The sequence below is a fragment of the Acidimicrobiales bacterium genome (genome assembly GCA_036378675.1).
Taxonomy (GTDB): Bacteria; Actinomycetota; Acidimicrobiia; order Acidimicrobiales; family Palsa-688; genus DASUWA01.
Genome location: DASUWA010000010.1, coordinates 57672 through 115342, shown reverse-complemented (window position 1 = coordinate 115342; position 57671 = coordinate 57672). Strand labels below are relative to the sequence as shown.

Genomic DNA, 57671 nt, shown 5'->3' with positions numbered 1-57671 from the left:
TGCTCGTGCACTGGGCACGCGACCGAAGCCGCGGGGAGCGATTCGAGCTGCCGTGGGTCGTCAACCGCCAGTGCAGGGCGACCGCCGAAGCCGTTGGGCTCTTGGATCGCGGTCTCATCGCTCCCGGCTACAAGGCCGATCTCAACGTCATCGACTTCGCCAATCTCGGCATGGGACACCCGAGAATCGTCAACGACCTGCCCGCGGGAGGAAAGCGGCTCGTGCAGTCCGCCACCGGTTATCTGCACACCCTCGTATCCGGGGTGGAAACTTACCGGGACGGAGAAGAGACGGGCGCCCTTCCCGGGTGCTTGGTTCGAGGCGCCCGACCCGACCCGAACTGACTTGTAATCACTGGGGGAAACGATGAACTTTCCGATCATCTCCGCGGACTCGCACATCACCGAGCCTGCCGAGACCTACGTGGATCACATCGATCCCGCCTTTGCGGATCGCGCCCCTCGGCTCGAGGATTGCGGACCGGACATCGGCGACGCATTCGTGATCGACGGGTTTCCCAAGCCGCTTTCCCTTGGAACCGTCGCAGCCGCTGGCAAAAAGGCGGAGGAGATCAAGCTCAAGGGGTCGAGGTTTTCCGATTTGCATAGGGGAGGATGGGACCCCGAGGCGCGCATGGCGGACCAGGTGAGCGATGGGGTCGCTGCCGAGGTGATCTACCCCAGCATCGGGATGGTCATCTGCAACCACCCGGACGTCGATTACAAGAGGGCCTGCTTCGACGCGTACAACCGGTGGCTCTCGGGCTACTGCGCCGCACATCCCGATCGACTCATCGGCCTAGGGCAAACGGCGATGCGCTCCCCAGACGAGGGAATAGCCGATCTCGAGGAGATGAAACGCCTCGGGCTACGGGGCGTGATGATGCCCGGGGAGCCCGGTGTGGACGACTACGACTCGCCCATCTACGACGAGTTCTGGGCGGCGACCGTCGAACTCGAGATGGTGCCATCGTTCCACATCCTGACCATGAAGCCGGGGTTCACGCGCGGACCCAAGATGAACTCGTTCCTATCGATCGTTCGCGGATGTCAGGACGTGATGGGGATGCTCGTGCTCGGTGGGGTGTTCGAGCGCAACCCTCAAGTGCGGGTCGTTTGCGCGGAGGCCGACGCCGGGTGGGTCCCGCACTTCGCATACCGCATGGACCACGCCTACAACCGGCATCGCAACTGGCTTCCCGCCGGGCAGGAGCTCACCCGTTCACCGTCCCAGTACTTCGCCGAGAACGTCTACGTAACTTTCCAGGACGACTGGACCGCGTTCCGCTTCGCCGGCGACATGAACTGGCACCACTTGTTGTGGGCCAACGATTTCCCCCACTCCGACTCGACCTGGCCCTGGAGCCAGGAGCTACTCGCCGAGCACACCAGGCAGCTGTCGGCCGAGCAGAAGCAGGCCATTCTCTCTGCGAACGTCGCCGAGCTCTACGGAATCGACACCAGCAACCTGGCCCTGAGCGTATGACGGAGTTGTGGATCGCCGGCGCCGGCATGCCCGGCAGGACGGCGACCTTCGCCGCCAGGACCGAGCAGGAGGGCTGGGACGGGTTGGCACTTGTGGACTCGCAGAACCTCGCTGTCGACCCCTACGTGCACCTGGGGATCGCGGCTTCGGCGACCGAGCGTCTGAAGCTCGGCACCGGGGTGACCAACCCCTTGACCCGCCACCCAGCGGTGACCGCGGCTGCGATCGCCACCGTCCACATCGAATCAGGGGGCAGAGCGGTCCTCGGTATCGGTCGCGGCGACTCGTCACTGGCGCACCTCGGGCTCGCACCGGCGTCACCTGCGGCATTCGAGCGGTATCTCTCCCGATTGCAGAGATACCTGCGAGGGGAAGAGGTCACCTTCGACCCGACCAACGATGGTGCGGGCTTAGCGCGACCCGCATCGAGTCTCGGTATGGCTGATGCTCCAGAAGGCAGCCGGATCCACTGGATCGCGGGTGCAAGCGATCGAAAGGTTCCGGTGGACGTGGCAGCGACCGGACCCCGCGTGATAGCGATCGCTGCGTCGCTGGCCGACCGAATCACCTTCGCAGTCGGATCCGACGCCGAGCGTCTCAATTGGGCGATGGATGAAGCGAGGCGGGCCGCAGGCGCGGGCTGTCCCCCACTCGGCGCGTACGTACCCGTCGTGGTGCACGCCGATCGCCGGATCGCACGCGAGTTGATCGGCGGAGCGGTTGCCTCGTTCGCGCGCTTCTCTGTCATGCACGGAACCGTCTCGGGACCAGCGAACGAAGTGGAACGGTCCGCCCTGTCCGCGGTACACGAGCGCTACGACATGCATCACCATTTCACCCACGGCTCGCCTCAGAGCCGCGACCTTCCGCCGGAGTTGGTCGACTCGTTCGGAATTGCCGGTCCGCCCTCCTACTGCGTCGACAGGCTTATCCAGATGATCGACCTGGGTTTGGACAAGCTCGTACTGCTCGGCGGAGGTATCGGCATGAACCGTGAGGCTGCACGCGACTCGCGCCGAATGCTCGCGGAACAGGTTCTGCCGAAGCTTCGCTGAGACTCAGCGCCGGTCGGACCCGCCAACCACGAAAGCGTCGGTGCTCGGGTACACGATCGACTCATGACCGTCGTCCCACCGCACCCGGTAATGCTGCCCGCTGGTTCCGCTGACGACTTCAGCGACCTCGCCGGTCTTGCGCCCACCCCCCACCTTGCGGGATTCGACGATGATCTGATCTCCCACGTGCGCGTCCACGACCTAAGCCTCCTGTCTAAACCTTGCGACCAACAAATTGAACAAGGCAAATTGAACAAGGCAAATTGAACAAGGCAAATCGAACAAGGGGAACGGCACAACCCGTTCCCCCTTGCCCGAGCTATTCGGTTGTAAGCCCTGAGTACGACTCGCTCTGCCGACGCTCAATGGTGGGAGACCACGACTGGCGGTTATGGGCCTGTGCCGTCTGTCGCCGGGACCTTCCGCGGCATCAACTTGCATCACCCCACTTTCGAATGGGCACTCCCCGTCACCGCCGTCTGGGCCTTAAACCGCGACTTGGCGACACGACCCAGGGTCTTATCGGATGCGACCCGAAAGGGGCACCGCCAAAGGAACCGGCGGTGAGCGTTCTAAAGAACCCAAGAGCATTGGCACTACCTCGCTCTTGTGATGAGTGACACTTTCCACTCGGCTCGGCCCACACCGAGCCGTACAAACATTTTAGAACCTCGACTGGCGAGTTCAAGCCCCCATTCCTGTCCAGCGAGGCCGCTCTGGTAGAAAAGTCGCCCACTCGGCAGCCCACTCCCGGCGTGACCAGAGCGAGGAGGAGCGAAGTGGGACATCTGGACGGGAAAGTCGCCGTGGTCACCGGCGCGGGTCGAGGGATCGGGCGGGGCGAGGCCCTGCTGCTCGCTGCGGAGGGCGCCAAAGTCGTGGTGAACGATCTCGGTACCGCTCTTGACGGCGGCGGTACAGATCCTTCGCTGGCTCAGCGGGTCGTGGACGAGATCACCGCAAGCGGGGGTGAGGCGGTCGCAAATGACGACGACGTTTCGTCCTGGGCCGGAGCAGAGCGGCTGATCAACCAAGCGGTGGGAACGTTCGGGGACCTCAACGTGCTGGTCAACAACGCGGGTTTCGTCCGCGACCGAATGAGCTTCAATATGAGCGAGCAAGACTTCGAGGCCGTCGTGCTGGTTCATCTGAAAGGGCACTTCGCCCCGGTGCGATTCGCTGCCGCGCACTGGCGGGCGCGATCAAAGGCTGACCAGCCGGTGTACGGCCGGGTGATCAACACAACTAGCGAAGCCGGGCTGTGGGGAACTCCAGGCCAAGCGAACTACGCCGCGGCCAAAGGAGGCATCGCGGCGATGACCCTTACGCTGGCGCGGGAACTCGAGCGATTCGGAGTAACGGTGAATGCGATCTCGCCACGTGCCCGAACCCGCATGACCGAGACTCTTGGGGCCGGTTTTGAGGAGCCCGCAGCGGGCGAAGGCTTCGACGACCTGCATCCGGACAACATCGCGCCGGTCGTCGGTTGGCTGGCGAGCGAGGCAGCGTCAGACGTCAGCGGCCAGGTGTTCGTGGTCACGGGCGGCCGGGTGCATCTCATAGACGGCTACCGCGACGCCTCCGGCATCACTCGCGAGGATCGATGGACGGTCGGCGATCTCATCGAGGCGCAGAGCCAGCTGTTTGGTGAGCGCCGCAGGCGAATACCCCGCTTCGGGATCGGCTTCTGAGGGACCTCGTTTGGCGATTGCGCGGCGTGCCGGGGTTACGAGCGCAGCAACTTCCCTGGCCCGGCGGCCAACCCCTCCTTGGAGGGTTGACCATCGACGCGAATCGGGACCCCGTTGACGAGCGTATGTGTCATCCCCGACGGCGAATCGGCGGTGAGCCTTTCGCCGTTGGCCGGGAAGTCGCGGATCCGGCGGAGCGAGCCCGGAGCGACGGTATCCGGATCGAACACGCAGATGTCCGCGGCCTTGCCCTCGCTGATGATCCCGCGGTCGTTCAGTCCGTAGACCGCCGCCGGTTCACCGGTCAGCTTGTGGATCGCTCGCTCAAGGGGCATCACCTGGCGTTCGCGGACCCAGTTGCCGAGAAGGTCGGTCGCGAAGCAGGCGTCGCAGAGCTGGGAAACATGCGCGCCAGAGTCGGCTAGCCCGAGCAACACGTGGTCGCGGGGAAGGAGCCAGGCGATCCCCTCGGGGTCGTCGTTCGCGAGCACCGACCAGAACCGGCTGTGGAGGGCGTCTCCAAGCGAGATGTCGAGGATCACGTCGAGAGGGGTGCATCCCCACTCCTCGGCGAGATCGACGACCTTGCGGGAGACCAGGTCCGGACGCGACTCGGATTCGGCGACCGACAGCGTCTTCCAGTTGAAGCCGAAGCCTCCGCTCTGACCGCTGAGCTCGGCCCAAGCCGACTCCCGCCATGCGGGATCCCGGTACGCAGCCATCCGCTCGTCGCGCGTACAGCCCATGAGGGCCGAGAACGAAGGCCGCATGTTCAGCGTGAACGGCTCGGCGAGATTCATCTGAAAGACCAACGGACGGCACGAAACCTGGGGCCAGACCTCGGCGCCCCCCTCCCATGCAGCGTCGTGCTCGGCGATGACCTTCTCGTGGTAGGGGTAACCCTGGACGGTTAGTAACGCCGTCCAGGTGAACGGCCGCCCGATCTCCTTCTGGAGCTCGAAGACTTCCTGGTGCTTTATGACCCCGCCAGGAAGCAGCGCCACCACGCCTCGCTTGGACGTGCGCACTGGCTGAAGAAGGGCCCGGAGCTCTTCGACGTCCGCGACCCGCGACGGAACCGGCCGTCCCTTGTCTCCGTTGTGCGTCGGCGAAGCGCTGCTGGCGAATCCCATCGCGCCGGCTTCCATGGCTTCAGCCACGGCGCGTTGCATCCGCTCGATCTCATCGTGTTTGGCGGGACGCTCGTACGCGTCGTCTCCCATCACGTAGAGCCTGACTGCCGTATGTCCGACGTAGCAGCCGTAGTTCAGCGCTGGCTTTCGCCGCTCCACCGCGTCCAGGTACTGGGGAAAGCTCTCGAAGCTGTCCCACGGAACTCCGGCTGACAGCGTGTCGAAGCTCATGTCCTCGACGTGCTGGAGCGTGCGGGCCAAGAGCGACACGCCGTCCGATCGGATCGGCGCGATCGAGAAGCCGCAGTTACCGGCGACGACGGTCGTGACGCCGTGGAAGCATGAAGGGCTCAGCCAGGGGTCCCAGAACACCTGTGCGTCGTAGTGGGTGTGAATGTCGATGAAGCCGGGAGCCACGACCTGCCCCGACGCATCCAGCTCGGTCTTGCCCTCGAGCTTTCCCCCGTCGACGGCAACGATCCGATCGCCAGCGACGGCGACGTCGGCTCTGCGGGCAGGAGCCCCCGTACCGTCGATGACCGTCCCGCCGCGAATGACGACATCAAACTCTGACACGCCTGTCATAGTAGGTTCCTAGGCCGGTGGCAGTCGACGGGAACCAGAATCCGGACGGCGAGGCAGTCGTCCTGAACCACATCGGGCACTGCGTCACGGACCTCGAGCGTGCCGGGCGCTTCTACCAGGAACTATTCGGCTTCGAGCTTGTACGGGAGCTGAAGGTCCCTGACGAGCCGTCCGATCGGCTGCTGCAGGTCGAAGCGCCCCTCGGGATGACGGCGTCGTACATGCGGAAAGGTGACTTCGTACTCGAGTTGCTGCACTTCGACCGGTCTGGCAACCCGCCTGCCCGAAAGCGACCGATGAACGAAGCCGGGCTCACCCATCTGTCCTTCAGCGTCGAAGACGTGCACGAGACGGCAACGCGGGCAACTGACCTGGGCGGGACCTTGGTCGAAGGGACGGACATCGGGGCTGCGCTCTTCGTGCGAGACCCCGATGGACAGCTCATCGAGCTGCTGCCAATGTCCTACTGGAAGTCGCTGCAGGGTTGAGTCACGAAGACGGGCTGAGTCACGAAGCAGTTCTGCGCGTCCGCAGTGGGCAGGGGCCCGGCTAAGCCCCCGGGGGCAGCGGCACCCCGAACAGCTCGGCCGCGTTCCGAAACGTCACCTTGTCGATGATCTCCTGCGGAAGATGTCCGAAGTTTGCCTTCACTCGATCCCACGTCGTTGGCCAGGTCGAGTCGGCGTGCGGGTAGTCGCTCTCCACCATGATGTGATCCGGACCGACCCTCTGGATCACCGCATCCACGCTGCTCGGGTCGTCGATCGTGCAGAACCAGAAGTTCCGGGCCAGAACCTCGCTAGGACGAAGGTCGCTCTTCCAGGCCCTGCTTTCGTTTCCAGAAGCGGAGTGGTCGAGAACGTAGTCCGCTCTGTCGGCCAGCATCGCCACCCAGCCGATGCCACCCTCGGACATCGCGATGCGGAGACGAGGGAACCGCACGCATACCCGCGACCACAACCAGTCGGTGGCCGCCACCAGACTGCTGGCCGGGAACAGAGTCGGGTACAGCTCGAACGGAGGATCGGGCGAAGGCAGCGGCGCCCATCCTGACGATCCGGTGTGCAAGCAGATGACGGTTCCGGTTTCCTCGCACGCGGAAAGGAACGGGTCCCAGTGGCGCGAGTGCAGCGACGGCAAGTCCAGCTTCGACGGTAGCTCGGCGAAGCTCACCGCCTTGAACCCTCGCTCTGCGTTCTTGCGGACCTCCTCTGCCGCTATCTCGGCATCGCGCAGCCAGGTCAGCTGGAGAGGGATTACCCGGCCGGGATATGTGCCCGCCCAGACCTCGAGATGCCAGTCGTTCCACGCCCGGACGCAGGCGAGGCCGAGTTCGGGGTCCTTGCTGTTCGAAAAGACTGCGCCGCAGAAGCCGGCGATGAGCGACGGGAAGCAAACCGACGCCCAGATGCCGCCTGCGTCCATATCCCTGACCCGCTCGTGAATGTCGTAGCAACCCGGGCGCATCTCGTCGAACCGGGCGGGCTCCATGCTCCATTCGTCCCGCGGGCGCCCGACCACGGCGTTGAGTCCCACGTTGGCGTACAAGTTGCCCTCGTAGTCCCACGCCTGCCGGCCGTCTTCGAACTCAACGATCCGCGGCGCCCGGTCGGCGAGGCTGGAGGGCATCCGACCTTCGAAGAGGACGGGTGGTTCGATGAGGTGGTCGTCTACCGAGATGATGGTCGGGCCAGCCATTTGCGTCACCAGCAACGATCGTAGACCGGCGCCGCCCAGACTGTGACACGCACGTCATAGACGGGCGGCTGTCGTTAGAGTCGGGCCGTGAACGACGAGGGGTCGGAGGCGAGCCCCACTATCGCCGGCTACGTGACCGCGCGGAGCGCGGACCCGGGGCCCGGCTTGATCTTCGAGGACACGACTTGGAGCTGGTCGGAGGTCGTCGCCGAATCACGGCGCCGCGCGGCAGCGCTCTCCGAGTTAAGGCGCCCCGGCCCATTTCACGTGGGGGTTCTCCTAGAGAACGTTCCCGAGTACGTCTTCGTTCTCTTCGGTGCAGCGCTCAGCGGCGCGACCGTCGTTGGGATCAACTCGACCAGGCGGGGAGCGGAGCTCGCACGCGATGTCTCGCACACCGACTGCCAGTTCGTCCTCACCGACGAGGCAGGAGGCGTTCTCCTCGATGACCTAGACCTGGGGGCGGCGAGCGGGCGGGTCATCGACGTCGAGTCGGAGCCATACCGCCGATTGCTGGACGGGCAGCCCGCGCAGCGTGATCGGCAGCCGGATCCTCAGGAGCTCTATCTGCTCCTGTTCACCGCCGGTTCGACCGGCGCGCCGAAAGCGGTGCGCATGTCGCAAGGTCGAGCGGCCCGCACCTCCGCGGACTCCGCGATCGCGTTCGGGCCTGCAGACGTTCTCTACTGCTCCATGCCGCTGTTCCACGGCAACGCGCTGCTTGCGAACCTGTTCCCGGCCCTCATAACCGGCGCGTCGGTCGTGCTGCGCCGGAGGTTCTCGGCGTCGTCGTTCGGACCGGATATCCGTCGCCACGGCTGCACCTACTTCAACTACGTCGGGCGCGCGCTGTCCTACATCGTCGCGGTTCCGGAAACACCCGAAGACGGCGACAACCAACTGAAGTGGGCGCTCGGGTCGGAGGCCTCGCCGCAGAACATCGCCGAGTTCACCAGGCGCTTCAACTGCCCCGTGTTCGAAGGGTACGGGTCGAGCGAGAACGCGGTGGTGATATCGCCGGTGGGTGGGATGCCGCCAGGAGCGATGGGCAAACCCAAAGGGGGAATGGATGTCACCGTCGTAGACCCGGCCACCGGGCGAGAATGCTCCCCCGCCAGGTTCGACGTGCACGGCCGGCTGACGAATCCTGAGCAGGCCGTCGGGGAGATCGTGGGGCGCAACACCGCCGACCGTTTTGAGGGCTACTACAACAACCCCGAAGCCGAAGCGCAACGTATTCGCGGCGGCTGGTACTGGACTGGTGACCTCGGGTATCGCGACGCCGAGGATTTTTTCTACTTCGCGGGGCGTAGTGCGGACTGGTTGAGAGTGGACGGGGAGAACTTCTCCGCGGGCGGGGTGGAGAGGATTCTGAACCGGTTTCCGTCTGCGTCCGGGGTGGCGGTGTACGGCGTCCCGGACCCAGTCAGCGGCGATCAGGTGATGGCCGCTCTCGAGATCCCCGCGGGTCAAGCGTTCGACCCCGCCGACTTCGCCGACTTCCTTGCGGGTCAACCGGACCTCGGCACGAAGTGGGCGCCTCGTTTCGTCAGGATCGTCGCTGAGCTTCCGGTCACTGGCGCGCGCAAGCTTGACAAGGCACCACTCCGTAGGGCTGCATGGATCGCAACCGACCCGGTCTGGTGGAGGCCGGACCCGGCGCTGGTCTACCGCCCTTTCACACAAGCAGACGAGGACGCTCTATGTGAGCGGTTTCGGTCCAACGGCCGCAGGGGCTTCTGGCCGCGACCGGACGCCTAGTCGCCGGCACGCCGGCGGACACCGCCAAAGAGCCCGACATGCAGGATCGTGGCGAGGTTGTCGATCAGGGATTCCCGATCGACCGGGACCATTCTGGCCACCGCGTAGAAACTCACCCGCTCGACCATGGAAACCATCGCGAAGGCGGCGATATCCGGGTCGGGTACAGCCGCGCGGTCGGACTCCTGGACTCGCAAGACGAGCTGGTCGATGAACCTGCGCAGCACACGTGCTCCTGTCCTCGCCATCTCCACGTTTTGTGCGTTTGCCTCTGTCCAGGCGCGGATCACCGGGTGGTAGTGCTCGTAGATTCCGTAGAAGCGGTCGAGCCATGATCTGAGTTCGTCGTATCCCGCCTTCGAAGGCTTGATGGGCGGCAGCGACTCGGCGAGTTCACGCATCGCCGCGGTGACGTCGTCGACGAGCGCGAGGAACAGGTCCTGCTTGTTGCGGAAGTAGAGGTAGAAGGTTCCGTGCGATGTCTTCGCGACCTTGACGATGTCGTCTACGCGTGCGGCGTGGTATCCCCGCTCGTCGAACACGACGATCGCGGCTTCGAGGAGCTTCCTGAGGGTTTCCTTGCCTTGCTTTCGGAGCTGGCGGTTCTGCGCGGGTGCGCCACCGGAAGTGGTGGTTGGGCGCTGTTCGGGGGACTTGCCGGGGGCGGTGATCGTGGGAAGCTACCTTGCGACCTGCTCTGCGAGCATCTTCTCGGCCAGTGTGGTCAGTGCGCGTCGATCGACCTTCTGGCTGACCAGCCAGGGCACCTGCTCGTCTTCGATTACGAGGAAATGCGCAGGGACCTTATACGACGACAGCTCTTCCCTCAGCCGCTGGCGCAGCGCGTCGGGTTCGGGTGGCGCCGGCGACTCACCATCGGTTCCAGTCCGCCAAGGCACGACGAGGGCCACCACTTCCTGGCCTTTGATCTCGTGGGGAACCCCGACAACGAAGGCGAGCTTCACATCGTCGTATGCACCAAGGCACCGTTCGACTTCCGCGGGTGCCACGTTGGAGCCTGCGGTCTTGATCAGGTCGGTCTGCCGGCCCGTGAAGAAGAACCATCCGTCGCGGAAGTAGCCGCGGTCTCCGGTGTGGTACCAACCCTCGCTGTCGAATACTTCGGACCGCTCCTGCTTGTACAGGCCGAGCATCATGCTGTACCCGCGGACCAGGACCTCACCCTCATGGCCGTCCGGCGCGTCTTCGCCGGTTTCCGGATCGATGATTCGGTGCTCGGTCCCCGGAACTTCGTGGCCGAACGCACCGCGGTACTGCTCAGGGACCCCAGCAACTTCCTCGTTCACGTTCCAGAAGGTGTGAGGCCCACAGGTCTCCGACATACCCAGGGAGCTGATCGCAAGCGTCGGGTCGGCGGGCCTTCGATCGGGGGGCACCGCCTCGTAGAACGACACACCGCTCCGAAGCGAACTCAAATCCGTCGCAGGAAAGTCGGGGTGCTCCCTCAGGCTTTTGGCAACCGCCGGCCAAGCGGAGATGTTGGTCACCTTCTCCGTCGCGAACATCCGGAGGGCCGCGCCAGGCTCGAACACTTCCTGGGTCAGGAAGCAACCACCGGCGACCATCGCCCGTAGCATGCTGAACGAGAACCCGCCCACCCAGCACAGGGGCATCGGTGTCCAGATGCGCGATTCCGGATCGATGCCCGACAAAGAAGCGAGGTTGTGGGCGTGGCGGATCACACCTCCATGGCTGTGCACCACGCCTTTCGGCTCGCCGGTCGAACCCGATGTGTAGGTCACGAGGAGAACGTCTCCGGGGGCGACATCGTCTTCCAGCCCGTCGACCACGCCGATGAGGGTTTGATCGACGTCTTGACTCAGGGATTCGCCGACCCCACCGTCGGCCCACTCGCGATCGGATGACTCCCATAAGAGCACGCGCCTCAGCTGCGGCAGGCTCGGAAGGGCAAGCGAATCGGACCGCTGCTCGGAGATCTCGGGTGCGATCGATTCCAACCTCGACAGATAGTCGTGCTGGAGGAACTGTCCGACTCCGAGCAAGTACTGGACGTCGGCGTGACGCAGGAACTTGGCCAGTTCGGGCGTCTTGTAGAAGGTGTTGACCGGTATGGCGACGGCCCCGATGCGTGTCGTGGCCGCCCAGGACACCACCCAGTCGGCGCCGTTGGGGAACAGTAGGCCGACCCGGCTGCCCTTCTCGATCCCCATTCGGACGAGGTGCGCCGCCAGGCGGCGCGACATCTCGTCGAGCTCTGAGTAACTCAGCCTCGAGTCCGGCGTGATGACGCAGTCGTTCGCACCAAATCGGTCGCGGCCGGAACGGAGCAGCTCGGGAACGGTCGGCGTGTATTCAGGGAACGAGGGCTCCGCCGGCATGGCGGTGGTCGCGATATGTCGCACGGCTAGAGGCGTCTCTCTGCCGGGTCGACGCGCTCCAATCGAATGAGTGCGTCGCGTTGGTGGGTTTCTGCCATCCATCCCTCACTCGACCGTCGCTCGACTGGTCAGTCGCCGGCCCGCTACATTCGGTTCCACTGTATATGACACGCGCGTCAGGTTTCGCCGTTGAGTGATCTGTTGACCGACCAGCTGAGAATGATGGCCGAGCACTTCCCGGGCGAGATCGCTCACGTGGACCTGGGGCGTGACCGTGCTCTCTTTTTCTCCGAGTGGGACGGCGAATCGGACCGAATCGCCTCTGCGTTGATCGATGCCGGTGTCGCCAAGGGCGACAGGGTGGCGATCTACCTCCCCATGGAAGACTGCCTGGAGTGGATCGTCGCCTACTCGGGGATCCACAAGTCAGGGGCGGTCGCAGTCCCCACCAACACCCGGCTCGCCCGTCGAGAACTCGAGTACGTGCTCGACCACTCCGGCGCAGTCGCTGCCTTCGTCGGCGCGGCTACCCAGTCCGCATTCGATCAGGTCAGATCCTCGCTGCGATCGCTGCGGTGGACCGCGACGACCGGTGAAGCATCGGGAGACCACCACGGATGGGCCGACGTTGGGCGGAGAGGTGACCCGATCCAGGTGCCACTCGACCCGACAGACATGGCTGACATCATCTACACGTCCGGGACTACGGGGCGCCCGAAGGGCGTCGTGGTGAGGCACAGCAACGCCTCGATGATGCCCAACATGCTGCCCAACTGGACCGGTGACGGCTGGCTTCACTCGTCGCCGTTGTTCACTTTCGCCGGGATCTCGTCGCTCTACAACCCGATGAAGCTCGGCATGACCAGTCTCTACCAGCCGCGCTTCGACGCCGGCCAGTGGCTCGACATCGTCGAGCACCGGCGGCCGTCAGCCGTGTTCCTCGTACCCGCGATGGCGCACCTGCTGCTCGCACACCCGCGCTTCGAGGCAGCCGATCTGTCGAGCCTGAAGATGGTGAGCCTCGGGAGCGCCCCCCTGGCCCCGGAGACCTTCCGCCGGCTTCGAGACCGCCTTCCCGGCGCTTGGGTTTCGAACAACTGGGGCATGACCGAAGCCGGATCCGCGTACTGCGTCCTGCCCCCGGAGGAGGCGGAGCGGAGGGTCGGCTCGGTGGGCAGACCGGTCCCGCCCATGACCGTGAAGATCATCGGGGAGGAGGGCGAGGAGCTACCCGCCGGCGAGGTCGGAGAGCTGCTCGTCTCCAACCCGGGCAAGGAACGCGAGTACTTCAACGACACGGAGGCCACCAGGGACGCGTGGCGGGACGGGTGGCTGCACACCGGCGATCTCGCCCGCCTGGACGAGGACGGCTATCTGTACATCGTCGGGAGAGCGAAGGACGTCATCATCCGCGGCGGGAACAACGTCCATGCCTCCGACGTGGAGTCGGTTCTTCTCGAGTATCCCGGGGTTCGTGAGGCCGCGGTCGCAGGCATACCCCATGCGGTTCTCGGGGAAGACGTAGCCGCGTGGATCGTGACGGTGGAAGGCGCGGACGTGGACACGGAGAAGGTGCGCGCTTTTCTGTCCGAGCGGTTGAGCGACTACAAGATCCCTCGCCAGATCTCCTTCGTCGACGAGCTCCCGCGCAACGCCACCGGAAAAGTGGTTAAGCGCGCGCTGGTTGAGCAGCGTCAAGAATGAGGCTTGCCAGGCGCTGACGGTTCCAGGCTTGCGAACCGAACAGCACGTCGTTCTGCTTCACCCGCCGGAAGAGCAGATGGCAGTCGACATCCCAGGTGAACCCGACCCCGCCGTGGACCTGGATGTTTTCGGCGGTGACCATCACTGCGGCCTCTGATACGAACGATTTGCACGCCGCCGCAGCAGAGGCGCGAACCGGGTCGTCGACCTGACTGGCCCACGCGGCCCAGTGGGTGCCGACCCGGGCGAGCTCCAACTGGTGGAGCATGTCGACGATCTTGTGCTTGATTGCCTGGAACGTCGCGATGGGCCGGTCGAATTGCACCCGTTGCTTCGAGTACTCGATCGCCATGCGGAGGGCCTGCTCGCCGGCCCCTACCGTCTCCGCGCAGAGGGCGATCGCGATGTCGTCGCCAATCCTCTCCAGAAGGGCGGTCTGATCGCCCGGCGGTCCGATGCGCCTCGCTCGACGACCGTCAAGGGTGACCCGGGCGACCTTGCGAGTCACGTCGAGTGCCGGGACGAGTTCGCCCGCGGGCCGGTCGAGTGCGAACGAGGCGAGCTTCCCGTCGGGTTCGCGCGCGACTACGACCGCGACGTCCGCGGTGTGGCCGTCTACAACGACGGGTTTCGAACCGTGAAGCTCCCATTCGCCGTCGCTCGACGTCGCGGTCGTGGTAATCGAGTCGAGGGGCGAGCCGCTCTGTCCCTCTTCGATTGCGACGGTGCCCTTGATCGTTCCGGCCGCCAGGCTGCGCTGTAAGCCGGCGTCGCGCAAGTGGATCGCAGCCAGCGTTGCCGCGACCGACGACGAGAAGAACGGTCCCGCAAGCGGCAGCTTGCCCATCTCCTCCTGCAGGACCACGAGGTCGATCAGTCCCAGTCCGGCACCGCCGAACTCTTCCGGCACCAGCATCCCCGTCCAGCCCAGTGAGGCGATCTCGGACCACCACTCGTCGGTGAATCCTCGTTCGTCATCGATCATCCGCCGGGTGTATCCGGCGTCTGAAGGCCTGGTCAGAAAAGAACGGACCGTCTCGCGCAGCGCTTCCTGCTCCGGGCTGAAGGTGAAATCCACGGACGTGATCGTACAAACCCTGACACGCGTGTCACATCCCGGACGGCAGCGCGTTACCTTTGTCCGCGTGGACTTCTCCTACGAACGGGAGGACGAGGAGTTCCGGGCCGAGCTTCGTGCCTGGCTCGACGCCAACCTTCCGGACTTTCGCGACCAGGGCGAGATCGGGCCCGCCCAATCGGACACCACCAAGCGGACGATGCAGCGCCGCCAGGCCTGGCAACGCCGGCTCAACGAGGGCAAGTGGGCGGCCATCAACTGGCCGAGAGAGTGGGGCGGCCGCGAAGCGACGATCATGCAGAACGTCATCTACTCGCAGGAGATGGCCGCCGCGAAGGCCCCCGGCATCTACAACGCCAACGGCATCTGGCAGATCGGCCCGATGATCATCCGCTGGGGCACCGAAGAGCAGAAGCAGATGTGGTTGCCCGGAATCATCAACGCGGACGTTCACTGGTGCCAGGGTTTCACCGAGCCCGAAGCCGGGAGCGACCTCGCCAACCTTCGCACCAAAGCGGTTCGCGACGGCGACGTCTATGTGCTGAATGGCCAGAAGATCTGGATCTCGACTGCGCACCTGGCCAAGTGGGGCCTGTTCCTGGTCCGCACCGACTCCACGGCCATCGAGCGGGGTGCGAAGCACGAGGGAATCACCGCGCTGATCGTCGACATGGAGCTGCCGGGAATCGAATGCAGGCCGATACGCGACGTCACGGGGGAGTGCCTCTTCAACGAGGTCTTCTTCACCGACGCGCAGATCCCGGTCGAGTACCGGCTCGGGGACGAGGGCAACGGTTGGGGTGTCGCGATGGGGACTCTCGGCCACGAACGGGTGGGAACGTCCGGCCTGTCGATCGGGCTCAAGCAGGAGCTGGAGGACATGATCGAGGCCGCACGCAAGCACAACCCGGCGGCTTTGAGCGATCCCGACATCAGGGAGCGGATTGCCCGCATGTGGACACACATCGAGTTCACCCGATTGCTGAACGTGCGTGCTTTGTCGAAGGTTCTCAAGGGTGAAAAGAACTGGCCGGAGGTGCCGTTAGCGAAGCTTCAATGGAGCTTTCTCTCACAGAGCCTGGCCGAGCTCTACATCGACATCCTCGGACCGATAGGAATCCTTGAAAAAGGTGGAGCCGACGCGGTGAACGGCGGTCACGCCGCACACAATTATCCGTGGCAGAGGTATACGTCGATCGGTGCCGGCGCGACGGAAGTGCAGAAGAACATCATCGCCGACAAGGCCATCCAGCTACCGCGCAGGTAGGGGCCGACATGCGAGTTGAAGGTGCGAGGGTTCTGGTTACGGGTGCGAGCTCCGGGATCGGCGCGGCAACTGCCCGGTTGATGGCAAGCATGGGAGCGACCGTCGGGCTCGTGGGCCGCCGGTCGGCGCTCCTGCAGTCCGTTCTCGACGGTTGCAAGAAGGACTCCCCGGCGAGCCGGATGTGGGTCGCCGATCTTGGCGACCTGGACCTTGCCGAACGATTGGTCGACGAGGCCTGGGACGAGTTCGGGGGTCTCGAGGTGCTCGTGAACAACGCGGCGATCCCGAAACGCCGTGCTGTAACCGAGCTGACCACCGACGAAGTCGAGCTCACCCTTCGGGTCAACTTCCTTTCGCCCGCCCGCATGACTCTGCGCCTGCTACCCCGCCTGCTCGAAGGCCCCGGAGGGGTGATCGTGAACGTCGCCAGCACGGGCGGAAGGCTCGGCATCCCCCACGAAGCCGCGTACTGCGCCAGCAAGTTCGCGCTGACGGGTTGGAGCGAGTCGATGGCTATCGACCTCGCGGGCACCAACGTGGCGGTGCGCTTGATCCAGCCAGGCCCGATCGACACCGACATCTGGGACCGGCCCGGAGAGGACCCGGCGTTGTTCGAGATTCCCAAGGTTCCGCCGCTCGTCGTTGCGGAGGGCATCGTCGCGGCGATCGAAGGTGACCGGTTCGAGCACTACCTCCCGGACATGAAGGAGATAGTCACCGGCAAGGACGCAGACATCGACTCCTACATTTCGGGAATCGCGTCAGTGATCCCGGCAAGGGGCACCGTTGTGCCTGGAGGATCGGAGGACACATGAAGGCACTCTTGTGGGGCGTTGACGCAGAGCCCTGGGACCCGCCGGCAGAGGCCGCTTCGAACAGGCTGCTCGGAAATCTTGCCGTCACCCCGATGCGGCTCATGGAGGTGAACGACACCAAGCCGCTCAGGCCCGACTGGGTCGTGACCCGTCCTTTGCTGGTCGGGATCTGCGGCTCTGACTCGAAGATGGCGTTGCTCGACTTCGGCGACGAGGACACCGACAACGCCATGGCCGGCCTCTGCTCCTTCCCACAAGTAATGGGCCACGAGGTGGTGGCCGAGGTCGTCGAGCTCGGACCTTCAGCTACCGGCGTGGAAGTCGGTCAGCGGGTCGTGTTGAACCCGTGGCTCTCCTGCGTGCCGCGCGGAATCTCTCCGCTGTGCGCGTCGTGCGAAGTAGGCGACTACAGCCTCTGTTACAACTTCACCGCCGGCGACATCGCAGTAGGTATCCATATCGGATTGTCGAGCGACGCGACCGGAGGGTACGCGGAGCTGATGCCGGCTCACCCGACCATGCTGTTCCCGGTACCCGACGCGGTGCGCGACGAGCAGGCGGTGCTGGCAGATCCGTTTTCCGTTTCGCTGCACGCGGTTACCCGTCACGCGCCGCCAGCGGGGGGCCGGGCGCTCGTGTACGGGGCGGGCGCTTTGGGAACGGCGGCCCTCGGAGTGCTTCGAGCCCTGTACCCCGACGTCGAGGTTGCGGTGATCGCGCGTTTCGACGCTCAGGCTTCGCTGGCTCGGAAGCTGGGAGCGTCGGTGGTGCTGCCTCCGGACGACCGGATGCAGATCATCGAGGAGCTCGCCGCGTGGTCCGGCGGGAAGCTGGTCGGCGGCACCACCGGGCTTCCCATGTGCCATCCCGGCGGGATCGACGTCGTTTACGACACCATCGGTAAACCTGAAACACTGGAAGTGGGCGTTAGACTGCTGCGAGCGCGTGGGACTCTGGTTAAGTCCGGTTTTCATGCGCCGGGTCGCTGGGAGTGGAGCCCCTTGTACTTCAAGGAGCTCAACTGGGTCGGTTCGAACGCCTTCGGTGTTGAGGAGGTCGAAGGCGTTCGCCGGCACGCCATCGAGCACTACCTCGAACTTGTTCAAGAGGGGCGGGTCGACATCACCCCGATGCTCACGCATACGTTCCGGCTTTCCGAGTGGCGGGACGCCTTCGCGGCGCTCGCAGACCAGGCGTCGAGCGGGGCGATCAAGGTCGCCTTCGACCACCGGTAGTTGCCTGGTGGTCGGGCGCGGTTACGCCGCCCCGGGGACTCACTGGGCGTGAAATGTGCGTTCGGGAGTGGATTCAGGCAATCGATGGCACGAATCCACTCCCAAACCGAGATTCACCCGCCCAAACGTGAGCAACCTTAGGAAGCTCGCCTAGGCCCACGCCTACCCGAGGCGCTCGATGACCGTGCAGTTGGCCTGCCCGCCGCCCTCGCACATCGTCTGCAGCCCGTAACGCCCTCCGGTCGCCTCGAGGTGGTTGAGCAGAGTGGCGGTCATGCGTACCCCGCTCGCGCCGAGTGGGTGACCTATCGCGATCGCGCCGCCGCGAGGGTTGAGCAACTCCGGATCGGGTGAGAACTCTCGCGCCCACCGTAGAACGATCGCGGCGAACGCCTCGTTGCATTCGATGGCGTCGAAGTCGGCGATCTTCATCCCGGAACGGTCGAGGAGCCGGCGGGTCACCCGGTTGGGAGCAGACAACACGAGGACCGGATCTTCTGCCCCGACCGCGAAATGGATCAGCCGGGCGCGGATCGGCAGCCCGAGCCGCTCCGCGGTGGACCGGTCTGCGATGAGAGCGGCCGCCGCTCCATCGGTCATCTGCGAAGAGTTGCCGGCGGTGATCCCCGGCGCGGTCTCCGGTTCCCACGACTGCGCCGGCGGAAGCGCCGCGAGCGCCTCCATCGTCGAGTTGGGACGGATCCCCTCGTCCGATTCGAGCACCGCGTCGGTCAGCTCGCCCGACTCGGGATCCTTGATCGGGACGGGGAGGATCTCCTTCGCGAAGTGGCCGCTTTGGGTTGACTCCGCCGCGCGACGGTGGCTTTCCAGCGCGTAGGCGTCCATCTCCTCGCGGGTGATCCCCTCCTGATCGGCAAGAACCTGCGCGACCCGGAACTGCGCCCACAGCTGGTTGTCGATCTCGCTCATGAAGGCCGGCGAGAACGGACCGGTTCCGCCGCGCGCGTTCGAAGCCATCGGCACCCGGGACATCGACTCGACGCCGCACGCGATGGCCAGGTCGTACATGCCCGACATCACGCTGGCCGCCACGAAGTGGAGCGCTTGCTGCGAAGAGCCGCACTGCCGGTCAACGCTCGTGGCGGAGAGCGTCCACGGAAGTCCGCCGGCGATGACCGCGTTCCTGCCGACGTTGCAGCCCTGTTCTCCCGACTGCGTGACGCAACCGCAGACGACGTCGTCCAGGAGCTCAGGGTCGACCCCATTTCGGTAGACCAGGTGGCGCAGCGTGAACCCGAGGAGATCGGTCGGATGCCATCCCGCCAGGGCACCGTTGCGCTTGCCGAACGCGGTTCGCGTCAAGTCGACGATCACTGCCTCACGCACGGCCACCACGGGACTCCTTCCTGTCGATCATCCTGTTGACCCCGTCGCCGCCGGCGTCCAGGCGCACTTCGGCACCAACCCACTCGTCCTTCTCCATGTCGGTCAGTACCGCCTGGTCCTCGATCCGAGCGTAGGCCCGCTTGCCGTCGGGCAGATCGCAGACGGCCAGACCCCACTCGGGTTCACCGCTCTTTGAATGGACCACCGAGTAGGCGGCGACCGTCGCGTCGCCAGCGTAAACGTCCTGAATCGCCCTGCCCGCACCGGGTACCACCACCTGACTCGCTCCACCCTCACCAGCAGCGAGAGCAGCTACCACGTTCTCGTCGGGCGGCGCCGATCGATAGACGCCGAACGCGTGCTTGGTCATGTGCATTCCGACACCGCTGACCATCCCGTAGGCGCCAGGCGTGTCGCGAAGCTTCTCGACCATCGCGGCGGTGCTGTGAAGCATGTAGCCGCTTCCCGGACCGCCGGCGAAGGGGAGGCCACCGGTAACCGTCAAGCCGCGCGAATCGTCGGGCTGGAGACCGAGAACGTCGCACGCGAAGTTCAGCGAGCTCCCGAAACAGCTGTACAGGTCGAAGAACGAGATGTCGTCGACACCGATCCCGGCCGACGACAGCGCTGACGCGGAAGCGGAACTCATCGCCGGTGAGGCCCACATCGGCTCGTGTTCGGCGACGTAGACGGGATCGAGCGCGTAACCGGTCCCGTGCAGGTACACGCGCCGGTCGGAGCCGATCCCGAGGCTGTCGGCCGCCTCGTCGCTGGCAATGACGACCGCCGCGGCCATGTCGACATCCATCACCGACACCATGGTCTTGGTGTAGGGGTAGCCGACCATCCGGTTCGACGGGGTGGGCTCGATCAGCTCGCCGGCGCTGCGCCGGGAAGGGAACCACGCATGCGGATTCGATGCCGCGACATCGCTCAGCCGTGCGAGGAGGTCGCCCAGAGCGCGCCTGTAGCCATCGGGATCCACGCCCAGATGCGCCCGGCGGGCGACGTCGAACACCGCGAAAGTCAGCCACGCCTGGAAGACGGAATGGGCGATCTCCGCCGGGTGAAACGGCTCCTCGAAGGGGAACGGTTTCTTCTCCGGGTCGCGGTGGGACCACGCGAGCCTCTCGCCGGCCTTCTTCGCCCTGCGGACCGTGTCGAGCGCCTCGCCGCTTACCACTACCGCCACGTCCAAGTCGCCGGCGGCGATGGCAGCGGCAGCTCGAGCCACGAGCAGATGCGGTGTCGTCCCTCCTATGCCGGAATAGACCTGGCGGGCCGGCGAGATGCCGAGGGCCGACGCCAACCGGCCGGCGGGGTCGTCATACGGCCAGCTCTGGCAGTACAGGACGTCCAGGCTGCCAACACGCCCCAGCACAGCGCGGGGAGACGCTCCGGTATCGTCGGCCGCAGCCTCAGCGACTTCCTGCCACATCAACAGGGGCTCCGGGGCGGGGTCCGGTCCAGGGTGCCATGTCCTTTGCGCAGCGCCGATGATGCACGGCGCGGTGCGAGATCCGTTACTGGGTGACCCGCCGCTCAACGGCCTTTCCATTCCGGTGCCCGCTTCTCGGCGAACGCGGCCGGGCCCTCTTTGGCGTCATCGCTGGAGAACACCTTCGTTGCCAGCTCGCTCTCGATCTTGTACGCCTCGTGCATGTCGACACCGAGCCCGCGAAGCACGCTCTCCTTGGTCGCCTGGACGGCGAGCGGGGCGTTGGCGGTGATCCGCGACGCCCAATCCCGTGCCCGATCCATCAATTCTTCTGGAGCGACGATCTCGTTGACCAGACCGAGCTCCAAGGCTCTCTCCGCTGGAAATGCCTCGGCGGTGAGCAGGAATTCCATCGCGGCCGGATAGTTGAGCTGACGGGGGAGCCTGACCGTGGTGCCACCGCCGGCGAACAGTCCCCTCTTCGGTTCCATGACACCGAACTTCGCACGCGGAGTGGCAACTCGTATGTCCACGCCTCCGAGCATTTCCATGCCGCCCGCGACGCAAGGTCCGTCGACCGCAGCGATGATCGGCTTGTAGATGGTGAGGCTTCTGAGCACGGCGTCGGTCCCGTCTCTGAGCTGGCAGCCGTCCAACTCGGTGACCTCTCCCTTGGCAATCTGCTTTTGCAAGGCGGTGATCTGCGGGATGTAAGTCTTCAGGTCGGCCCCGGTCATGAAGTTGCCCTCCACGCCGGTGATGATCGCAATCCAGGCGTCTTCGTCGTCACGAAAACGCCGCCACGCGTTCGCCAGGTCACGGAAGTGGTACAGGTCCAGCGAGTTGCGAGCCTCGGGCCGGTCGATGGTTATGACGACAACGTGGTCGCCTCCGAGCTCGTAGTGAATCGGCACGTCTAGAGCGGGTTCTGGCGGAGATACCCGTAGATGCCGGCGAAGCCCTCGTTCACCTGCTCGGGGAGGTGTTGAACCTGCCCGAGGACCGTGGCGCCAAACACAATGTGAGCGCTTCGCTCGACGAGCGCGGTGATGTGCAGGACCGTCGACGGCTTGGGGCCCACCGCGACCATGCCGTGATTCGCGATCAGCGCGGCGCCGCGCCCTTCGAGAGCTTTCACCGCCTGCTCGCCGACATCCGGGGTCCCGCTGGCGGCGTAGTCGGTGCAGCGCACGTCTCCACCGACGAAGATCGCAAACTCGTCGATGCACGCGGGTATCGACGTGTGGGTGATCGCGAACATCGTGGCGTGAACCGGGTGCGAGTGGATCACCGATCCGACGTCGTCGAAGGCCCGGTAGCAGGCCAGGTGGAGAAGCTTCTCGGAAGACGGTGACCGGCCTTCCTTCGCCGACAAGGTCTTACCGTCCGGGTCGATCACCACGAGGTCGTCGAGCTGCATGTCCTCGTAGTCGACCGATGACGGAGTGATCACGATGCTTCCGTCGGCCTGGCGAGCGGAGATGTTCCCGGCCGTTCCCTCGACGAGGCCCTTGCGTAGCATGTCCTTCGCTGCGGCGAGCACCGCCTCCGGGGCGTTTTCGACGTGCCTCACGAGTACACCTCCGGGTTGGCGAGGTTCAGGGGTTGTTGCCCCTCCAAAAGGCGGGCCAGGTCGTCGGCGACCATCGACGCTTGTCGCGACTCGGTGTCCCAGGTCGCGCCGCCGATGTGCGGGGTCAACAGGACGTTGTCCATGCCGATCAAGGGGTGGTCTTCGGGGAGATGCTCTCCGACGAAATGATCCAAAGCTGCACCCGCCAGCGGACCCGAGCGGAGCGCGGCGACCAGCGCGTCGGTGTCGTGAAGCTGAGCCCGTGCCGTGTTCACGTACAGAGATCCCGGGCGCATTGCTGCAAACTGGTCCGCACCGATCATGCCGGTGGTTTCCGGCGTGACGGGGGCGTGCATGGAGATGAGGTCGGACCGCTCCAATAGCTCGTCCAACGAGAGCTTGGCCTCGTCGCTGTACGGATCGTGGGCGACGACTGTCATCCCCAAACCTTCGAGCCGCCAGCGCAGTGCCCGCCCAACCGCCCCGAGCCCCACCAACCCGGCGGTCCGGCCGGACAGCTCCCATGCACGGAATCGCTGGTACGGGATCTTCCCGTCGCGGTAAACGGCGCCCGCTCGCACATCGGCGTCTGCGGCGCGAATGTGGCGATTCAGTGCAAACACGAGGGCGACCGCGAGCTCGGCGACCGCATCGGCATTGCGCCCGGGGCATCGCAGGACGGGAACGCCGGCCTTCGTCGCGGCGCCCAGGTCAACGTTGACCGGATCGGCTCGGGTGGCCGCGACGACTCGTAGCGGCAGTTCCAGTACTTCCGGGCCGATCATGTCGGCCTCGACGATCAGAACGTCGGCGCGTTCGCGTTCGGCGCGCTCCCTGAGTTGAACCGATGAGTAGATCCTGAGCGGGTTCTGATCGATCCAGGGGTCGTACACGACGTCGGCGAGATCCCGAAGCAACGAAAGGCCGGGTCCCTGAAGCGGAGCGGTTATCAGGGCGCGGGGCCGGTCTGTTTCGTCCACGGCACCATCCTGTCGTACTCTGACGCTCGTGTCATATTCGGGGGATCCATTGCCTCAGGTGACCGTTGGCATCGACATCGGCACGACGTCGGTCAAAGCCGTGGCCGTCGACGACAAAGGGACTGTCCTCGCGCGGTCGCGCGTCCCGCACCGCATCATCGTGCCGTCCGAAGGTCGGATGGAGCACGACGCCAGGCGGGCATGGATAAGCGGACCGGTAAAGGCGTTGAAGATGCTGGGGGCGATAGACGCCAAGGGTGTTGCGGTATCCGCGATGGTCCCGTCGATGACGGCCGTCGACCGGCGCGGCCGCCCGGTGACGCCCGGGTTGCTGTACGGCGACGAGCGCGGCCGTATCAACGCCGGATCGCACCAAGGCACGGAGGGCGACGGACCGGAGGGGACCGGGGAGATCGTCGGTTTTCTCCGCTGGACGGTTGAGCAGGCGCCGGGAGCGCACGGTTACTGGCCGGCTCAAGCGGTCGCCAACAAATCACTGGGAGGCTCGCCGGCCGTTGACTACGGCGTTGCGTTCACTTCGCTGCCACTGTTTCGCGACCACGGTTGGGACGAAGAGATCTGCGATCAGTTCGGCGTGAGAGCGGACCAGTTGGCGGTGCTGGAATTTCCGGGTGCCCAGGTCGGCAAGCTGTTCGGAGACGGCCCCGCGCTCGCCGCCGGGACGGTCGACGTGTGGTGCGAGCAGCTGGTGGCCGGTGCGGACGACCCCGGCGACGTGCACGTGGTGTGCGGCACGACGCTCATCATTTGGGCGATGAGCACTGAGCCCGTGTCGGCCCCGGGGCTTTGGAGTGTCCCCGGCGCGAAGGGACTCCACATGGTGGGCGGTGCCAGCAACGCCGGCGGTCTTTTTCTCGACTGGGCCAACCGGATGATCGGACGGGACTCAACCGGAGACCGTGTGGATCCGGCAAACGTCCCGGTGTGGGCGCCTTACCCGCGCGGCGAGAGAACCCCGTACCACGACCCGGCGATGAGAGCCTCGCTGCACGGGTTGAACCTGACCCACGGACCGGCTGCGCTGCACCGGGCGGGGTGGGAGGCGTCGGCGTTCGTCGTGCGACACCACCTGGAGCTCGCCGGTGTGAAAGCGCGGCGCCTCGTGGTCACCGGCGGCGGGACGAAGGTCGACGGGTGGATGCGCGCCCTCGCCGACGTGACCGCGCTGCCGGTTCACGTGGCGGCCGACCCAGAAGGAGCAGCGCGGGGCGCGGCGTTTCTCGCAAGGGTCGCGGCAGGACTCGAGTCGGACGTGAACGACGCAGCTCGTTGGGCGCGCACCGGCCACATCGTCGAGCCGGACGAGCTGTGGGTCCGCGGGGCCGACGAGCGCTACGCCCTGTTTCTCGACCGATCCGGTTCGGCGGCGGCAGGCTAGGGAGGCCTCATGGGACTCGGCATAACCGAGGAGCACGTACAGCTGGGCGAGTCCGTCCGGCGATTTCTGGGGCAACGCTGCCCGCGCGACATCGCGCGCGCGGGCATCGAGGCACCGACAGAGGAGCTGCCCTCGTTCTGGAAGGAGACCGCCGATCTCGGCTGGCTCGGCTTGCACCTTTCCGAATCGTTCGGGGGGCAGGGCTACGGCATCCAGGAGTTGGCGATATTCGTCGAGGAGCTGGCGCGCGCATGCGCCCCGGGCCCCTTCTTGCCGACGGTCGCCGCATCGGCGGCGATCGCCGCGTGGGGCGAACCGGCGCTGCAACAGGCCGTGCTCCCGGCATTGGCATCCGGCGGTGTCGCGGCGATCGCGTTTCCGTCGACGTCGATACTCGACTCGACCAAGCCCGACAACGACGGAGCCGTCGTTGTCACCGGTACCGCTCGGCCCGTCCTCGGGGGCGCGCTGGCCGAGTGGCTGGTCCTCCCAGCGGCGGGGGAAGACGGGGAGGTCTGGTGCGTCGTTGAGGGCGCGAACGTCGATGCTCAAGAGATCGCCAGCCTTGACCCGATCCGCCGTTGCGCCTCGGTGACCGTCCAACGTTTGCGCGTTCCAGCCGAGCGGCAGTTGCGCGTCGATCGAGACCTTCTCGAGTCGCTGCTCTCCGCGTTGTCGGGCGCGGACGCGACCGGTGGCTCGTCCTGGTGCGTCGACACCGCGGCCGAATACGCCAAGGTCCGCGAACAGTTCGGCCGGCCGATCGGGCAGTTCCAGGCCGTGAAACACCGCTGTGCGGACATGCTCGTCGCGCTCGAGCAGGCGCAGGCGGTCACCTGGTCGGCGTTGCGCTCGATCGACGAGTGTCTCGGTGACGACGGCGACAGTCCATCACGACTTCCCGGCGCAGTCGCCGGCGCCTTGGCCCCCGAGGCGTTCTGCACGGTCGCCAAGGACTGCATTCAGGTGCTCGGAGGAATCGGATTCACGTGGGAACACGACGCCCACCTGTACCTGCGAAGGGCGCTCACCTTGCGCCAGCTTCTCGGAGGACCCGCGCCTTGGCGCCGGCGGGTGGCGGACCTCGCGGTTTCAGGCGAGCGGCACCGGATGCGATTGGAGCTCCCAGTGGGCTTCGACGCGTTCCGCGATGAGATCCGCAAGGAAGCCGCGTCGATCGCGTCACAACCGCAACAGGAGCGGAGGCGAGCTCTGGTCGATTCGGGGCTCTTCGTGCCGCACTGGGCCCCGCCGTGGGGGCGCGACGCCGGCGCGGTGGAGCAGCTGGTGATCGACGAAGAGCTGAAAGAGGCGCGCCTTCGCCGGCCCCATCTCCAGGTAGGCGCGTGGGCGGCACCGACCATCGCAGCCCACGGGACGCCCGAGCAGCAGGAGAGGTGGGTGCGCCCGACGCTTCTCGGCGAGATCAGCTGGTGCCAGCTGTTCAGCGAGCCGGGAGCGGGCTCGGACCTCGCGTCGCTCTCGACCAAGGCGTCGCGCGTCGAGGGAGGCTGGCGCCTCAACGGGCAGAAGGTCTGGACTTCGATGGCCGCGCAGGCCGACTGGGGGATCTGCCTGGCCCGAAGCAATCCGAACACGCCGAAGCATCTGGGGATCACCTACTTCATCGTCGACATGAAGAGTCCGGGCATCGACGTCCGCCCGCTGCGGGAGCTGACCGGGCAGGCGATGTTCAACGAGGTGTTTCTCGACGATGTGTTCGTCCCCGACGATTGCGTCGTCGGAGAGGTAGACGGTGGGTGGCCCCTGGCGCGCACCACGCTTGCGAACGAACGGGTGGCCATGGGCAGCGGCTCGTCGTTCGGCGGCGGGATCGAGGCGCTTCTAACCCTGGTCAGCTCGCGCGGAGCCGATCCGGTGACCCTCGACCGCGTTGGAGCGCTCGTGGCGGAAGCGCATTCGGTTGCGCTGCTTGGCCAGCGATCGACCGAGAGAGCGGTAACCGGTGCCCGCCCCGGGCCCGAAGCCAGCGTGCGAAAACTGTTGGCCGCCGAGCACGACCAGCGGACCCAGGAGTTCGGTCTCGGATTGCTGGGAGGGGAGGGCGTGAGCGTCGAGGGGGCGGCCCAGCAATGGGCGTTCGGGTTCCTGGCCAACCGTTGCCTGACCATCGCCGGCGGAACCAGCGAGGTTCAGCGCAACGTCATCGCCGAACGGATCCTGGGACTTCCGCGGGATCCGGAACCGGCGAAGGCCTGACGTGGCCGGCAACTCGTTCCCCGACGGGTTCCGATGGGGGACTGCGACTGCAGCGCACCAGATCGAAGGCGGCAACACCAACAACGACTGGTGGCGCTGGGAGCACACGTCCGGCTCGGGGGTCGCCGAGCCGAGCGGTGACGCGTGCGACTCATGGCACCGCTGGAACGAGGACGGCGACATCGTGGCGGGTTTGGGCCTCGACCATTACCGCTTCTCTCTCGAGTGGAGCCGGATCGAACCGGCGCGTGGAGAGTGGTCGGTCGCGGCTCTCGACCACTACCGCCGGGTGTGCGACTACTTGCGCGAGCGGGACGTCGAGCCGATCGTGACGTTCCATCACTTCACGACCCCGGCGTGGCTCGCTGATGATGGAGGCTGGGAAAAAGAGGGGATCGTCGATCGCTTCGCCGAGTTCTGCCACCGAAGCGCCGCGGCACTCGGGCAATCGATCGGTCGCGCCTGCACACTCAACGAGCCGAACGTCGTCGCCACGATGGGTTACGTGATGGGGATGTTCCCGCCCGGACGCAATGACCCCGACGCCGCAAGGGACGTGACCGCGAACATGGTGGCCGCGCACCGGACGGCTGTCGAAGCCATTCGCTCTGAAGCTCCGAGCGTGCCGGTCGGGTTGACCCTATCGATGACCGACTACCAGCCGGCCGAGGGCGGCGAGGAGAAGACCGCCAACATCCGCGCGGCGCACGAGGATGTCTTCCTCCAGGCGATCGCCGGCGACGATTTCCTAGGCGTGCAGACCTACACCCGGATGCTGATCGGCCCGAACGGATGGGTAGGTCCAGAGCCGGGCGTCGAGGTGTTGCCGATGGGATACGAGCTTTGGCCCCAGGCCCTGGCCGCCTGCCTCAGGCGGGCATGGGCGGTGACCGGCGGCGAAGTGCCCCTCTGGGTCACGGAGAACGGCATCGGCACCGACGACGACCAGCAGCGGATCGACTTCGTCGCGGCAGCGCTGCGAGGCGTTCTCGACGTGATCGATGAGGGCGTGCGTGTCGACGGGTACACGTACTGGTCGCTCCTCGACAACTTCGAATGGGCCTTCGGGTACCGGCCGCACTTCGGTCTGGTGGCAGTTGACCGCACGACATTCGAGCGGCGCCCGAAGCCGAGCGCGAGGTGGTTTTCCGAGGTGGCCAGAAACAACCGGCTCCCCGCGTAGACACCGCGGCGCCGGGCTACCGCAGTGGGATCAGCTGTCCGGCGTTGATGGCTCGGGCGATCATGGTGTCGCCATCGAGTGTGGTTATCACGTTGAGCATCTTTGTCCAGTTGCTCTCCAGGTAGCCGGAGGGCCCGGTGGTGTAGCGGGGGGCGCCGCCGACGCCGGCAACGATCGCCGCTGCCACCCAGTACGACAAGGCGTACATGGTGAGGGTCACGTTGAAACCGGGGGCGGTGACATAGAGCGCCCCGCCGGTGACGTAGAGGTTGTCGAAAGCCCACATCCGCCCGTAGGGGTCGCACACTCCGTGATCGGGGTCGACAGCCATTCGGTGGGTGCCCATGATGTGGCGGTCGAGGGGCACGTCGCTGAACGGTGTCGCCCCCACCAGCGGCGATACGCCGGCGTCGACACTGCCCGGTAGCACGGCCGGGGTGGTGGTGTTGAGGGAGGCGATGAAGATCGGTTTCACCGTCGGGTAGGCGGAGCCCGGGCCGCCGACGGCGGCCATGATCTCCATCATCTTGGGGATGTAGAACGCGGCGGCGGCCACTTCGTAGGGATGGTTCTTGTAGGTGACCCGGGGAACCGGCTGGCCCCACACGTCCTTGATGTCGGGGTCGAGGTCCACGTAGTTCGTGAGCTGGGGCATGTCCTGGCCCTGCAGCGTGAAGCTGCTGATGTGGTTGACCAGGGGAGCCAGTTGCATGAGGAGCTTGTGACGGGCGCCGATTCCGACGGGCATCAAATGGATCGCCTGGCCGATCGGGTTTTCGTTCCCGCCGATCTCCAGGAGCCCGCCCATCAGCACGTCCGGGTCGAAGTCGGCGGCCGACGGACCCGGCCCGGCGAAGGCGTCGAGGACTTGGGTGCTGGTGCGGCCCCGGAAGGCGTGGATGTCCTGATCCATCAGGGCCAGGACGATGGTCTGCAGGTGCAGCATCAGGTTGCGGCCCAGAAGGCCGCTCGGCTCGGTGGCGGTCGGCAGCAGCTGCGAGACGTTGCTCTCGTTCGGGGCCTTGGAAATACCCGACAGCTGGCACAACCGGGTGGACTCGATGGGGGTGTTGGCCAGCACCACCAAGTCGGCAGCGAGGGTCTTCTGCTGGCCGTACGTGCTCGACGTCGGATCGGCGTCGATGTAGGTCACCCCCGTGGCCCGAGCCCGCTGTCCGTTGGCCGGCGACGACCACTCGATCCTGATCACGTTGGCCTCAGAAATCAGTGTCGCGCCGGCGGCAATGGCGTCGTTGAGCTGCCAAATGCCACCTGCCTTGGCTCCGTTCGGGCAGCCGTAGTTGTTGCAGAAGCCGCAGTCGTTACATGGCTGGCGACCGCGATAGGGGCGAGACACCGCCCCGGTCGGCACCGGCGCCGGGGTGTATCCGAGCCGGCGGGCCGCCTCGGCAGGCAGCAGGCTGTTCAGCTGCTGCACCCCGGGGGGCATCGCGAAAGGGGTGGAACGAGGCGACTCGTACGGGTTCGGGTTCACGATCCGGCCGCCCACCCGCCGGGCCGGGCCCTGCACGCCGACGATCTCTTCAACAACGGCGTAGAACGGTTCGATCAGCGGGTAGGTGATCGGCCAGTCGGCGTAGCTGGTGCCGGGAATCGCCGGCTGGTCGGCTGTCCCGTGGAGAAGGCTGTTGGCGATGAAATCGACCTCGCGGAAGCGACGGGCTTTCACGTCTGCGTGCGCGAAGCTGCCTCCGACGGTGGTGGCGAGGTTGTCCACATCCCCGACGAACGTGCGTTTCCCCGCTGAAGGGTCGGTGCGGAAGCTGCGCGGCTCGAGGACCGGGTCCTGGCTAATGAGAGGCGCGTTTTCGATCTCGTAGTTGAGCTCGTCGTTGGCGAACACGGTCGTCACCTGGGAGGGGTCGCCGCCCAGTCCGGTGAAGTAGTTGCGGCCCTTCTCCAGCACCACGACGTCGTACTGACCGCTGCGTGCCAGAAGGCGGGCGACGGTCGACCCCGACGAACCGCTGCCCACGATCACCGCCCGAGGTCTAGGCCGACTCATCTCGTACCAGCGACCCGTCCGAGCAGCCCGGCCTTCTGCCAGGCCTCCACGAGCGGGGCGATATCGGCCGGGGTCAAGGTCGGTGAGCCGGGGCTGGTCGCCAAGAATGACACCGGCCGGTACTCCCGATAATCCCCTCGCGGGACGAACACGCCTTCCTCTCCGAATCCGGCGTTGGGCCCCTCTCCGGGTCCGTAGGCGTTGTCGTCGTAGATGCTGTTACCCAACGGCTGGGTGTCGCCGTCCCAGGCGATCTCGGCCCACAAGGGATTCGAGTCCATGCCCTTGTACTCGGGCAGCCCGTAACAACCCTCGAACGTGTGCGACACGACGAACGGGAACAGCGTCTTGGCGTCGGCCGGAGCCCCGGGCGGGGTTGGCAGTGGCACCTGGCTGAGGACGACGTTGCCCGCCGCTTCGAGCAACAGATCTTGGTCAGCCGGACTGGCGTGAGAGAAAGGAACCTGGAAGAGCGACTGAGAATACGAATCAAAGGCGGCCAGGCCGGCCCGGTACACGTGCTGCAAACCGGCGGCGAGCGGTCCCGGGATAAGCCCCGATTTGATCTGGGCCGCCCAAGGGGTAGGTTGGGCCGGAGTCCCCACCACCCAGGCCGGCGCAGCAGCCAGCGCGGCGTCGACGCCCTCGATCAGCGCCCGCCAAGACAGCTCCTGCAAAGGGCTCAACGACACGTAATGGGTCTGACCATCGGACAGGAAGCCGTCCGGGAAGTGGGGCTGCGGTGCGCCCCGGGTGTAGTCCGGGTAGGCGTTGCGGTTGCTGAACGGACCACGCAGGTAGATCGCGGGATTGTCCGCCACCGTCTCGGGCATCGAGAACGCCGCCAGCAACCGGTCGATGAAGACGACCGCGTTCGCCTCGGCGGCTCCCAGAGCTGGCGCACCGGTAATCGGGTCTGCGCTCGGTACGACACGGGCACAGATCGCCGAACAGGTGGCCACTTCCGTCGGGTTGAGAAAGTAGAAAACCGGTTTCGCCGCCACAGGTGCAGAGGTTGCCGCGCGCGCAGCAGCTCTCAGCGCTGTCGGCAGCAGAGCAGCACCGCCAGTTGCGGCCGCGGCCGCGAGGAACTGGCGGCGAGAAAAGCGCTCCGACAAGATTCGACCCCTCCCACAGGCCTGGACGTACTACACATTCTGCGTGCCGCCTGTCTTATCCTTTCCGCTGGTGGACACCGGTTCGCCGCCGAATGGATGGACGTGCTTCGATCGTAAGATCGGTGACCGGTGAGCACCTTGGAGGGCCCGCCCCTTTCTGAAGCTGCCGGCGTCGGGTCCTTGACGTTGGGGGGATTTCTCGAAGAGGTGGCGGGTCGTTTTCGCGACAACGAAGCCCTGGTCTTCGAGGACCCCCTCCTCGGGGGGTCGACGGTGCGCTGGACCTACGGCGACCTACTGCTGCAAGCCCGGCGTGTCGCTTCGGCGTTGATCGCGAGCGGGGTTCGTCCTGGTACGCCCGTCGGGATCCTGATGGGCACCCGTCCTGAGGCGGTATCCGCGTTCTTCGGGGTCGCGCTTGCGGGCGGAGTGGCGGTTCTTTTGTCCACCTTCTCATCCCAGGCGGAGCTGGAGTTCCTCCTCGACCATTCCGGCGTCGAAGTCGTGCTGACCCAACAGCAGCTGCTCGGCCGCAATTTCGTCGAGGAGATCGAACCGGTGCGGCCCCAACGAGTACGCGACGTCGCTGCAGTCGGGACGACCGAGTGGGAGAAGTTTCTCGAGCGCGGCGCCGGCGAGGTCGGGCCGCAGGTTTCCCCGGACGATCCCGGCACGATCATCTACAGCTCCGGCACCACCGACCGGCCGAAAGGTGTCCTTCACCGGCAAGGCGCTCCCAGCTTGCAGTTCTGGCTCCAGGGGCAAGTGTTCGGGCGGACTGAGCAGACCCGGATGTGGACCGCCCTGCCGATGTTCTGGACTGCAGGTCTCAACACCGCAATGGGCGCGACGCTCGCGACCGGTGGGTGCTGGGTGATGCAGGAAACGTTCCAGCCCGCCGAGGCGCTCGGGTTGCTGGAGCGTGAGAAGGTCACCGAGCCGTACACCCTGCCGCATCAAACTGCCGCCATGGCGGAGCTGCCGGACTGGGAGCGGGCGGATCTTTCGTCGCTCAAGTTCGTATACGGCAAGTCGGCGTTCGCCCGGCATCCGAGCGTGAACGGCGATCCTGGATGGAACATGCCGGTCGCCTACGGCCTTTCCGAGACGTGTGCGATTTTCGCCACTCACTACTTCAACACGCCCCGGCAACTGCTCAAGGAGAGCACCGGACGGCTGCTGCCAGGTAACCGCTTGCGGGTCATCGACCCCGACACCGGGCGCGTTCTTGGTTCCGGAGAGTCCGGAGAGCTCGCCATCTGCGGCCCGACCCTCATGGACCGCTACGTGGGAATGACCCCCGAAGAGTGCTTCGATTCCGACGGTTTCTTCCGTACCGGCGACGCCGGCTGGTTCGACGACGACGGCTACCTTCACTGGACCGGGAGACGCTCGGAGATGATCAAGACGGCCGGCGCCAACGTCTCGCCGGCGGAGATCGAGGTTGCCCTTCGAGCCTTCCAGCCCATCAAACTCGCCCGTGTGTTGGGGAGGCCAGATGAGCGGTTGGGTGAGGTAGTTGTGCTCTGCGTGGTGCTGCGCGACGGTGCAATCGCGACTGCCGATGACGTTCGTGTGTTCTTGCGGGAAAGGCTGGCGGCGTACAAGGTTCCCAAGGAGATCCTCTTCATGTCGGACGGTGAGGTGCCAATGACCTCGAGCGACACAAAGGTGCGCGACGACGCGCTTCGGAAGCTGGTCGAAGAGCGGCTCCGCGAGCGAAGGGCTTCTGAGACTGGAGTCAGAAATTGACGACAACTGGTAGCGACGTGACCGGCGACGAGCAGTCGGCCGATACCGGCGGTGGGCTCGACACTTCGGACCTGGATCAGTACATCGGGGTGCCGATGGAGCCCGGAGAGCTCAAGGAGCCGGTCGCTCTCAACGACATACGCCGTTGGGTGCAGGGGATGCATTACCCGAATCCGTTGCACTACGACGAGGAATGGGCCGAGGGGAGCCGTTTCGGGAAGATCATCGCACCACAGTCGTTCACGGTTGCGTGCGATACGAGCCACGGCGCGTCACCCGCGCAGGTCGGCAAGATCCCGAACTCGCACTTGATCTTCGGAGGCGACGAATGGTGGTTCTTCGGGCCGCGCGTCGAATCGGGTGACCATCTGGTCTGTCACCGCATGCCGTTCGACTACAAGGTGACGGATACGAAGTTCGCGGGACCGACGTGTTTTCAACGGGGGGACACGCTGTACATAAATCAGCGCGGAGAGCGGGTTGCGCTTCAGAGATCGACGTCGATCCGCTACCAAGTGCGCCAAGCGCGTGAGAAGCGGATGTTCGATGAGCCTGCAGAACCGGAGTGGACCGACGACCAGCTTCTCGAACTAGAGGAGACCAAGGGCAAGTTCATCTCTCAGATCCAGGACCTGCGCCACGACAAGCGGATGTTCGATTCAGTCGCGGTGGGCGACGATCTGGCGATCAACGCTCTGGGACCGCACAGCCTGGCCAGCTTCGCCACCGAATGGCGGGCGTACCCCATGACCATCTGGGGCGGAACGTTGAAGGGGCCGACCACGGTCCGGGCGGAGGCCCTCGGCTACACGAAGGAGATGGCCGGGTTCGAAGGGGACCGCCGGATGGAGAAGGTCAATCCCGAGCTGACCGACGGTGCTTACTACGGCCCGTCCCGTGGTCATCTCCAGCCACGTTGGGCCCAGCACGTCGGTATGGCGCGCGGCTACGGCTACGGCGCGTCGATGGGCGCGTGGATCCTGGATTACGTGGCCGCCTGGGCCGGCGAGTGGGGCTTCATCCGTCACTCCGACGCGCAGTACCGCAATCCGGCCTTCACGGGTGACGTGACCTACCTTCGCGGCAAGGTGATCGACAAGCGGGTCGAGCGCCGGCGCCGTCACATGGCGGTTGTGGCGGTCGAGCTGACCAATCAGCACGACGCGGTTATGGCGAAGGCGACTGTCGAGGTCGAGCTGCCCGGCGATTAAGCGGCTCCCGCTGCCGCCCTTCCGCCAGGCGGATCAGGCTCTCCAATGCCCCTTCGAGGGTTCCGACCACTTCCTGCCTGGATTCGCCGGGCACGAGGAACACCGACAGCACCACGCGCAGCAGCAGCTCGTTCAGTTCGGCGACGCTGATCCAGCCCTCCTTCACCGGGACGGCGTTTTGCATGACCGGATCGAGAAGCTCGGCAGTGATCTGATGGAACACGGGCAGCTGCTGGCGCAGAAAACCGAGCACGAACGCGGGCTCTGTCTCGATCAACAACGTCAGCGCCGGGTGCCGGCGGAGATAGCCGAGGATGTACTCGGCGACGGTGCCGAGGCCGAGTTCGGTCCCTGGCACGTCTGCCAGCGCGCTGCGCAACCCCTCCGAGAACCTGTCTCTCTCGTACTCGGCGAGAACCGCGAGGAGATCCTCCTTCGAGGGGAAGTACCGGTAAACCGTCCCCCGGGACACGCCCGAACGCTCGCTGACGTCGCTCATGGTGAGCCGGCGCATCCCGACGCGGCCCATCGCGAGAAGGGCTCCTTCGAGGATCCGGTCCCGGGTGGCGGGCACGAGGTCGCTCATGGCGCCTCGACCGTAGCGCCCCGAACGTGACGAAACCTGCTACTTCAGTCAGTAGCGGTCGCCGCGGACGGTGTCGCGGGGCTTTACCCAGTGAACTCCAGGGGCATCTCGAGGACGGCACGAAGCATGGGAGTCCAGATCAGATCGGCGCCCTCGCGGATGCGGTACTCGGGTATCCGGCGGTGCCATTCGCGCATCGCCACCCGTAGCTCCAGCCGGGCGAGGTGCGAACCCAGGCATCGGTGGATGCCCTGACCGAACGCCGAGTGCCGGTTGACCGGCCGGTCGAAGTCGACCTGGTGAGCGTTCTCAACGCTGTCCGGGTCGGTGTTGGCTGCGCCGACGAATATGAGCAGAGATTCTCCGGCGCTTACCGGGCACCCGCTGATCTCGGTGTCTTCGGCGACGATCCTGGCCACGCCGCTTACGGGTGACTCCCACCGCAGCAACTCCTCAACTGCCGCAGGGATGACGCTCGGGTCCTCGGCTATCTGGCGGCGGCGATCCGGATGCTCCGCGAGATACGACCAGAAGCAGCACAGGCTGTCGGTGACCGTGTCGAGGCCGGCGATGATGAACAGGTAGCAGATGTCCAAGATCTCTTCGCGGGTCAGCCGTTCACCGTCGATCTCTGCTTCGAGGAGGTCGAGCAGCAGTCCCGGTGTGCGCTCGGCGGCGATTTGGTCGAGTGCTTCCTCGAAGTACCGGTAGCACTCGGTCCCGGCGGTCTTACGCGCTTCGCTCTGCTTTACGAAGTTGGTCTCACCGTGGCCGCGGATGATTCCGTCCTTGATCCAAAGGAAGTAGTCCAGCTTCTCGAGCGGCAGGCCCATCAGCTCCAGGAACACGGTGCACGGCAGCGGAATCGCGAAGTCTGAGGTGAACTCGCAGCTTCCCTGGTCGATGAACCGGTCGATCAGCTGGTTGACGAGCGCGGCGACCGCCTCTTCGTGCTTGGCCATCTGGCGCGGTGCGAAGTAGGGGTCGAGCAGCACGCGGTACTTCTTGTGGTCCGGCGGGTCGATCTGCAAAGGGATGAGCGGACGATCGTTGCCGATACCGCCCATGCCCTCCCCGAACTGCGAAGAGAACAGCTTCGGGTTGCGGAGGGTGTCCTCCACGTCCTTCGCTCGCGTAACCAGGATGGTCGGCTTGCGGCCTGGAATGTCAATGTCGTCACGTGCCGGCGGGCCGCTCCTCATGCGTGCGAAGTAGGGCCTCGGGTCCTTGGCGAACTCGGGGTCCATCATGATCTTGAGCGACCACCCCGGTTCCGAGGTGTCGTACGGTTCCGCCTCCGGCGCACCATCTTGAGCGGCCTGATTCCCGACCTGGCCGTCCACCGATTCTTCGGCGTCCAGCGTGGTAGAGGGATGTGTCTGCGTCATAGGAATCCTCCCCGGCCGCACCGGCGAAGGGTACGACTAGACAGCAACGACAGATAGAACAACTTCCGTAGATTCTGTCATATACCCAGTTCGCTTGTCGAGCAACCCGCAAATGTGGCCCCGTCCAGGCAGGACAACCTCCCCACGTGTGAAATCTTCATTTTCGTGGGGATGCGCGCAGGGCGCGTTTTGACGGCAGCCTTTCTCGTCGCCGGGGCTTCGGCGGCTACCCCCGCGCTTGCCCTCGGGCCGGCCGCCTCCTCTTCTTCGGTGAACACGGGCGCCAACTCGACCCAATCCGCCTGCGACTGGCCGATGTACGGTCACGACCCGACGAGGACGATGTCGACCGGGTGCTCGCTCGCACCGACGGCCTCCAGCGTCAGCGGAATGCTCCCCCGCTGGCACATCCACACCGACGACGTGGTGACGGCCAGTCCGACCGTGTATGACGGCGTTGTCTACGTCGGCGACTGGTCCGGCAAGTTCTATGCCCTCGACCTGAACAGCGGGTCCACTTTGTGGACCACGCTCCTCGGGCCGAAGCGAACCGATGGCAGCGCAGATAGGCACACGGGTGCTTACGGCACGATCACGTCGACTGCGGCAGTAGCGGAGATCGGCGGGAAACCTGTCGTGTTCGTCGGAGCAGGAGGGTCGCTATACGCGCTTAACGGAGCAAGGGCCTCGATTCCCGATGCGCAAAGGGTGCTCTGGAGGGTTGACTTCGACCCGGGTCACCCGACGAGTCACGGCGAAGTCGAGTCGTCGCCGGTCGTCTGGACGGACGCGCCGGGAGGCCCGCAGGTCTTCGTGGGGTCGGACGCCAACCAGGACAGCGGCTACGTGGGCGAAGGGATCTGGGCGGTCGACGCCCGGACCGGGTCGCAGCTGTGGCATTTCAATCCCGAGACCTACACGCAGCACCCGCTATACGGCTGCGGCAACGTGTGGTCCTCCCCGGCGCTCGGGCTCGACCCCTCCAATCACGATCCTTCCCAAAGGGCCGTCCTGTACTTCGGCTCCGCCGACTGCCCGGACAACTCGGGCACTCCATGCCCTTCCGACGGCTCCGACGCGTACTGCCCGAAAGGCGGGCAGTACCAGTACGCCAACCGATGGCAGAAATACGCCGAGAGCATCACGGCCCTCTCAGCGGTGACCGGCTTGCCGGTCTGGAGCTACCAGGGCCACCCGAAGAACAGCCAGGACGACGACGACTACGGGGCGTCGGCTCAGCTGTTCACGCTGCCGACCGGGCAAACGGTGGTGGGCGAGGCCGGCAAGGACGGGCTGTACGTCGTGCTCGACCGCCAGTCCGGATCGTTGATCTGGCGGGCACCGGAAACCGGCAACGGCAACGTCCAGCAGGGGCTCGCCATCGGAGGGTTCATCGGAACGCCCGCGGTCGGGAATGTAGCCGGCAAGCCGACGGTCTTCGGGGGTGTCGCGATCAACACGCCGGTCACCTACGACGCCTCGGGCAACCCGACGTTGCAGGACCCCTCGACGATCATCCAAGGGATCCCCGGGCTCCAGGCCTTCTCGGGCTCTTCAGGCTCGCATGCCTGGTCAGGTTTGCAGCCGTACACCTATGCGGCGACGAGCATCGCGAACGGGGTGGTGTACACCGGTTCGATCGACGGATTCTTCAGGGCACTCGACGCGGCCACCGGCCGTGTTCTGTGGGCGTTCCCGCTCGGGGCGCCGGTCTCGTCGGGCGCCGCGATCGCCGGAGCCACCGTGGTCATCGGGGCGGGCACCTCGGAGAGCGACGTCGAGTTCAAGGCCTGCGCTCAGACCCCCGCTGCGCTGACCCAACTGTGCAAGCAGACCCCGCTGAACCAGACGCTCAACCCCCTGGGCGACCTGGGCGGAGTATGGGCCTTTTCGGCCTGAGTCGGCATCGGATGGGCGGGTGCGGATTGCGCCTTTTGTCCAATCTGAGACAGATGCTTCAATATATGTCGCAAATGGTCAAGAGACCGCTGGGGAGGTTCGACGAAATGCGCGGATTCAAAGCACCTGCGGCGGTGATGGTTCTCGCCCTTGCCGCCGGCAGCATCGGCGTCGCCGGAGCTGCGTGGGCGGTGAGCGCCGGCGGCTACAACCCCGGTCAGCAGGACTGCTCCCCGGGCGTCGACGCGAACAACGCCCCGAAGGGCGTGACCCAGGCGGGTTGTCACAACGTGGCGATCAACGTCGAGAGCGGCGACGGCAAGACCCGCTACGCCGAGTTCGGCCTCGACCAGCTGCCCAACGGCTACTCCGGCACGCCCACCCCGATATCGCTTGGCTACCCGGGCCAGCCGAACTCGATCCACTCGGGCTGCCTCGCGGTCAACACCAACGGGACCGGCGGCGGCACGAACACCGGTTGCGGGACCGGAACCGGAGCCGGGGCGACCGCCGTGTTCGACATCCAGAACACGAACCGCAACTCGGTTACCCCTGAGACGGGGGCACCGACCGCCCAGAGTTTGATGGCTCTGTTGACGGGCGGCTTCCGCTTCTACTACGGCCAGGACGACAACACCGACGCGGGGGAGCACGACGGGGTCACCGGGAACGCCAGCGACGGCACGATCGGGTCGGTCAACGGACCGTCCGACGGGGGAGGCGTCGGATTCTTCTTCCTGCCTGCCTTCATCGGTCAGACTCCGACCGCGTCGAACCCGGTGCCCTTCGCCGGCGCCTACGAAGGGTTCTGCGCCGACGGGATCTGCCAGGACGCAACCACCCAGCAGCAGCTGCTCTACCAGGGCTGCGACGCCAACCAGCACGTCCAGTGCGACAAGAACTCAACCCCGAGTCGCGACGTCTACAACTATCAGGGCAAGAAATGGGACCCCTACAACTGCAGCAGCGGCGACATCCCGTCGGAGTCGAAAGGCGCGCAGGGTTGCGGCAGCCAGACGATGGATCAGTGGCGCCAGCAGGAGGCGCACAACGTCTACGCCGAGCCCGGGTTCCAGTTCTACGAGGACCCCGATCCCGAGGGTTCGCCCGCCGGCCCGTCCCAGCTCTACCCGCTGCCTTCCGCATATGTCGGAACTTGCGGCGTGGCGGCCGGCGGTGGCTTCGCGCCGGCGGCGCCACCGTCACCGTTCAGCAACAGCGCCGGCCAGGTGGTCATAGCACCAACCGGCTGCTGAACATTCGGCTCCTTATAGGACGGCGCCGGCGATCTTCAGTTCGAGGATCGCGTCGGTGTCGAGGCCGAGCTCGCCCAGGACCTCGTCAGTGTGCTCTCCGTGGTCGGGCGCGCGAACCAGGTCGGCCGGTTCCTCGTCGAACTGCAGCGGCGAGGCGACCATTCTGAACTTGGTTCCCGAGGCCGCTTCGACCTCGCGCAGGTAGCCGTTCTCCAGGACCTGCGGATCCTCGAGGACTTCCGCGGCCGTCTGGACCGGCGCCCATACCCCTTTGACCTCTTGCAGAAGCGACTTCCATTCCTCGAAAGTCCGGCTGGCGAAGATCTCGTCGAGAATCGCGACGCATTCCTCGCTGTTCTGCGCACGGGCTGCGGCGTCGACGAACCGCGGGTCGTCGGCGAGCTCCGACCTTCCGACCTTGTGCACCAGGTCGGCCCAGTAGCGGTCGGATTCGAGCATGACGAGCGACAGGTACCGGCCGTCCTTGGTTTTGTACGTCAGCACGAGTGGGTTCGGCGCCTTCCCCCGGTTGCCGCGGGGGAATCTCCCGAAGCCGAACAGCCCGGCCATCAGGACCGACGCTCCGGTCGCCCACATGCCGGTGGCGAGCAGCGAGTTGTCGACCACGAGGGCTTCTCCCGTTCGTTCGCGGTGGTAGAGCGCAGCGGAGATGCCTCCGGCGATGGTCATGCCCCCGATCACGTCGCCGTACGCCGGGCCGGGCTGCATCAGGGGGTAGTCGTCGGGATCGCTGATGATGTCGGCGGATCCGCCCCGCGCCCAGTAGGAGCAGGCGTCGTACCCGCCTCGCTCGGATTCGGGACCGCGCTGCCCTTGCCCCGAGCCGCGCACGTAGATGAGGCGAGGGTTCACCGCTCGCAGGTCGTCGACGTCGATCCGGAGGTTCTTGCGGGCCTGCGGGCGGAAGTTGGTGAGGAACACATCGGCGGTCTTCACCAGGTCGAGCAGCACCTGGCGTCCCTGCTCGTTCTTGAGATCCAGGCCGACGCTGCGCTTGCCCCGGTTGGGAAGCTCGATCATGAAGTTCACCGAGCCGGGCCCGGACGGCATGAGTCCCGACGTGACCAGGCCGCGTTGAGGGTCACCGGACTCGGGGTGCTCGATCTTGATCACGTCGGCGCCCCATTCGGCGAGAACCGCGCCGGCGATCGGCACGTACGTCCACGCGGCGACCTCGACGACGCGGATTCCTTCCATGATTCGCTTCAAAGCGGGCTCCTTCGATGATCGGGGAGTTCCCCGGCCCCAGGGTTTATGTGGTGTCTCAACTCGCAGGCGGGAGCGGGCCGGCGATGGTCTTGGTCTCGGTGTACTGCTCGAAGCCTTCGACTCCGTTCTGCCGGCCTACGCCGCTTGCCTTGTAACCACCGAACGGGGAGTCGGCCCCGTACCAGACGCCACCGTTGACCGACGCGGTGCCGGCGCGGATCCTTCGTGCAACGGCGACCGCACGCTCCTCTGAAGCGGAGGTGACGCCGCAACCGAGGCCGTACTGGTTGTCGTTGGCGATTCGAACCGCGTCGTCCTCGTCCTCGTAGGGGATGGCGACCAGAACCGGTCCGAAGATCTCCTCCCGGGCGACGGTCATCGAGTTGTCCACGTCGGCGATGAGGGTCGGCTCGACGTAGTAACCGACCGGCAGGTGCGCCGGCTTTCCACCACCTACGACGACCCGGGCACCTTCCTTGCGCGCCGACTCGATGTAGCCGAGAACCCGGTCGCGCTGCGCAGCGCTGATCTGGGGACCCTGCAGGTTGGACTCGTCGGTCGGGTCACCGTAACCGACGGTCTTGAACCCGGCCTCCATGATCTCGATCGCCTCGTCGTACCGGGAGCGGGGGAGAAGCAAGCGGGTCAACATGACGCAGCCCTGGCCTCCGTGGACGCACACCATCCACGACATCGAGCACTTGGCCGCCAGGTCGGCGTCGTCGAGGACGATGTCCGCCGACTTGCCGCCCAGCTCGAGGAAGAGCCGCTTCAGCGTGGGCGCGCCCTTCTCCATGATCCGCTTCCCGACGGCTGTCGAGCCGGTGAACGAGATCAGGTCGACGCGCGGGTCGACTACCAGCCGCTCCGCAACCGCATTGTCCGAGGTGGGAACCACCTGCACCACGCCCGGCGGAAAGTCGGTCTTCTCGGCGACGATCCGACCGATGCGAGTCGCGTTCCACGGGGTCAGCGGCGCGGGCTTCAGGATGACGGTGTTGCCCGTGGCCAGCGCAGGGCCCAGCTTGTTCAGCGAGACTTCGAAGGGATAGTTCCAGGGGACTATGGCGGCGACCACGCCAACCGGTTCCTTGACCACCTTCCGCCAGCTCCGCGTTCCGAACGCGGTTCCCTCGGGCAGGTCCCGCTCCCAATGGAACTCGTCGATGAAAGCCGCCGGCCACTTGAGGGCCTCCGAAAGGGGAGCGTCGAGCTGCGGCCCATAGGTGAGTAGCACCGGCGTACCCACCTCCGCGACCAGCTCGGCGCGCAGCTGCTCCTGCTCCTCCTCCAGCGCCGCTTGCAGCTGAGCCAAGCAGTGCTGGCGCAGCTTCCCGTTGGTCGCCCAGTCGGTCTCGTCGAAGGCACGGCGGGCGGCAGCTATTGCTCTGTCCATATCGCCGGGGCCTGCGTCGGCCACCACACCGAGGACTTCTTCGGTCGCGGGATTCACGTTGTCGAAGGTCGCTCCGCTGTCGGCGTGGACCAACTTGCCGTCGACGAGCATCCGCTCCTCTGGTTCGAAACTCGGCATCAGGCCTCCCCTGTGCTCGCGGTCGCCCGTGCGAGACGAGCGACGAGTCCTCGCGACAATACCGTTTTCAGTTGCTGCGCAAGGCGGGAAGAGCGAACCGCAAAAGGTATGAGCGGGCATCCTGCCGATCAAGCGGGCGGCCGCGCCTCGCCACCGGTCCGGCGACGCTCCAGAGCAGATCGAAGATCGTGTTGGCGTCGTCCTCCGGACGGGCGGACGGGAACGACCCGTCCTCGAGACCCGTACGAAGCGAATCGGCCAACGGACTGGTGAGTCGCTCGCGCATGTAATCGCACTCTTCGTCGAAACCGACCGCCTGGCGCGCAGACACGTTGAACATCACCATGCGGCTCAGCCGGCGACGGTCGAACGCGATCGCCGTCATCTCGTCGATCCACGCGTGCAATCCCTCCAACGGGCCCGCGGCGTTGGCGACCCGCTTCACGACGGCCTCGACATCGCGCGCGGAAGCGGTTCGGAACATGGCGAGCAGGAGGTCGTCCTTGGACCGGAACTGCCGGTAGAACGCCCGGGTCGAAAGCCCGGCCTCGTCGAGAATGTCCTGGACGCTCGCCCCCTGGAAGCCGTTGAGCTTCATGACCTTCAGAGCGGCATCCATGAGCTTGGCGCGCTCCGCTTGAGCCTCGGGGGTCACCTCCCCGGCGCGCTGCTGCATCTACGCGAGGCCTCGGGTGAGGAGCATGCAACCGGTCGTGAAGCCCGCTCCGTTGGCGACGGCCGCCACTTCGGGATCGCCCGGCACTTGCCGTTCCCCGCCGGCCCCCCGTAGCTGCAGGACCGCCTCGTGGATCAGTCCGAAGCCGTGGAGCCTGCCGGCGGAGAGCTGGCCGCCGCTGGTGTTCAACGGAAGCTCGCCATCGAGACCGATTCTCTTACCGTCCTCGAGAAAGTCGCCGGCGCCGCCCGTCGGGCAGAACCCGAGGGCTTCGAGCCACAGGACCGTGATCATCGAGAACCCGTCGTAGAGCTGAGCCACATCCACGTCCCCGGGGGACAGGTCCGCCCGTTCCCATAGCTGCTCGGCCGCCCCTTGTCCCGGAAACGTGGCCAAGTCTTCCCACTGGTCCCAGGACGGGCGGCCGCGCATCGCGGTCCCTACCGCGTGGATCTGGACCGGTACGTGACGCGAGTCCTCGCTTGTGTCGATGCTCGAGACGACCAAAGTCGTCGAGCCGTCACAGGGAAGATCGCAGTCGTAGAGGCACAGAGGGTCGGCGATCATTCGGGCATTCAGGTAGTCCTCGAGCGTCATCGGGTCGCGTAGCAGCGCCTTGGGGTTGAGCGCCGCGTGACGCCGGTTGCTCATAGCGATCTGGCCGAGCTTCTCGCGGGTGAGCCCGAACCGGTCGAAGTGGTAGCGGGCCGAATAGGCGACCCAGTCGGCTGCCGACATCGCCCCGAACGGGATCAGGTACTGCATGGCTCCGGGGACGCCCCGGCCCATCCCCGACGATCCGATGCCGCCGCGGCTGGACGCTCCCTGCGCGGTCGACTCGGTCACGGTCCGGTACACGACGACGTGACGGGCAAGTCCAGTCGCGATCGCCATGCACGCGTTGACCACGGCCATCAGCTGGGCGGCGCCGTCCATGCTCCCGCTGTACCACCCGACCGACAGGTTGAGCGCGTCCAACACCTCGGTCGGACCAGGACCCCCGAATCCGCCCGTCGAAGTCCCTTTGCCCATTCCGGGATAGCTGGAAAGGCCGTCGATGTCCTCGGGTCGGAGGCCGGCGTCTTCGATCGCGGCCAGCACCGACTGGCAGGTGAGCTCCATCTCCGACAGCCCCAACCTCCGGCCGACCACCGACTGGCCGATCCCCGAGATGTAGGCGCGCCGTTCACCGATGAGCTTGGTCATGAGGCCGGCCTGAACAGCGGGTACCAGATCTCGTTCGACTCTTCGAAGTCGAGGGTGACGTCCATGCCGAGAACGATGTCCTCGGCGTCGATGTCGATGAGGTTGGTGGTGATGAAAAGGGCGGGCTGCTCTTCCAGCTCGACGAGACCGATGATGTACGGCTCGGACCCCGGGATCCAGTCCTTGTAGTTGACCGTGTAGGTGGCGACCTTGCCCCGGCCGCTCACCGCCTGCGGGCTGACGTTCGCGCTCCGACAGCGCCGGCACCGCGGCGCGGCGGGGTGGGTCCACCAGCCGCAGTCACCGCAACGAAGGATCAGCAACTGGCCGTCCTTGCCGCCGGTCCAGAACGCGGTGTTGTCCGGGTCGAGGAACGGAGGCACACGAAGCGGCAGAACGCTTCCGAGGGAATGGCGGGCTGTCATGTTGTCAGCGCCTCCACTCCCCGCCCGCGCTCGCCGGCTTCCATCAGGCGCTTGATCTCGGCGACCTCCTTGGTTACCGCGTCTTCGAACCAGCGGCGCGCCACCATGTCGTAGAGGTAGCCGGCGGGACCGTGCCCGAAGTCCATCTCCTCGACGTGCCGCATCCAGGTGCCACCGTCGCGTTCCTCGATCTCGAACCAGGCGTGGAGGTTCTCGGGTACTCCGTGTTCCAAGGTCACGTCGATGTGGTTCGGCTTCTCCCACTTGTAACGGGTGACCACCGATCCGGGAAAGCGCCCCATGAACATCCCGTCCTCTCTGGCGATCATGCCGTCCGGCAGATCGGCGAGCTTGGTGACCCATCGCATCTTCGTGTCGGCCTTGGTGTACTGAGCCGGGTCCAGCACGAAGTCGAAAACTTCATCGGGCTTGACCCCGGCGATCATTGCTTGACCTTCTCCCCTGATCATTGGTTGATCCTGTTCATTGCTTCATCCTGTCATCCGTTGCGAACGCTGCAGGGCCGCTGAGAATCTCTGCGACCGCGGCGCGGGGGATTTTTCCCATCTGGTTGCGGGGTAGGCGATCGACAAATGCGAGTCGCTCCGGCAACTTGTAAGACGCCAGGGCGACCCTGCAATGCGCCAGGATCTCTGCCGGATCCGGCTGTTGCCCGGTGACCGGCTCGATCACGGCGCCCACCCGTTCGCCGAGCCGCTCGTCGGGCACTCCAACCACGGCGCAGGCCTGTACGCCGGGGGCTTCGGACAGAACCCGCTCCACCTCGGCGGGGTAGACGTTCGCGCCGCCACGGATGATCAAGTGGCTCTTGCGGCCGAGCACCCGAAGGTGCCCGTCGCCCTCGAGCACGCCGAGGTCGCCGGTGTGAAGAACGCCGTCATGGAGTGACTCTTGGGTCGCGTCCGGCCGGTTCCAGTAGCCGAGCATAGGCCGGTAGCTGCCGGCCCAGGGGCCATCGAGCGTGGGGGACAAGACCAGCTCCCCTTCCTGAGATCTCACCGATATGTGGTCGAGCGGCCGGCCGCTCGTGCCTGAGGGCTTGCTTCCGACGAGGTCGTCGATGCTCACCAGGGCGGGGGATTCGGTGAGCCCATAGGTTCTGCTCACCGGCTTGCCGAACCGCTCTTCGAAGGCAAGGCGAAGGCTGTCCGGGCAGTCGCCGCCGCCGACCCATACTTCGGTGAGGCTCTCGAGATCCCCGGGCAGAACCGACTGGTCGTGGACCATCGTGTACAGCTGCGCCGGCGGGCCGTTCCACACAGTCACTTGATGTTCTCGGATCCAGCGCACGATCGACGCCACGTCCGCCTGGTCGATGATGACGGCGGTCCCGCCACACTGAGCCGTCAGGAGAGTTGTGAGGACCATCATGTTCAGGATCGTCAGCGGGAGCGAGTCGCCTTTGCGCAGCCTCTGATCCCATTGACGCCGCGCCACGGTCGCGGCGCCCGGCATGAGCAGCGCGGCCTGGCAGTGCACGGCCCCTTTGGGAAAACCGGTAGTGCCGCTCGTGTAGGCAATCCCCGCCGGCGCCAGAGGATCCGGCGGAGCGACATCGGGACGTCCGATGGAGCCGGCGACCCCTTCGCGCCACGTCCGGGTTTCGACGAGCTCGACGCGACCGTCCAGCTTTTCCCGCAACTCGTGTCCGGCGCGTGCGTCGGCGCTGCCGTCACCGGTCTCCTCGACAAGGTAGAGGGAAGCCCCGCAATCCTCGAGCATGTACAGCTTCTCGGGGGTTGCGAGGACTCTGTTGATGCCGACCCAGATCGCGCCGAGGCGCATCGCACCGTGGAAGGCGGCGAGGATGTCGAGGTCGCTCGGCAGCGAGGCAGCGATCCGGTCGCCGGGGCGTGCGCCTAGCCCGTATAGGGCGCCGGCGGCGCGATCGGCGAGATCGTCGAACTCCGAGTAGGTGAGCGTCGCCTGACGCGTCACCAACGCCTGACGGTCAGGCGCGAGCGCAACCGGATTCTCGAGTACGTCGAAAACACCCTGCGGGCGCCGGGCACCGGCTCCCGGGGGTGGCGTCGGGCTCACCGGCTCACCTCGCAGGCGCAGGCGCCTCGGGTTGGTCTTTCAACGCGGGAAGAACGGGCGGCGCGGTCCTCCAATCGGCAATGCCGTCCGCCGACTCGGCCACCGGGTACTTCGACTCGTGGATCTGCGCCCAGTGGCTGTGGTTGAGCTCGTGGAGCGTGAAGCACGCGTTGAGCGCGTTGTAGAAGCCCATGTTGTCGACGCTCTGATTCACCGACTCCTTGATGAGCAGCGCGGCCATCGTGGGTGTCTTGGCGATCCGCCGGGCGAACTCCAGGGTCTTTTCTTCGAGATCGGCGCGGGGGAACACCTTAGAGACCATTCCGAGCCGGTAGGCCTCGTCGACGTCCATCGAGTCGCCGGTGAGCAGCAACTCCTTCGCCCGCCGGGGGCCGAACTCCCAGGGATGGGCGAAGTATTCGACGCCGCACATCCCCAGCCGGGTGCCGACCACGTCAGCGAAGCTGACATCGTCCGCGGCGCAGATGAGGTCGCAGGCCCACATCAGCATCAAGCCGGCTGCGAAGACGGTTCCCTGAACCTGTGCGACCGTGATCTTGCGCAGATTCCTCCAGCGGCGGGTGTTGTCGAAGAAGTAGTGCCACTCCTGGAGCATCAGCTTCTCGGCGCCCTGGCGGGTCCCTCCGTTGATGACGGCTGTCGGGTGCTGGTCGGGCCCGGGCATCATCTCGGCCCTCGACTCGGAGGACCCCATGTCGTGGCCCGAGGAGAAGAGAGGACCTACGCCACCGAATATGACGACGCGAACGCGGTCGTCGGCTTCGGCGGCTCGGAAGGCCTCGTCGACCTCGACGAGCAGCCCGCGGTTCTGGGCGTTGCGGGTCTTCGGTCGGTTGAGGAGTATCCGGGCGATGGTGCCTTCGTCGAGCGTCTCGTAGGTGATGTAGCGGTAGCTGCCGTTGGGTGTATCGGTCATCGCTTCGCGTTTAGTTGGGATGCCAGCGTCGCGCCAGTCCCACGCTTTCCCTTCGCCGTGATGGAGACGTCGTGACCAGCCGCCTTGCGACGCAGCGCGCCGACCGTGCACTCCTCCTTGGGGAGCACGCTGAACGGGTCGTAGCCGAAGTTCCGAATCGCGTTGAGGTGGCTGATCCGCTCGATGTCGTAGCGGTCCACCCCGTCCATCTGTTTCATGAACGTCTCCGGAGCGGTCGGCCAGGTCGAGTCGGAGTGAGGGTAGTCGCACTCCCAGCACACCTTGTCCATGTCGAGGAACTGGCGGCTCGCCACCCCGAAGTGATCGTCGATGAAGCAGGTGATCATGTGGTCGTTGAACACCTCGCTCGGAAGACGGTCCCCGAAGTTCTGGCCGGTCCAGATGTGGTGGCGCTGGTAGTTGTAGTCGACTCGTTCCAGGAAGTACGGAATCCAGCCGATACCGCCTTCCGACAACGCGATCTTGAGATCCGGGAACTTCCGCAGCACCGGTGACCACACCAGGTCGGCGGCGGCTTGCACGATATTCATCGGGGTCAGCGTGATGAGCACGTCCATGGGTGCGTCGGGGGCGGTGATGACCAACTCCGACGACGACCCGATGTGCAGGCAGACGACGATGCCCTCTTCGCTGCACGCTGTCCAGAACGGGTCCCAGTGATCGGTGTGGAAGCTCGGCCATCCGAGCTTCGACGGGTTCTCGGAGAAGGTGACCGAGAGCGCACCCTTGGCTGCGGTCCGGCGAACCTCGGCGGCCATGATCTCGGGATCCCAGATCGCGGGGAGCGCGCACGGGATGAACCGGCCTGGGTAGGTGCCGCACCACTCGTCGATGTGCCAGTCGTTGTAGGCCTGAACCATCGCGAGGGCGACGTCTTTGTCCTCGGTGCGGGCGAACAGCTGCCCGCAGAATCCGGGGAACGACGGGAAGCAAAGCGAGCCGAGAACGCCGTTGGCGTTCATGTCCTTGATCCGCTCGTGGATGTCGTGCGTTCCCGGCCGGATCTCGTCGAACGAGGTCGGCTCGATCCCGTACTCCTCCGGCGGCCGTCCGGCCACGGCGTTCAACGCGACGTTCGACATGACGCTGCCCTCGTACTCCCACGCGTTGGTCCCGTCCTCGCGGGTGATGAAGCGCGGCGCCAGGTCCTTGTACTTCGCGGGCAGACGCCCCTCGAAGACGTTGGGTGGCTCGACCACATGGTCGTCCACGCTCACCATGATCAGATCATCGACGTCCATCTCAGGCCCTCCCCTACCGATGTGGCGGTTCGAATACGCAGCCTACTACCGCCGACAATCCCATTTTCAGGGCTGTGAATTGGGCCCGGGCGGGGCCCCAACCCCGCCCTCCTCCGGAGCGGGGGGACCCCAACCCCACGCCCGACCGTGGACTCTGGGCTCGGGCGAGGGTGCTTACTCTTCGTCGATGAAGATGGCCCTCTCGGGGCAGTTCTGGCGGGCCGATTCGGCCTGGTCGAGCAGCTCCGGTGGGACTTCGGCCTTGGTGACGATTCCGTACCCGCTGTCGTCGGTGTCGAAGAGGTCCGGGGCCAGCACGTAGCAGCGCCCGTGCCCGGTGCACATGTCGGTGTCGATACGGATACGCATCACTTTGCCGATACTACGGCGGCCCGGTTGAACGTCCGGCTGGGTGCTCATCCGCGGCTACTTGGCCGGGGCGGGGCCGAATACGAGCGGGAGCTGCTCGAGCTGGCGCAGACCGGGGGTGAACACGAGGGTGGTGCCGGGCGCGATGTGGTACTCGGGAATCCTGCGGTGCCATTCCCGCAGCGCCACTCTCAGTTCCATCCGGGCAAGGTGTGAACCGAGGCACCGGTGAACACCGCCGCCGAAAGCGAGATGGCGGTTCGGGTTCCGTGCCAGGTCCACCGTGTCGGAGCCGGGGATCGCCTGCTCGTCGGTGTTGGCGGCACCGAGCGAGATGCCGACCTTGGTTCCCTTGGCGATCGGGCACCCGCCGATCTCGGCGTCGACCGCCGCGACCCGTCCCAACCCGGTGACCGGGGTCTCCCACCGGAGCAGCTCCTCGATCGCGGACGGGATGAGTTCGGGGTCGTCGACGATCGCTTGGCGCGCCTCATCGTTCTGTGCGAGGTACGCGAAGTCGCACTCGAGAGTGTCGGTCACGGTGTCGAGGCCGGCGAGCAGGAGAAGGAAGCACATCCCGAGGATCTCGTCCCACGTGAGCTTCTCGCCTGCGACTTCCGCGTCCAGGAACCTGCTCAGGAGGTCGTCGGTGCGCTTCTGCTCACGTTCCTTCAGCGCCGACTCGAAGTAGGAGTCGATCCTCGCCGCCGTCTCTCGCTGGCTCGATTGGATGTCCTCGATCGTCTCGCCCTGCGGCCTCACGATCCCGTCCTTCATTTCGAGGAACATGTCGAGGTCCGACAAGGGCATCCCCATCATCTTCAGGAACACGGCCGATGGGAGGGGGATGGCGAACTCGTTCCCGAACTCGCATTCGCCGCGGTCGATGAACTTATCGATCAGGCCGTTCACCAGCTTGGTCGTGTCACCTTCGATCTTCGCCATTTCCCTCGGAGCGAAGATCGGATCGAGGAGCCGCCGGTACTTGACGTGCTCGGGAGGATCTACCTGCAGCGGTATGAGCGGCCGCTTCTGGCCGAGGTCGACCGCCTCCATCGCAGACGAGAAGATGCCCGGATTCTGCAACGCGAACTCGACGTCCTCGCGGCGTACCACGTGAACTCCGCCGAACAGGCCGGGAACAACCGGTCCGACCTCGCGTAGTCGCTTCCAGAAGGGCTGCGGGTTGGAAGAGTTGGCAGGGTCGAGGAATTCGTTGGGATCGAACTGCTCGGTGTCGACTGTCTCGGTCATGTCACGACCTTTCCGGTGCTACGAGCGGGGCAGCCCGAGCACCCTCTCGGCGATGATGTTGCGTTGTATCTCCGACGCTCCCGCGGAGATGGTAAGGGCGAACGTGCGGAAGTACTGCTCGATCCAGGACGTGTTCTCGTCCGGCACGAGGGTGGTCGCGTGGACCGCAGGAGGACTCGCCTCGAGCACCTCCGGTCCTTGCACCTCGGCTGCGACCATGGCCAGGTTTCGGCGGGCCTCGCTGGCGAAGGCCTTCATCAGCGCCTGCTCCGGCGCGCTCCCTCCGCGAAGAAGCTTTCCGAATCCCCGGTACCCCATGCAGCGAGCTGCCGCGGTGTCGATGTAGGCGTCCGCGATCCGTTCGGCCAGGGCATGGCGCTCCGCCTCCGAGACCCGCCCGAGCCACGAGGGCGCGTCTCTCACCAGGCGACTTATGTCGTCGTCGAGGACGATCGAACTGGAGACCCACACCATCCCTCTCTCGTGGGCGAGAGAGCCGTTTGCCATCGCCCACCCGTCGTTGAGGGTGCCGACCAGGTTCTGCTTCGGCACGACGACGTCGGTGAGGAAGACCTCGTTGAGATCCGGGTACTCCGGAGCGACGATCTCCGGAAGCGGGCGGACAGTCATCCCCGGGGTCTCCATATCGACGAGGATCACGCTGATCCCCTTGTGCTTCGGAGCTTCAGGATCGGTCCGGCAGAACAGAAAACAGAAGTCCGAATGGCGGGCCCCCGACGTCCACACCTTTTGGCCGTTTATGACGAACCGATCCCCGTCGAGCACCGCTCGCGTGCTGAGCGAGGCAAGGTCGCTGCCCGCGCCCGGCTCGCTCATGCCGAGACACGCGCTCTTCTCTCCCCGCAAGATGGGAAGCGCGTAGTTCTCGATCTGCTCCTGCGAGCCGTAGTCGAGGAGCGAGGGGGCGACGATCCCGAGGCCCTGCGGGTTCGTGGTCCGCGGGACGCGGGCGCGCTCCATCTCCTCGAGGTACACGAGTTGCTCGGTCGGGCTGGCATTACGTCCGCCTCGCTCGGGCGGCCAGCCGGGAACCAGCCATCCGTCGTCGAACATCCGCCGCGTCCACCGTTTTGCCCAGACCGGGAGATGGCCCGACGAAAGAGCCGGGTCGGCGCGGATTTCTTCCTCCGAGGGCCGGTTGTCCGCCAGCCAGGCCACGAATTCGGCGCGGAAGCGCTCAACCGAATCGTCGAAGGTCAAACGCATCAGGCGGCCAAACCCAGAGCACGAGCGACGTTCGCCTTGTGGGCGGCAGCCGATCCGAACAGCAGGTCCCCGGACTTCGCCCGCTTCAGGTAGAAGTGGAGATCCTGTTCCCACATGTAACCGATACCCCCGTGGAACTGCAGACCATCCTGAACGATCAGCCTCTGACAGTCACCCGCCGCAGCTTTTGCCATTGACACGGCTATGGAACGTCGCGGGTCATCCTCCGCGATTGTCAAAGCGGCGAAATAAGCGAGGGAACTCGCTCGCTCCAACGCAATCAGCATGTTGACCAGGCGGTGCTTGATCGCCTGAAAGGATCCGATCGGCTTTCCGAACTGCTCGCGGTCCTTTGCGTATTGCAGGGTGCTGTCGAAGATGACCCGGCAGGTGCCGGTCATGCTCATCGCCACCGCGGCTGTCGCCTGCTCGAGCGCCCTCCTGATCCCGGCGGCTCCCTTCTGATCGCCGGGCTCGACCAGCACCGCGTCATCAGGAACGAGCACGTTGCGGAGCTCGACGTCGGCGAGTGGCTGGCTCGGGTCGAGCAGCTTCACTGCAGTACTGGTCACCGCGTCGGATGGGACGGCGAACGCCCCAATCCCTTCATCGTCGCTTGCTCGTGCGACGACGAGAATCGTCGTCGCATCGGCTCCGTCGAAAACGAACGACTTTGTTCCGTTCAGGACCCAACCGTCCCGCGTGCGTCTGGCCTCCGTGCTCATTCGCGACATGTCCCAGCCGCTGCCCTTCTCGGCAATGGCGACCGTTCCTATCGCGCCTTGGTCGAGAACCGTTCCCAGCAGAATTTTCTGTTGTTCGGGCAAGGAGGTCTCGAGGACCATGGGAACGAACTGCGCGACCGTGGACATGAAAGGTGCGGGCACGACCGCGCGTCCCATCTCCTCTGCGATGAGCGCCAACTCGGCGAAACCCATCCCGAGGCCCCCCATCGACTCGGGCACCGCGATAGCCGGCCAGTCGAGCTCGCATATGACCCGCCACAACCGATCGTGCTCTCCGTCTAGTCGCCCTTCGTACGCGGCTCGAACCACGGCCGGCGGGCACTCCCGTTCGAGCACCGACCGAACCGAGTCACGTAGCTGTTCTTGCTCTTCGCTCAGCTCGAAATCCATAAGGTTCTCCGATGGGCGTTGCCCTGTATGGAAGTGTTGTCCAACCGAGCAGACTGCACAGTTGGACAAGATTCACGTCGGGAGCTTGCCATGAGTCGTGCTATCCAGGCCGAATCCAACTCGAAACCCCGCGGCGCGTCGAACGACCGTCGGTGGCAGGAGGTGCTCGACGCAGCCGCGGCTCTGTTCGAGGAGAAGGGGTACCAAGCGACGACGCTGCAAGACGTCGCGTCTGCGGTGAAGATCCTCGCGCCCAGCCTCTACTACTACATCAACACGAAAGAGGACCTTCTCTTCTCGGTGATGCGACGTGCTCACGAGTTCGGCTTGACGTTCCTCGAGGAGCCTGCCGACCTGGCCGAAGCGGACGCCGAGACGCGCCTGGAGGCGTTCATCCGGCGCTGGATGGGCGGCACCTACCCGGCGCTCCGCGTCGTCGAGCGCGACATCCGTTTCCTCAGCGGCGACCGTCAACGCGAGGTGCTCGGATGGCGGGACCAGATGGACCACTTCGTCGCAGGGATCGTCCGCCAGGGCGTGAACGAGGGTGTGTTCGACAAGACGGTCGACCCGGGGGTCGCCTCCACCACCCTGTTCGTGGTTCTGAACGCCACCCGGACCTGGTTCAGAGAGACCGGCCGGATCTCGTACACCGAGTTGACCGACTGGTACGTGCGGCTGTTCCTGGCCGGGCTGCGCACCGGGATCCTGGTCGATCGATAGGGCCGGCCCGGTAGGACGGCTCGATAGGGCCGGCTTGACAGGGCTCCGCTGTCAGCGGCAATCTAACGTCTATTAGATAGACCGGCGTAGTTGGGGATGCCGGCTTACGGGGGTTCGCCGTGTCCGTACTCGCAGACTCGTTCGAAGACCAGGTCCCGGCCTCCAGCCGGCACCGCTCCGCGGCCAGGGCGACCGATTCCGCCTGCTCGGCGGCGAGGGTGGAAACACTCCGGGTGCGCAACCACCTGCGCAGCGGAGGGCTCGACGAGGATCATGTCGGGGCCCTGGCCGAGCTGGAGGGCCGGTGGCCGCCCCTCCTCGTCTGGGGCCGCAACCCCGACGTTGTGCTCGACGGTGCTCACCGCCTGGCTGCGGCCAAGCGCCTTGGTCACGACACCGTCGAGGTGGTCGTCTTTCACGGGAGCGCCGACGAGGCTTTCGTCGAGACAGTGCGGCGCAACATCGGGCACGGCCTGCCGCTTTCGGTGCCCGACCGCGCTAATGCCGCGCAGCAGGTCCTTCGCCGGCATCCAGACTGGTCCGACCGGCGGATAGCGGAGGCTTGCGGGTTGTCGCCGCACACGGTGGCCCGCTTGCGTGCCTCGCTTCCGCCGGCGGACACTTCCTCAGGGGAGGGCTCTGTGGCACACCGAGTTCGGAACAGCGCGCCGCCTGGCAACGGCAAAGGCTCTTCGAAGTCGCCGACCGCGTGCTCGGCCGACCGAATCGTCGATATCGAATCGAGGCTCGGCCGCGACGGGAAGAACCGCCCGGCGCAGCCCGGCCTGCTGCGCGACCGGGTGCTCGAAGCGCTCAGGGCCAACCCCGCCGGCTCATTGCGCCAAATCGCCAGCGTCGCCAAGGTGTCGCCGGAGACGGTGAGGCGAATCAGGCGCGAAGTCGAGCAACCCGGCGGTCCCGAGATGACTTTCCTCGCGGCGCTGCACGCGCCCGAGGAGTCCGACACCGACTGGCACGAAGACCCGGCCATGTGCGTGAAATCCGAGTTGGTTGGCTGGCTGGATCGGACCGACCCTTCCGGGGATCTGGAGCAGTTCGCCCTCAGTGTTCCGCTCAGCCGGGTTTACCAACTGAGCGACGAGGCCCGTCGCAGGGCGGCTCGCTGGGCCGCCTTCGCCGAAGTGCTCGAGGGCCGCGCCCGGGCGCGCAACCGCGGCTACTCGATCGTCTGAGTATCTCCGGTCAGCGGCTCGCAGATCCGGCACGGCTGGAGGCCCTGGATCTCGTGGCTGGCGACTTCTCGCAGCCCGCTTGGACGGCGCGCCACGATGGGGCACTCCGGTCGATGGAAGTTGTTCCCGCTTGCCGTTGCCACGAACCTCGCCCTCGACGGGGACCTCGCAAGCGCGGATCCGCTCGCAGCACCGTTCATGTTGTGATCACCGCCCGACGCAATCCCGAGTAGAGCGTCGCGAAGCTCCGCCTGGCTGCGCATCAGCTGCTGATGCTGGAGGTCGGCCTGGTCGTATATCCGGTAGAGCCAATGGGCCCAGTACAGCAGGGCCCCGGCGACGATGGCACCCAGCCCGAGAAAGCCGCCGCTCACCATGTAAGGGATCTGCTGCTGGTCTACGCGCGCGTGAGCTGCTCCGTACCAGGCGAGGATGATGCTCGCCACTCCGACCGGTATGAGGATCGAGCCGGCGAGGATCTGCCAGGTGTTGCGGATGTCGAAGCGCGGACGACCTGTTCGGCTCCCGGCCCCGCCCGGCCGGCCGGGCCCCCCCGACGGGGCGGTTCCGTCGAACCCGTTGTCATCGGTCCGTTCGGGTCTGTCGAAGTCTTGGTCCGCTGTCGCGGTGCCCCCGTACGGGTGGCCGGAGTCGCTCGAGTCGGAGCTCGCGTAGACATCGTGCTCGGCCGTGTCGTAAACGGTTGGGTCGTACACTTCTCGATCGTCACGCAGGTCGACGTCGCCGCCTGATTCATGGTGACGACGCTGGAGCGGTTGAGGAACCTTCAGTTTCACCTACGTCTCCCGTCGATCAGCTGCCAGCGGGCATAACCCAGCAGGCCTCCGCTGGACATGATGGCTAGAACGAAAACGAGCACAACCAGGCTCACCGGTATCGATTTCCCCACCCGGGCCAGCACGGCTTTGGCACCGGAGTAGCTGGCGCCTGGGCCGGTCGGTTGAATCGTCTGAGTAGTCGGCGCCAGGCTCGGCGTACCGCTCAACCCCACTCCTCCGGTGCCGCTCGAAACCGTGCCCGTCCCGGTCGACGATCCGATGCCGTTGTCCGCTCCGGTGAGCGAAGGAAGGCTCAACGAGGGAGTCGTCGGGAAGCTGGGGAACGGGTTGGCGGTCGCGCTCGCGGTCGCGCCCCCGAGCAAGACGTTGATGACGAACGGCACGGACGGCTGGCCCGGCGTGCCCGGCAGGCCGGGGGCAAGCGGAGCGATGCCGGGGACGGTCGGGGTGTTACCGCTGAGCGTGATGACCAATGCCCCGGAGTTGTTGGCCGTCTGCGCACCGTTGGTCGTCTCGGTCGGCGCGATCGTGTGAACGGAGAGACCTTGGGCGGTGAGGTTTTGAAGAAGGGTGTTGGCCGCCGAGATCAAACCTCCACCCCCGCCCTGGCTGACGAGGTGTATCCCGTCCTGGTCGATGTAAGCGCTCTGGCCGGCGACGGTGACCTTGCCGATCTTGAGGCTCGCGGACGGGGTGCCGTTGTTCCCGTCGGACGCGCCCCCGGCGGTTCCGGTGACGCTCGCGATCTGGATGACACCGGCTATGTCGATTCCGGTCACTGTGGATGTCGCGTTGCTGCTGACCGAGCTGTCACCGATCTGCTCGGTGTTGGTGACCTTGGCGCTGACGATGTGCACGACGTTGGCTGCGGATGCGATCGCCGGCCCGATCCCCACCTCACCGACGGTCGCGTCGACGTTCGCGCCCGTCGCCGACGTGTGGGAATTGGAGCTTGCGGCTCCCATCGAGAAGGCGGCGTTCTGCACGGCCGGGGTCGAGAAGGATTCGTCGGTTTTGTTGGTCGCGGATGGGGGGTACTGGGCTTCGGAGAGCACCGGCTCGTTCGGGACTGCCGGGCCGCCGAAGGTCTCGATCGCCGTCCCGAGGTGCGCCGCCGCGTCGCCCGGGTAGAGCGGCGAGCCGAGCGCGTCGATGTTCGGACCGCTCGAGACGTTCGTCCGGGTGAACGGTAGGTCAACCGAGAAGATGTTCCCGGTCGTTGCGTCACCTATGGGCAGCAGCCCGGGGCTGTTCACGTCCAGCTCGATCGCTGCGGATGTCGTGCCTAGGTTGTACCCCGCCAGTCCCGACGTTGTTTGAGCGACTGCTCCGGGTGCGGCCGTCATCCCGACCAGGCAGGTCGCGCTTAGGGAAAGAACGGCGATCCGTCGACCACGCCCATCCTTTTTCCGGGTCGTGACTTTCATCTCCCACCTCCCATATAGGTGGACGCCAGGCCCGTCTCGCGAAGGTCCTCCGGCTCTCCGACATCCACGACGCGACCCTTGTCGAGGACGTACGCGTAGTCGGCCAGCTCGAGAGCGGCCTCCACGTACTGCTCCACCAGCAGGATGGTCACCCCTCGCTTCGCCAGCGTGCGGACGGCGTCGAACAGCTGGTTCACGATGAGCGGAGCCAAGCCCATCGAGATCTCGTCGAGCATCAACAGGCGCGGGCGCATCATCAGGGCACGTGCCAACGCGAGCATCTGCTGCTCTCCACCGGAGAGGGTGCCTGCGAGTTGATTGAGCCTTGAACGCAGTGCCGGAAAGAGGTCCGTGCCTTCCTGAACGGCGTTGGTGGCCATGCGGAGCGCGTAGTCGGCCATCAACAGGTTCTCTTTCACGCTGAGGCTCGGGAAGATGCCTCTTCCTTCGGGAACGTGCAGGATCCCGCGACGGGTGATGTTGCTGGGGGCCTCCCGTTCGATCCGCTCGCCGTCGAAGGTGATGGTTCCCGCTTCGGGGCGTACCAGACCCGAGATGGTTCGCAGGGTGGTGCTCTTGCCGGCGCCGTTGGCACCGAGCAGCGCGACGACACATCCCTCCGGTATTGAAAAAGTCACACCGGAGAGCGCCCTCACGCCTCCGTAGGAGACGCTCAACTCGTCGAGCTCCAGGAGTTGGGTCATCCTGCCGCCGCCCTCACCTCGACCTCCGGGCCGCCGAGGTAGGCCGCGATCACCGCCTGATCGTTGCGGACCTCGTCGGGAGTGCCGACGGAAATGCACTTGCCGAAGTCGAGGACGGTTATCCGGTCGCACACTTCCATGACAAGCCCCATGTCGTGTTCCACCAGAAGGATGGCGATGTCGTCGACCGCGACCAGGTCGAGGAGGATGTCACGAAAACGGGCCGTCTCCGCCGAATCCAATCCCGAGCTCGGCTCGTCGAGA

51 protein-coding genes (2 of these 51 cut by a window edge) are annotated in these 57671 nt (G+C 65.8%); 19 read left to right on the top strand and 32 right to left on the bottom strand.

Annotation, left to right across the window (positions count from 1 at the left end):
• The 3 genes in view from VFZ97_04025 to VFZ97_04015 are tightly spaced (at most 22 nt apart) and all read left to right on the top strand, a layout consistent with a single transcriptional unit that may run on beyond the window.
• Nucleotides 1-344, top strand: partial view of an amidohydrolase family protein gene (locus VFZ97_04025; GenBank protein ID HEX6392584.1) — the final stretch only. The gene continues 1363 nt to the left of window position 1, outside the view; the window shows 344 of its 1707 coding nt (coding positions 1364-1707); its start codon lies off the left edge, out of view; its stop codon occupies nt 342-344.
• Between the two features lie 22 nt (nt 345-366).
• Nucleotides 367-1485, top strand: a complete 1119-nt coding sequence (locus VFZ97_04020; protein ID HEX6392583.1) for an amidohydrolase family protein — start codon at nt 367-369, stop codon at nt 1483-1485.
• Entirely contained in the window at nt 1482-2540 is a 1059-nt protein-coding gene (locus VFZ97_04015) for an LLM class flavin-dependent oxidoreductase (GenBank protein ID HEX6392582.1), read from the top strand. Before VFZ97_04020 ends, VFZ97_04015 begins: the two co-directional genes overlap by 4 nt.
• 3 nt (nt 2541-2543) lie before the next feature.
• Here VFZ97_04015 and VFZ97_04010 read toward each other — a convergent pair whose 3' ends face one another.
• Complete coding sequence (locus tag VFZ97_04010; GenBank protein HEX6392581.1) at nt 2544-2738, bottom strand: DUF1918 domain-containing protein; 195 nt, start codon at nt 2736-2738, stop codon at nt 2544-2546.
• Between the two features lie 581 nt (nt 2739-3319).
• Between VFZ97_04010 and VFZ97_04005 the strand changes: the two genes are divergently transcribed.
• Nucleotides 3320-4231 carry an SDR family oxidoreductase gene (locus VFZ97_04005; GenBank protein HEX6392580.1) on the top strand — a complete coding sequence of 304 codons (912 nt, stop codon included), beginning with the start codon at nt 3320-3322 and terminating at the stop codon, nt 4229-4231.
• A 35-nt stretch (nt 4232-4266) separates the two neighbouring features.
• On the opposite strand, the gene VFZ97_04000 is transcribed toward VFZ97_04005, so the two are convergent.
• Nucleotides 4267-5940 (bottom strand): amidohydrolase family protein, encoded by a 1674-nt coding sequence (locus tag VFZ97_04000; GenBank protein ID HEX6392579.1) that lies wholly within the window; start codon nt 5938-5940, stop codon nt 4267-4269.
• Nucleotides 5941-5966: 26 nt separating this feature from the next.
• On the opposite strand from VFZ97_04000, the gene VFZ97_03995 reads away from it, so the two are divergent.
• Nucleotides 5967-6437 (top strand): VOC family protein, encoded by a 471-nt coding sequence (locus tag VFZ97_03995; protein ID HEX6392578.1) that lies wholly within the window; start codon nt 5967-5969, stop codon nt 6435-6437.
• Nucleotides 6438-6498: 61 nt separating this feature from the next.
• Here VFZ97_03995 and VFZ97_03990 read toward each other — a convergent pair whose 3' ends face one another.
• Nucleotides 6499-7647: an amidohydrolase family protein gene (locus tag VFZ97_03990; GenBank protein HEX6392577.1), complete on the bottom strand. Its 1149-nt coding sequence runs from the start codon at nt 7645-7647 to the stop codon at nt 6499-6501.
• 87 nt (nt 7648-7734) lie between these two features.
• Here VFZ97_03990 and VFZ97_03985 point away from each other — a divergent pair, with 87 nt between their 5' ends.
• Entirely contained in the window at nt 7735-9408 is a 1674-nt protein-coding gene (locus VFZ97_03985) for an AMP-binding protein (protein ID HEX6392576.1), read from the top strand.
• On the opposite strand, the gene VFZ97_03980 is transcribed toward VFZ97_03985, so the two are convergent.
• Both VFZ97_03980 and VFZ97_03975 read right to left on the bottom strand, forming a co-directional pair.
• Nucleotides 9405-10079 (bottom strand): TetR/AcrR family transcriptional regulator, encoded by a 675-nt coding sequence (locus VFZ97_03980; protein ID HEX6392575.1) that lies wholly within the window; start codon nt 10077-10079, stop codon nt 9405-9407. The two genes, VFZ97_03985 and VFZ97_03980, sit on opposite strands and share 4 nt — an antisense overlap.
• A 9-nt stretch (nt 10080-10088) precedes the next feature.
• Nucleotides 10089-11768, bottom strand: coding sequence for a class I adenylate-forming enzyme family protein (locus VFZ97_03975; GenBank protein HEX6392574.1), 1680 nt, complete (start codon nt 11766-11768; stop codon nt 10089-10091).
• A 189-nt stretch (nt 11769-11957) separates the two neighbouring features.
• Here VFZ97_03975 and VFZ97_03970 point away from each other — a divergent pair, with 189 nt between their 5' ends.
• Nucleotides 11958-13472 (top strand): class I adenylate-forming enzyme family protein, encoded by a 1515-nt coding sequence (locus tag VFZ97_03970; GenBank protein HEX6392573.1) that lies wholly within the window; start codon nt 11958-11960, stop codon nt 13470-13472.
• On the opposite strand, the gene VFZ97_03965 is transcribed toward VFZ97_03970, so the two are convergent.
• Entirely contained in the window at nt 13438-14550 is a 1113-nt protein-coding gene (locus VFZ97_03965; GenBank protein HEX6392572.1) for an acyl-CoA dehydrogenase family protein, read from the bottom strand. The genes VFZ97_03970 and VFZ97_03965 overlap by 35 nt on opposite strands.
• Before the next feature lie 67 nt (nt 14551-14617).
• Here VFZ97_03965 and VFZ97_03960 point away from each other — a divergent pair, with 67 nt between their 5' ends.
• From VFZ97_03960 to VFZ97_03950, 3 genes are read left to right on the top strand one after another with little or no spacing between them, the layout of a single operon-like run.
• Nucleotides 14618-15817, top strand: coding sequence for an acyl-CoA dehydrogenase family protein (locus VFZ97_03960; GenBank protein HEX6392571.1), 1200 nt, complete (start codon nt 14618-14620; stop codon nt 15815-15817).
• 8 nt (nt 15818-15825) lie between these two features.
• Nucleotides 15826-16632, top strand: coding sequence for an SDR family oxidoreductase (locus VFZ97_03955; GenBank protein ID HEX6392570.1), 807 nt, complete (start codon nt 15826-15828; stop codon nt 16630-16632).
• Nucleotides 16629-17867, top strand: coding sequence for an alcohol dehydrogenase catalytic domain-containing protein (locus VFZ97_03950; GenBank protein ID HEX6392569.1), 1239 nt, complete (start codon nt 16629-16631; stop codon nt 17865-17867). Before VFZ97_03955 ends, VFZ97_03950 begins: the two co-directional genes overlap by 4 nt.
• Before the next feature lie 162 nt (nt 17868-18029).
• Here the strand turns inward: VFZ97_03950 and VFZ97_03945 are convergent, their stop codons facing one another.
• Genes VFZ97_03945 through VFZ97_03925 form a run of 5 tightly spaced genes read right to left on the bottom strand, consistent with a single transcriptional unit; the run spans nt 18030 to nt 23205 of the window.
• A complete protein-coding gene (locus VFZ97_03945; protein HEX6392568.1) occupies nt 18030-19220 on the bottom strand; it encodes a thiolase family protein in 1191 nt (396 codons plus the stop codon).
• On the bottom strand, nt 19207-20772 hold the full coding sequence (locus VFZ97_03940; protein ID HEX6392567.1) for a hypothetical protein: 1566 nt from the start codon (nt 20770-20772) through the stop codon (nt 19207-19209). The genes VFZ97_03945 and VFZ97_03940 overlap by 14 nt, the downstream gene beginning before the upstream one ends.
• A complete protein-coding gene (locus tag VFZ97_03935) occupies nt 20757-21566 on the bottom strand; it encodes an enoyl-CoA hydratase-related protein (GenBank protein HEX6392566.1) in 810 nt (269 codons plus the stop codon). The genes VFZ97_03940 and VFZ97_03935 overlap by 16 nt, the downstream gene beginning before the upstream one ends.
• A 2-nt stretch (nt 21567-21568) precedes the next feature.
• A complete protein-coding gene (locus VFZ97_03930) occupies nt 21569-22225 on the bottom strand; it encodes an L-fuculose-phosphate aldolase (protein HEX6392565.1) in 657 nt (218 codons plus the stop codon).
• The gene (locus tag VFZ97_03925; protein ID HEX6392564.1) at nt 22222-23205 is read right to left on the bottom strand and encodes an NAD(P)-dependent oxidoreductase; all 984 of its coding nucleotides are present in this window, start codon (nt 23203-23205) and stop codon (nt 22222-22224) included. The genes VFZ97_03930 and VFZ97_03925 overlap by 4 nt, the downstream gene beginning before the upstream one ends.
• A gap of 28 nt (nt 23206-23233) precedes the next feature.
• On the opposite strand from VFZ97_03925, the gene VFZ97_03920 reads away from it, so the two are divergent.
• From VFZ97_03920 to VFZ97_03910, 3 genes are read left to right on the top strand one after another with little or no spacing between them, the layout of a single operon-like run.
• The gene (locus VFZ97_03920) at nt 23234-24604 is read left to right on the top strand and encodes an FGGY-family carbohydrate kinase (GenBank protein HEX6392563.1); all 1371 of its coding nucleotides are present in this window, start codon (nt 23234-23236) and stop codon (nt 24602-24604) included.
• A 9-nt stretch (nt 24605-24613) separates the two neighbouring features.
• A complete protein-coding gene (locus VFZ97_03915; protein HEX6392562.1) occupies nt 24614-26824 on the top strand; it encodes an acyl-CoA dehydrogenase in 2211 nt (736 codons plus the stop codon).
• 1 nt (nt 26825) lies between these two features.
• A complete protein-coding gene (locus VFZ97_03910) occupies nt 26826-28007 on the top strand; it encodes a family 1 glycosylhydrolase (GenBank protein ID HEX6392561.1) in 1182 nt (393 codons plus the stop codon).
• Nucleotides 28008-28023: 16 nt separating this feature from the next.
• Here VFZ97_03910 and VFZ97_03905 read toward each other — a convergent pair whose 3' ends face one another.
• Nucleotides 28024-30009, bottom strand: a complete 1986-nt coding sequence (locus tag VFZ97_03905; protein ID HEX6392560.1) for a GMC family oxidoreductase — start codon at nt 30007-30009, stop codon at nt 28024-28026.
• Between the two features lie 20 nt (nt 30010-30029).
• Nucleotides 30030-31151 carry a gluconate 2-dehydrogenase subunit 3 family protein gene (locus VFZ97_03900; GenBank protein HEX6392559.1) on the bottom strand — a complete coding sequence of 374 codons (1122 nt, stop codon included), beginning with the start codon at nt 31149-31151 and terminating at the stop codon, nt 30030-30032.
• 129 nt (nt 31152-31280) lie between these two features.
• Between VFZ97_03900 and VFZ97_03895 the strand changes: the two genes are divergently transcribed.
• Both VFZ97_03895 and VFZ97_03890 read left to right on the top strand, forming a co-directional pair.
• Nucleotides 31281-32903 carry a class I adenylate-forming enzyme family protein gene (locus VFZ97_03895; protein ID HEX6392558.1) on the top strand — a complete coding sequence of 541 codons (1623 nt, stop codon included), beginning with the start codon at nt 31281-31283 and terminating at the stop codon, nt 32901-32903.
• Entirely contained in the window at nt 32900-34114 is a 1215-nt protein-coding gene (locus VFZ97_03890; GenBank protein ID HEX6392557.1) for a MaoC family dehydratase N-terminal domain-containing protein, read from the top strand. The genes VFZ97_03895 and VFZ97_03890 overlap by 4 nt, the downstream gene beginning before the upstream one ends.
• Here the strand turns inward: VFZ97_03890 and VFZ97_03885 are convergent.
• Both VFZ97_03885 and VFZ97_03880 read right to left on the bottom strand, forming a co-directional pair.
• Complete coding sequence (locus tag VFZ97_03885; GenBank protein ID HEX6392556.1) at nt 34071-34700, bottom strand: TetR/AcrR family transcriptional regulator; 630 nt, start codon at nt 34698-34700, stop codon at nt 34071-34073. The genes VFZ97_03890 and VFZ97_03885 overlap by 44 nt on opposite strands.
• Nucleotides 34701-34783: 83 nt before the next feature.
• Nucleotides 34784-36088 carry a cytochrome P450 gene (locus VFZ97_03880; protein HEX6392555.1) on the bottom strand — a complete coding sequence of 435 codons (1305 nt, stop codon included), beginning with the start codon at nt 36086-36088 and terminating at the stop codon, nt 34784-34786.
• 171 nt (nt 36089-36259) lie between these two features.
• Here VFZ97_03880 and VFZ97_03875 point away from each other — a divergent pair, with 171 nt between their 5' ends.
• Together VFZ97_03875 and VFZ97_03870 are read left to right on the top strand one after the other, a co-directional pair.
• Nucleotides 36260-37987 carry a PQQ-binding-like beta-propeller repeat protein gene (locus tag VFZ97_03875; GenBank protein ID HEX6392554.1) on the top strand — a complete coding sequence of 576 codons (1728 nt, stop codon included), beginning with the start codon at nt 36260-36262 and terminating at the stop codon, nt 37985-37987.
• A 107-nt stretch (nt 37988-38094) separates the two neighbouring features.
• Entirely contained in the window at nt 38095-39243 is a 1149-nt protein-coding gene (locus tag VFZ97_03870; GenBank protein ID HEX6392553.1) for a hypothetical protein, read from the top strand.
• 12 nt (nt 39244-39255) lie between these two features.
• On the opposite strand, the gene VFZ97_03865 is transcribed toward VFZ97_03870, so the two are convergent.
• The 13 genes from VFZ97_03865 to VFZ97_03805 all read right to left on the bottom strand — a co-directional run bounded on the left by VFZ97_03865 (nt 39256) and on the right by VFZ97_03805 (nt 52560).
• Nucleotides 39256-40473, bottom strand: coding sequence for a CoA transferase (locus VFZ97_03865; GenBank protein ID HEX6392552.1), 1218 nt, complete (start codon nt 40471-40473; stop codon nt 39256-39258).
• Nucleotides 40474-40528: 55 nt separating this feature from the next.
• The gene (locus tag VFZ97_03860) at nt 40529-42007 is read right to left on the bottom strand and encodes an aldehyde dehydrogenase family protein (GenBank protein HEX6392551.1); all 1479 of its coding nucleotides are present in this window, start codon (nt 42005-42007) and stop codon (nt 40529-40531) included.
• A gap of 67 nt (nt 42008-42074) precedes the next feature.
• Nucleotides 42075-42683, bottom strand: a complete 609-nt coding sequence (locus VFZ97_03855; protein HEX6392550.1) for a helix-turn-helix domain-containing protein — start codon at nt 42681-42683, stop codon at nt 42075-42077.
• A complete protein-coding gene (locus VFZ97_03850) occupies nt 42684-43889 on the bottom strand; it encodes a thiolase family protein (protein HEX6392549.1) in 1206 nt (401 codons plus the stop codon).
• Nucleotides 43886-44314, bottom strand: a complete 429-nt coding sequence (locus tag VFZ97_03845) for an OB-fold domain-containing protein (protein HEX6392548.1) — start codon at nt 44312-44314, stop codon at nt 43886-43888. The genes VFZ97_03850 and VFZ97_03845 overlap by 4 nt, the downstream gene beginning before the upstream one ends.
• Entirely contained in the window at nt 44311-44784 is a 474-nt protein-coding gene (locus VFZ97_03840; protein HEX6392547.1) for an SRPBCC family protein, read from the bottom strand. The genes VFZ97_03845 and VFZ97_03840 overlap by 4 nt, the downstream gene beginning before the upstream one ends.
• Nucleotides 44785-44797: 13 nt before the next feature.
• Nucleotides 44798-46375 carry an AMP-binding protein gene (locus VFZ97_03835; GenBank protein HEX6392546.1) on the bottom strand — a complete coding sequence of 526 codons (1578 nt, stop codon included), beginning with the start codon at nt 46373-46375 and terminating at the stop codon, nt 44798-44800.
• A gap of 4 nt (nt 46376-46379) precedes the next feature.
• On the bottom strand, nt 46380-47312 hold the full coding sequence (locus VFZ97_03830; GenBank protein ID HEX6392545.1) for an enoyl-CoA hydratase: 933 nt from the start codon (nt 47310-47312) through the stop codon (nt 46380-46382).
• On the bottom strand, nt 47309-48574 hold the full coding sequence (locus VFZ97_03825) for an amidohydrolase family protein (GenBank protein ID HEX6392544.1): 1266 nt from the start codon (nt 48572-48574) through the stop codon (nt 47309-47311). The genes VFZ97_03830 and VFZ97_03825 overlap by 4 nt, the downstream gene beginning before the upstream one ends.
• 174 nt (nt 48575-48748) lie before the next feature.
• Nucleotides 48749-48994, bottom strand: coding sequence for a ferredoxin (locus VFZ97_03820; GenBank protein ID HEX6392543.1), 246 nt, complete (start codon nt 48992-48994; stop codon nt 48749-48751).
• A gap of 6 nt (nt 48995-49000) precedes the next feature.
• A complete protein-coding gene (locus tag VFZ97_03815; protein ID HEX6392542.1) occupies nt 49001-50197 on the bottom strand; it encodes a cytochrome P450 in 1197 nt (398 codons plus the stop codon).
• A gap of 18 nt (nt 50198-50215) precedes the next feature.
• Nucleotides 50216-51424, bottom strand: coding sequence for an acyl-CoA dehydrogenase family protein (locus VFZ97_03810; GenBank protein ID HEX6392541.1), 1209 nt, complete (start codon nt 51422-51424; stop codon nt 50216-50218).
• On the bottom strand, nt 51424-52560 hold the full coding sequence (locus VFZ97_03805) for an acyl-CoA dehydrogenase family protein (protein HEX6392540.1): 1137 nt from the start codon (nt 52558-52560) through the stop codon (nt 51424-51426). Before VFZ97_03805 ends, VFZ97_03810 begins: the two co-directional genes overlap by 1 nt.
• Before the next feature lie 90 nt (nt 52561-52650).
• On the opposite strand from VFZ97_03805, the gene VFZ97_03800 reads away from it, so the two are divergent.
• Both VFZ97_03800 and VFZ97_03795 read left to right on the top strand, forming a co-directional pair.
• Nucleotides 52651-53283 (top strand): TetR/AcrR family transcriptional regulator, encoded by a 633-nt coding sequence (locus VFZ97_03800; GenBank protein HEX6392539.1) that lies wholly within the window; start codon nt 52651-52653, stop codon nt 53281-53283.
• A gap of 119 nt (nt 53284-53402) precedes the next feature.
• Complete coding sequence (locus tag VFZ97_03795; protein ID HEX6392538.1) at nt 53403-54476, top strand: ParB/RepB/Spo0J family partition protein; 1074 nt, start codon at nt 53403-53405, stop codon at nt 54474-54476.
• Here the strand turns inward: VFZ97_03795 and VFZ97_03790 are convergent.
• The 4 genes in view from VFZ97_03790 to VFZ97_03775 are tightly spaced (each overlapping or abutting the next) and all read right to left on the bottom strand, a layout consistent with a single transcriptional unit that may run on beyond the window.
• Complete coding sequence (locus VFZ97_03790; GenBank protein ID HEX6392537.1) at nt 54461-55273, bottom strand: hypothetical protein; 813 nt, start codon at nt 55271-55273, stop codon at nt 54461-54463. The genes VFZ97_03795 and VFZ97_03790 overlap by 16 nt on opposite strands.
• Nucleotides 55270-56703: a hypothetical protein gene (locus tag VFZ97_03785; protein HEX6392536.1), complete on the bottom strand. Its 1434-nt coding sequence runs from the start codon at nt 56701-56703 to the stop codon at nt 55270-55272. Before VFZ97_03785 ends, VFZ97_03790 begins: the two co-directional genes overlap by 4 nt.
• Nucleotides 56700-57407: an ABC transporter ATP-binding protein gene (locus VFZ97_03780; protein ID HEX6392535.1), complete on the bottom strand. Its 708-nt coding sequence runs from the start codon at nt 57405-57407 to the stop codon at nt 56700-56702. Before VFZ97_03780 ends, VFZ97_03785 begins: the two co-directional genes overlap by 4 nt.
• Nucleotides 57404-57671, bottom strand: partial view of an ABC transporter ATP-binding protein gene (locus VFZ97_03775; protein HEX6392534.1) — the 3' end only. The gene runs 512 nt beyond the window's last position; the window shows 268 of its 780 coding nt (coding positions 513-780); its start codon lies off the right edge, out of view; it ends in the stop codon at nt 57404-57406. The genes VFZ97_03780 and VFZ97_03775 overlap by 4 nt, the downstream gene beginning before the upstream one ends.

Coding starts and splice junctions, on each gene's coding strand:
- VFZ97_03840 (HEX6392547.1), bottom strand. CDS start 44,784: ATGATCAGGGGAGAAGGTCAAGCAATGATCGCCGGGGTCAAGCCCGAT.
- VFZ97_03830 (HEX6392545.1), bottom strand. CDS start 47,312: ATGACCGATACACCCAACGGCAGCTACCGCTACATCACCTACGAGACG.
- VFZ97_03915 (HEX6392562.1), top strand. CDS start 24,614: ATGGGACTCGGCATAACCGAGGAGCACGTACAGCTGGGCGAGTCCGTC.
- VFZ97_03990 (HEX6392577.1), bottom strand. CDS start 7,647: ATGGCTGGCCCGACCATCATCTCGGTAGACGACCACCTCATCGAACCA.
- VFZ97_03845 (HEX6392548.1), bottom strand. CDS start 44,314: ATGACAGCCCGCCATTCCCTCGGAAGCGTTCTGCCGCTTCGTGTGCCT.
- VFZ97_03875 (HEX6392554.1), top strand. CDS start 36,260: ATGCGCGCAGGGCGCGTTTTGACGGCAGCCTTTCTCGTCGCCGGGGCT.
- VFZ97_03885 (HEX6392556.1), bottom strand. CDS start 34,700: ATGAGCGACCTCGTGCCCGCCACCCGGGACCGGATCCTCGAAGGAGCC.
- VFZ97_03820 (HEX6392543.1), bottom strand. CDS start 48,994: ATGAGCACCCAGCCGGACGTTCAACCGGGCCGCCGTAGTATCGGCAAA.
- VFZ97_03860 (HEX6392551.1), bottom strand. CDS start 42,007: ATGCCGAGTTTCGAACCAGAGGAGCGGATGCTCGTCGACGGCAAGTTG.
- VFZ97_03940 (HEX6392567.1), bottom strand. CDS start 20,772: ATGGAAAGGCCGTTGAGCGGCGGGTCACCCAGTAACGGATCTCGCACC.
- VFZ97_03850 (HEX6392549.1), bottom strand. CDS start 43,889: ATGACCAAGCTCATCGGTGAACGGCGCGCCTACATCTCGGGGATCGGC.
- VFZ97_04020 (HEX6392583.1), top strand. CDS start 367: ATGAACTTTCCGATCATCTCCGCGGACTCGCACATCACCGAGCCTGCC.
- VFZ97_03815 (HEX6392542.1), bottom strand. CDS start 50,197: ATGACCGAGACAGTCGACACCGAGCAGTTCGATCCCAACGAATTCCTC.
- VFZ97_03975 (HEX6392574.1), bottom strand. CDS start 11,768: ATGCCGGCGGAGCCCTCGTTCCCTGAATACACGCCGACCGTTCCCGAG.
- VFZ97_03825 (HEX6392544.1), bottom strand. CDS start 48,574: ATGGACGTCGATGATCTGATCATGGTGAGCGTGGACGACCATGTGGTC.
- VFZ97_03785 (HEX6392536.1), bottom strand. CDS start 56,703: ATGAAAGTCACGACCCGGAAAAAGGATGGGCGTGGTCGACGGATCGCC.
- VFZ97_03800 (HEX6392539.1), top strand. CDS start 52,651: ATGAGTCGTGCTATCCAGGCCGAATCCAACTCGAAACCCCGCGGCGCG.
- VFZ97_03810 (HEX6392541.1), bottom strand. CDS start 51,424: ATGCGTTTGACCTTCGACGATTCGGTTGAGCGCTTCCGCGCCGAATTC.
- VFZ97_03855 (HEX6392550.1), bottom strand. CDS start 42,683: ATGCAGCAGCGCGCCGGGGAGGTGACCCCCGAGGCTCAAGCGGAGCGC.
- VFZ97_04015 (HEX6392582.1), top strand. CDS start 1,482: ATGACGGAGTTGTGGATCGCCGGCGCCGGCATGCCCGGCAGGACGGCG.
- VFZ97_03950 (HEX6392569.1), top strand. CDS start 16,629: ATGAAGGCACTCTTGTGGGGCGTTGACGCAGAGCCCTGGGACCCGCCG.
- VFZ97_03780 (HEX6392535.1), bottom strand. CDS start 57,407: ATGACCCAACTCCTGGAGCTCGACGAGTTGAGCGTCTCCTACGGAGGC.
- VFZ97_03955 (HEX6392570.1), top strand. CDS start 15,826: ATGCGAGTTGAAGGTGCGAGGGTTCTGGTTACGGGTGCGAGCTCCGGG.
- VFZ97_03805 (HEX6392540.1), bottom strand. CDS start 52,560: ATGGATTTCGAGCTGAGCGAAGAGCAAGAACAGCTACGTGACTCGGTT.
- VFZ97_03870 (HEX6392553.1), top strand. CDS start 38,095: ATGCGCGGATTCAAAGCACCTGCGGCGGTGATGGTTCTCGCCCTTGCC.
- VFZ97_03880 (HEX6392555.1), bottom strand. CDS start 36,088: ATGACGCAGACACATCCCTCTACCACGCTGGACGCCGAAGAATCGGTG.